The 57,671-nt window shown below is 44.5% G+C and carries 52 protein-coding genes (1 of these 52 running past the window's edge); 18 read left to right on the top strand and 34 right to left on the bottom strand.

Annotation, left to right across the window (positions count from 1 at the left end; genetic code table 11):
* On the top strand, nt 1-1,050 hold the 3' portion of the coding sequence (locus IE070_RS10305) for a SulP family inorganic anion transporter (protein WP_189483110.1). 435 nt of this gene lie to the left of the window's left edge; 1,050 of the gene's 1,485 nt are visible here — the last part of the coding sequence; its start codon lies off the left edge, out of view; its stop codon occupies nt 1,048-1,050.
* A 139-nt stretch (nt 1,051-1,189) separates the two neighbouring features.
* Here IE070_RS10305 and IE070_RS10300 read toward each other — a convergent pair whose 3' ends face one another.
* From IE070_RS10300 to IE070_RS10270, 7 genes are all read right to left on the bottom strand, one after another.
* The gene (locus tag IE070_RS10300; protein ID WP_189483109.1) at nt 1,190-2,455 is read right to left on the bottom strand and encodes an inorganic phosphate transporter; all 1,266 of its coding nucleotides are present in this window, start codon (nt 2,453-2,455) and stop codon (nt 1,190-1,192) included.
* A gap of 17 nt (nt 2,456-2,472) precedes the next feature.
* Nucleotides 2,473-3,150, bottom strand: coding sequence for a TIGR00153 family protein (locus tag IE070_RS10295; protein WP_189483108.1), 678 nt, complete (start codon nt 3,148-3,150; stop codon nt 2,473-2,475).
* 149 nt (nt 3,151-3,299) lie between these two features.
* Nucleotides 3,300-4,010, bottom strand: coding sequence for a phosphate signaling complex protein PhoU (gene phoU, locus IE070_RS10290; protein ID WP_189483107.1), 711 nt, complete (start codon nt 4,008-4,010; stop codon nt 3,300-3,302).
* A 47-nt stretch (nt 4,011-4,057) separates the two neighbouring features.
* Nucleotides 4,058-4,831, bottom strand: coding sequence for a phosphate ABC transporter ATP-binding protein PstB (gene pstB, locus IE070_RS10285; protein WP_189483106.1), 774 nt, complete (start codon nt 4,829-4,831; stop codon nt 4,058-4,060).
* Between the two features lie 31 nt (nt 4,832-4,862).
* Nucleotides 4,863-6,218 (bottom strand): phosphate ABC transporter permease PstA, encoded by a 1,356-nt coding sequence (pstA, locus tag IE070_RS10280; RefSeq protein ID WP_189483105.1) that lies wholly within the window; start codon nt 6,216-6,218, stop codon nt 4,863-4,865.
* Nucleotides 6,215-8,116 carry an ABC transporter permease subunit gene (locus IE070_RS10275; protein WP_189483104.1) on the bottom strand — a complete coding sequence of 634 codons (1,902 nt, stop codon included), beginning with the start codon at nt 8,114-8,116 and terminating at the stop codon, nt 6,215-6,217. Before IE070_RS10275 ends, pstA (IE070_RS10280) begins: the two co-directional genes overlap by 4 nt.
* A complete protein-coding gene (locus tag IE070_RS10270) occupies nt 8,113-9,162 on the bottom strand; it encodes a PstS family phosphate ABC transporter substrate-binding protein (RefSeq protein ID WP_229797028.1) in 1,050 nt (349 codons plus the stop codon). Before IE070_RS10270 ends, IE070_RS10275 begins: the two co-directional genes overlap by 4 nt.
* A 208-nt stretch (nt 9,163-9,370) precedes the next feature.
* On the opposite strand from IE070_RS10270, the gene IE070_RS10265 reads away from it, so the two are divergent.
* The 3 genes from IE070_RS10265 to IE070_RS10255 all read left to right on the top strand — a co-directional run bounded on the left by IE070_RS10265 (nt 9,371) and on the right by IE070_RS10255 (nt 13,646).
* Complete coding sequence (locus IE070_RS10265) at nt 9,371-9,868, top strand: glycine cleavage system transcriptional repressor (protein WP_189483103.1); 498 nt, start codon at nt 9,371-9,373, stop codon at nt 9,866-9,868.
* 89 nt (nt 9,869-9,957) lie between these two features.
* Nucleotides 9,958-12,090, top strand: a complete 2,133-nt coding sequence (gene ppk1 / locus IE070_RS10260; protein ID WP_189483102.1) for a polyphosphate kinase 1 — start codon at nt 9,958-9,960, stop codon at nt 12,088-12,090.
* The gene (locus IE070_RS10255) at nt 12,087-13,646 is read left to right on the top strand and encodes a Ppx/GppA phosphatase family protein (RefSeq protein WP_229797027.1); all 1,560 of its coding nucleotides are present in this window, start codon (nt 12,087-12,089) and stop codon (nt 13,644-13,646) included. The genes ppk1 and IE070_RS10255 overlap by 4 nt, the downstream gene beginning before the upstream one ends.
* A gap of 88 nt (nt 13,647-13,734) precedes the next feature.
* Here the strand turns inward: IE070_RS10255 and phoR are convergent, their stop codons facing one another.
* Together phoR and phoB are read right to left on the bottom strand one after the other, a co-directional pair.
* A complete protein-coding gene (gene phoR / locus IE070_RS10250; RefSeq protein ID WP_189483101.1) occupies nt 13,735-15,072 on the bottom strand; it encodes a phosphate regulon sensor histidine kinase PhoR in 1,338 nt (445 codons plus the stop codon).
* A 6-nt stretch (nt 15,073-15,078) separates the two neighbouring features.
* Nucleotides 15,079-15,768: a phosphate regulon transcriptional regulator PhoB gene (gene phoB / locus IE070_RS10245; protein WP_189483100.1), complete on the bottom strand. Its 690-nt coding sequence runs from the start codon at nt 15,766-15,768 to the stop codon at nt 15,079-15,081.
* Nucleotides 15,769-16,154: 386 nt separating this feature from the next.
* On the opposite strand from phoB, the gene IE070_RS10240 reads away from it, so the two are divergent.
* Nucleotides 16,155-18,848: a beta-helix domain-containing protein gene (locus IE070_RS10240; RefSeq protein WP_189483099.1), complete on the top strand. Its 2,694-nt coding sequence runs from the start codon at nt 16,155-16,157 to the stop codon at nt 18,846-18,848.
* 108 nt (nt 18,849-18,956) lie between these two features.
* Nucleotides 18,957-21,608 carry a TonB-dependent receptor domain-containing protein gene (locus IE070_RS10235; RefSeq protein ID WP_229797026.1) on the top strand — a complete coding sequence of 884 codons (2,652 nt, stop codon included), beginning with the start codon at nt 18,957-18,959 and terminating at the stop codon, nt 21,606-21,608.
* 83 nt (nt 21,609-21,691) lie between these two features.
* Here IE070_RS10235 and IE070_RS10230 read toward each other — a convergent pair whose 3' ends face one another.
* The 8 genes from IE070_RS10230 to IE070_RS10195 all read right to left on the bottom strand — a co-directional run bounded on the left by IE070_RS10230 (nt 21,692) and on the right by IE070_RS10195 (nt 30,497).
* Nucleotides 21,692-21,895: a hypothetical protein gene (locus IE070_RS10230; protein ID WP_189483097.1), complete on the bottom strand. Its 204-nt coding sequence runs from the start codon at nt 21,893-21,895 to the stop codon at nt 21,692-21,694.
* Nucleotides 21,896-22,202: 307 nt separating this feature from the next.
* On the bottom strand, nt 22,203-23,237 hold the full coding sequence (locus IE070_RS10225; RefSeq protein ID WP_189483096.1) for a porin: 1,035 nt from the start codon (nt 23,235-23,237) through the stop codon (nt 22,203-22,205).
* A 197-nt stretch (nt 23,238-23,434) separates the two neighbouring features.
* Nucleotides 23,435-24,223, bottom strand: a complete 789-nt coding sequence (gene pstB, locus IE070_RS10220) for a phosphate ABC transporter ATP-binding protein PstB (RefSeq protein ID WP_189483095.1) — start codon at nt 24,221-24,223, stop codon at nt 23,435-23,437.
* Nucleotides 24,224-24,271: 48 nt separating this feature from the next.
* Entirely contained in the window at nt 24,272-25,645 is a 1,374-nt protein-coding gene (pstA, locus tag IE070_RS10215; protein WP_229797025.1) for a phosphate ABC transporter permease PstA, read from the bottom strand.
* 3 nt (nt 25,646-25,648) lie between these two features.
* Nucleotides 25,649-27,043, bottom strand: a complete 1,395-nt coding sequence (pstC, locus tag IE070_RS10210; protein WP_189483094.1) for a phosphate ABC transporter permease subunit PstC — start codon at nt 27,041-27,043, stop codon at nt 25,649-25,651.
* Between the two features lie 138 nt (nt 27,044-27,181).
* Nucleotides 27,182-28,210, bottom strand: a complete 1,029-nt coding sequence (locus tag IE070_RS10205; RefSeq protein WP_229797024.1) for a substrate-binding domain-containing protein — start codon at nt 28,208-28,210, stop codon at nt 27,182-27,184.
* Nucleotides 28,211-28,343: 133 nt separating this feature from the next.
* The gene (locus IE070_RS10200; protein WP_189483093.1) at nt 28,344-29,984 is read right to left on the bottom strand and encodes a methyl-accepting chemotaxis protein; all 1,641 of its coding nucleotides are present in this window, start codon (nt 29,982-29,984) and stop codon (nt 28,344-28,346) included.
* A gap of 222 nt (nt 29,985-30,206) precedes the next feature.
* Nucleotides 30,207-30,497: a high-potential iron-sulfur protein gene (locus IE070_RS10195; protein WP_189483092.1), complete on the bottom strand. Its 291-nt coding sequence runs from the start codon at nt 30,495-30,497 to the stop codon at nt 30,207-30,209.
* Nucleotides 30,498-30,854: 357 nt separating this feature from the next.
* Between IE070_RS10195 and IE070_RS10190 the strand changes: the two genes are divergently transcribed.
* Nucleotides 30,855-32,093: a DUF819 family protein gene (locus IE070_RS10190; protein ID WP_189483091.1), complete on the top strand. Its 1,239-nt coding sequence runs from the start codon at nt 30,855-30,857 to the stop codon at nt 32,091-32,093.
* Between the two features lie 81 nt (nt 32,094-32,174).
* Here the strand turns inward: IE070_RS10190 and typA are convergent, their stop codons facing one another.
* A complete protein-coding gene (typA, locus tag IE070_RS10185) occupies nt 32,175-34,004 on the bottom strand; it encodes a translational GTPase TypA (protein ID WP_189483090.1) in 1,830 nt (609 codons plus the stop codon).
* Between the two features lie 346 nt (nt 34,005-34,350).
* Here typA and glnA point away from each other — a divergent pair, with 346 nt between their 5' ends.
* From glnA to glnG, 4 genes are all read left to right on the top strand, one after another.
* Complete coding sequence (gene glnA / locus IE070_RS10180; RefSeq protein ID WP_189483089.1) at nt 34,351-35,760, top strand: glutamate--ammonia ligase; 1,410 nt, start codon at nt 34,351-34,353, stop codon at nt 35,758-35,760.
* Nucleotides 35,761-36,044: 284 nt separating this feature from the next.
* Complete coding sequence (locus tag IE070_RS10175; protein ID WP_189483088.1) at nt 36,045-36,569, top strand: DUF4124 domain-containing protein; 525 nt, start codon at nt 36,045-36,047, stop codon at nt 36,567-36,569.
* 77 nt (nt 36,570-36,646) lie between these two features.
* Complete coding sequence (glnL, locus tag IE070_RS10170) at nt 36,647-37,705, top strand: nitrogen regulation protein NR(II) (RefSeq protein WP_189483087.1); 1,059 nt, start codon at nt 36,647-36,649, stop codon at nt 37,703-37,705.
* 2 nt (nt 37,706-37,707) lie between these two features.
* Nucleotides 37,708-39,120 (top strand): nitrogen regulation protein NR(I), encoded by a 1,413-nt coding sequence (gene glnG / locus IE070_RS10165; RefSeq protein WP_189483086.1) that lies wholly within the window; start codon nt 37,708-37,710, stop codon nt 39,118-39,120.
* Between the two features lie 84 nt (nt 39,121-39,204).
* Here the strand turns inward: glnG and IE070_RS10160 are convergent, their stop codons facing one another.
* Entirely contained in the window at nt 39,205-39,705 is a 501-nt protein-coding gene (locus IE070_RS10160; RefSeq protein ID WP_189483085.1) for a Spy/CpxP family protein refolding chaperone, read from the bottom strand.
* 147 nt (nt 39,706-39,852) lie between these two features.
* On the opposite strand from IE070_RS10160, the gene IE070_RS10155 reads away from it, so the two are divergent.
* From IE070_RS10155 to IE070_RS10145, 3 genes are read left to right on the top strand one after another with little or no spacing between them, the layout of a single operon-like run.
* A complete protein-coding gene (locus IE070_RS10155) occupies nt 39,853-40,572 on the top strand; it encodes a response regulator transcription factor (protein WP_189483084.1) in 720 nt (239 codons plus the stop codon).
* On the top strand, nt 40,569-41,930 hold the full coding sequence (locus tag IE070_RS10150; RefSeq protein ID WP_189483083.1) for an ATP-binding protein: 1,362 nt from the start codon (nt 40,569-40,571) through the stop codon (nt 41,928-41,930). The genes IE070_RS10155 and IE070_RS10150 overlap by 4 nt, the downstream gene beginning before the upstream one ends.
* A gap of 47 nt (nt 41,931-41,977) precedes the next feature.
* Complete coding sequence (locus tag IE070_RS10145) at nt 41,978-42,997, top strand: alpha/beta fold hydrolase (protein WP_189483082.1); 1,020 nt, start codon at nt 41,978-41,980, stop codon at nt 42,995-42,997.
* A gap of 4 nt (nt 42,998-43,001) precedes the next feature.
* Here the strand turns inward: IE070_RS10145 and IE070_RS10140 are convergent, their stop codons facing one another.
* Entirely contained in the window at nt 43,002-43,466 is a 465-nt protein-coding gene (locus tag IE070_RS10140; RefSeq protein ID WP_189483081.1) for a tRNA (cytidine(34)-2'-O)-methyltransferase, read from the bottom strand.
* Between the two features lie 215 nt (nt 43,467-43,681).
* Between IE070_RS10140 and IE070_RS10135 the strand changes: the two genes are divergently transcribed.
* A complete protein-coding gene (locus IE070_RS10135) occupies nt 43,682-45,595 on the top strand; it encodes a putative bifunctional diguanylate cyclase/phosphodiesterase (protein ID WP_229797023.1) in 1,914 nt (637 codons plus the stop codon).
* A gap of 160 nt (nt 45,596-45,755) precedes the next feature.
* Here IE070_RS10135 and gpsA read toward each other — a convergent pair whose 3' ends face one another.
* Genes gpsA through IE070_RS10115 form a run of 4 tightly spaced genes read right to left on the bottom strand, consistent with a single transcriptional unit; the run spans nt 45,756 to nt 47,981 of the window.
* Entirely contained in the window at nt 45,756-46,766 is a 1,011-nt protein-coding gene (gene gpsA, locus IE070_RS10130) for an NAD(P)H-dependent glycerol-3-phosphate dehydrogenase (RefSeq protein ID WP_189483080.1), read from the bottom strand.
* Complete coding sequence (secB, locus tag IE070_RS10125; RefSeq protein ID WP_189483079.1) at nt 46,767-47,255, bottom strand: protein-export chaperone SecB; 489 nt, start codon at nt 47,253-47,255, stop codon at nt 46,767-46,769.
* Between the two features lie 31 nt (nt 47,256-47,286).
* Nucleotides 47,287-47,544 carry a glutaredoxin 3 gene (grxC, locus tag IE070_RS10120; protein WP_189483078.1) on the bottom strand — a complete coding sequence of 86 codons (258 nt, stop codon included), beginning with the start codon at nt 47,542-47,544 and terminating at the stop codon, nt 47,287-47,289.
* Between the two features lie 2 nt (nt 47,545-47,546).
* Complete coding sequence (locus IE070_RS10115; RefSeq protein WP_189483077.1) at nt 47,547-47,981, bottom strand: rhodanese-like domain-containing protein; 435 nt, start codon at nt 47,979-47,981, stop codon at nt 47,547-47,549.
* Nucleotides 47,982-48,200: 219 nt separating this feature from the next.
* Here IE070_RS10115 and gpmM point away from each other — a divergent pair, with 219 nt between their 5' ends.
* From gpmM to IE070_RS10100, 3 genes are all read left to right on the top strand, one after another.
* A complete protein-coding gene (gene gpmM, locus IE070_RS10110) occupies nt 48,201-49,745 on the top strand; it encodes a 2,3-bisphosphoglycerate-independent phosphoglycerate mutase (RefSeq protein WP_189483076.1) in 1,545 nt (514 codons plus the stop codon).
* 65 nt (nt 49,746-49,810) lie between these two features.
* On the top strand, nt 49,811-50,902 hold the full coding sequence (locus IE070_RS10105) for a murein hydrolase activator EnvC family protein (protein ID WP_229797022.1): 1,092 nt from the start codon (nt 49,811-49,813) through the stop codon (nt 50,900-50,902).
* Between the two features lie 87 nt (nt 50,903-50,989).
* Nucleotides 50,990-51,754: a divergent polysaccharide deacetylase family protein gene (locus tag IE070_RS10100; RefSeq protein ID WP_189483074.1), complete on the top strand. Its 765-nt coding sequence runs from the start codon at nt 50,990-50,992 to the stop codon at nt 51,752-51,754.
* Nucleotides 51,755-51,813: 59 nt separating this feature from the next.
* Here IE070_RS10100 and IE070_RS10095 read toward each other — a convergent pair whose 3' ends face one another.
* From IE070_RS10095 to IE070_RS10055, 10 genes are all read right to left on the bottom strand, one after another.
* Nucleotides 51,814-52,290 carry a Dabb family protein gene (locus tag IE070_RS10095; protein ID WP_189483073.1) on the bottom strand — a complete coding sequence of 159 codons (477 nt, stop codon included), beginning with the start codon at nt 52,288-52,290 and terminating at the stop codon, nt 51,814-51,816.
* Nucleotides 52,291-52,770: 480 nt separating this feature from the next.
* Complete coding sequence (locus tag IE070_RS10090; protein ID WP_189483072.1) at nt 52,771-53,070, bottom strand: hypothetical protein; 300 nt, start codon at nt 53,068-53,070, stop codon at nt 52,771-52,773.
* 331 nt (nt 53,071-53,401) lie between these two features.
* The gene (locus IE070_RS16645; protein ID WP_229797021.1) at nt 53,402-53,704 is read right to left on the bottom strand and encodes a hypothetical protein; all 303 of its coding nucleotides are present in this window, start codon (nt 53,702-53,704) and stop codon (nt 53,402-53,404) included.
* A gap of 2 nt (nt 53,705-53,706) precedes the next feature.
* On the bottom strand, nt 53,707-54,096 hold the full coding sequence (locus IE070_RS16640) for a hypothetical protein (protein ID WP_229797020.1): 390 nt from the start codon (nt 54,094-54,096) through the stop codon (nt 53,707-53,709).
* 106 nt (nt 54,097-54,202) lie between these two features.
* Complete coding sequence (locus tag IE070_RS10080) at nt 54,203-54,460, bottom strand: hypothetical protein (RefSeq protein WP_189483071.1); 258 nt, start codon at nt 54,458-54,460, stop codon at nt 54,203-54,205.
* A 61-nt stretch (nt 54,461-54,521) separates the two neighbouring features.
* Nucleotides 54,522-55,196 carry a hypothetical protein gene (locus IE070_RS10075; RefSeq protein ID WP_189483070.1) on the bottom strand — a complete coding sequence of 225 codons (675 nt, stop codon included), beginning with the start codon at nt 55,194-55,196 and terminating at the stop codon, nt 54,522-54,524.
* Between the two features lie 101 nt (nt 55,197-55,297).
* Nucleotides 55,298-56,026, bottom strand: a complete 729-nt coding sequence (locus IE070_RS10070; protein WP_189483068.1) for a hypothetical protein — start codon at nt 56,024-56,026, stop codon at nt 55,298-55,300.
* An 86-nt stretch (nt 56,027-56,112) separates the two neighbouring features.
* Nucleotides 56,113-56,646: a hypothetical protein gene (locus IE070_RS10065; protein WP_189483066.1), complete on the bottom strand. Its 534-nt coding sequence runs from the start codon at nt 56,644-56,646 to the stop codon at nt 56,113-56,115.
* Nucleotides 56,647-56,680: 34 nt separating this feature from the next.
* On the bottom strand, nt 56,681-57,184 hold the full coding sequence (locus tag IE070_RS10060; RefSeq protein WP_189483064.1) for a hypothetical protein: 504 nt from the start codon (nt 57,182-57,184) through the stop codon (nt 56,681-56,683).
* Between the two features lie 95 nt (nt 57,185-57,279).
* Nucleotides 57,280-57,549 (bottom strand): hypothetical protein, encoded by a 270-nt coding sequence (locus tag IE070_RS10055; RefSeq protein ID WP_189483062.1) that lies wholly within the window; start codon nt 57,547-57,549, stop codon nt 57,280-57,282.
* Between the last annotated feature and the right edge of the window lie 122 nt (nt 57,550-57,671).

Raw genomic sequence — 57,671 nt, 5'->3', positions numbered from 1 at the left:
ACTACGGTCTATGGCATGACAGCACTTGGCCTGGCCATTATTTATCTGTTTCCGTATGTTACCAAGGCCATTCCTTCGCCGCTGGTGTGTATTGTGGTATTAACAGCATTAGCGCTGTACTTTGATTTGGATATTCGTACCGTGGCCGATATGGGCGAGTTACCTGATAGCTTGCCTATTTTTCTCTGGCCAGACGTCCCACTGAATTTTACAACCTTACAAATTATCTTTCCCTATGCGTTAGCACTGGCGATTGTGGGTATTTTAGAATCCTTAATGACCGCCACTATTGTTGATGATCTTACTGATACTAGCAGTGATAAAAACCGCGAATGTGTCGGTCAGGGTGTGGCTAATATTGGCTCAGGTTTAATCGGCGGTATGGCCGGTTGCGCCATGATTGGGCAGTCGATCATTAATGTGAAATCAGGTGGTCGAACCCGCTTATCGACCCTAGTTGCAGGAATATTGCTACTCATTTTTGTGGTCTTTTTGGATAAATGGGTTGGCATGATCCCTATGGCGGCATTGGTTGCCGTAATGATTATGGTGTCTGTCGGTACCTTTAGTTGGCAATCGGTGCGTGATTTAACCACCCATCCTATAAGCTCAAGTATAGTGATGCTTGCGACTGTTGCCGTCGTTGTGGTCACTCACAATCTTGCCTATGGGGTATTAGTAGGCGTACTACTCAGTGCGCTGTTTTTTGCGAACAAAATTAGCCAAATCCTTTATATCCATTCAACGCTTACCGATATAAAGCGCCAGCGGAACTATTATGTTATTGGCCAAGTCTTTTTTAGCTCAGCAGAGCAATTTAGCAAAGCGTTTGACAGTAATGAAGCGTTGGATAATGTGACTATTGATCTCAGTAAAGCCCATTTTTGGGATATCACAGCCATCAGTTCATTAGATAATGTCCTCTTAAAATTTCGTCGTAAGGGCATTATGGTAGAACTGATTGGGCTTAATGAAGCGAGTGCCACACTGGTAGACAAATTTGGGACCCAGCATCACCCAGAAGCGATTGATAAGATGTTTGGACATTAATCACACACTGTATTTGGGCTTTAAGTGAGAGCTTCACGTGCTTAATACTACCGAGTATCTAGCGTCGTTTATGCTCTGCAGAAAGACATAAGGCTGACAGATGTCAGCCTTATGTTTAGGTCACCTAGCGTATGCTGCTTTAGCTAAAAATGACTTTAAGAATATAAAAGAACACGATAGCTAATCCAGCACCTACAGGTAAGGTAATCACCCACGAAATAAAGATATTACGTACTACCCCTAAGTTAAGCGCAGCGATTCCACGGGCTAATCCCACGCCCAACACGGCGCCTACTAAAGTTTGTGTAGTAGAGATAGGTAACCCCGCGCCAGAGGCAATAACTACTGTTGACGCAGCAGATAATTCAGCGGCAAAACCACGACTCGGCGTTAAATGAGTAATCGCAGTTCCCACGGTTTTAATGACACGCGCGCCTAACGTCGCTAAACCAATCACAATACCAATAGCGCCCAACGGTAAAATCCACGGAGCTAAAGTCGCGCGAGAAGTAATTTCACCACCTGATGTGACAACGCTCACAACCGCCGCCACCGGACCAATCGCATTCGCAACATCATTAGAACCATGCGCAAACGCCATACAACATGCGGTGGTGATCATCAAAATACCAAAAATACGCTCTACATTATTAAAATGCATTTCTTTATCGGCTTCTGGATCAATCTTTAAGCGTGAGATAGCAATTTTACCAATTATGCCGACAATACCACCAATTAATAACGCCAAGTAAATCCCATTCGCAGTGGAGATATTTAACCCCACATGGGTTAAGCCTTTTTGAATGGTTACCAATGACATAATAAAGCCAGCGAACACCATGTAAAAAGGCACATATTTTTTGGCATTGGCTAACGGATTATCGGTATCAAATATCAGACGCTGTGCACTCATAAAAATAAGATAAGCCAAAATACCAGCAAGAAATGGTGTTACCACCCAACTGCCAACGATACCCGTCACTTTATCCCATTGAACCGCTTCAGAGCCCACCGCCACTAACGCAAAACCGATAATAGCCCCTACGATAGAATGCGTTGTTGATACTGGCCACCCAAAGTAAGAGGCCACTAGCAACCACGTACCTGCGGCCAAGAGCGCGCCAATCATACCAAAAACCATTAATTCCGGTACATCGGTAAAATAACCCGCATCAATAATGCCAGAGCGTATAGTCGACGTTACCGAACCACCCGCTAAATAGGCGCCAGCAAACTCAAATATTGCAGCAATAATAATAGCTTGTTTTATGGTGAGCGCTTTGGAACCTACCGAGGTACCCATGGCGTTAGCAACATCATTTGCGCCCACTCCGTACGCCATAAAAAAACCAAAAACGGCGGCCAAAATAATCAAAATAAGGCCGTAAGATTCTAAAATTCCCATAACAAATACCTGTAAGGTTAGCGGGCGAGCATAATTTCAAGACGAGAACCAACACGAAGTGCGACATCTGCTAAGTCGCCCAACCATTCCAATGTGCGATATAAAAACATCACATCTACCGGATTAAGATCCTTCTCGGCCAACCGCAATGCCTTGCGTAGCTTGATTTGCATTTCATCGGTATCATGTTCAATGGCATCTAGTTGCTCGACCATTTTGATGACCAAATTCACTTCACGCCCTCGGAAACCGGTCTCAAGTAACTCATCTAATTCGTTGATAACTTGCGACGCCATTTCAGTAGCATCAACACAACGCTGAACGTATAACGTAAACTCAGTTTGAATACTTGGCGGAATTTCTAACTCTCGTCCTAATACCCTTCCTGAAATATCTTTGGCTTTATTAGCGATTTTATCTTGTTGAGCGACTAGCTCTAAAATATCGGTTCGATCTACGGGTAGAAATAAGCCACGCGGTAAGTTAATCCGAATTTCGCGTTTTAACTTATCTGCGTCTTTTTCAAACGCCACAATATTTTTGCGAATATCAGCAGCTAGTACCCAATCTTTTTCATACACCGCCGCAAAGAAAGGCAGCAGCTGCTCACTTGCTTGGTGTACCTTACGGATATGCTCTTCGATGGGTTTTATCGGCGATTTAGCAAACACAGATAAAAAAGTATTAGCGGGCATAAAAGGCCTCATGATGTTGAATGACTTTAGTCGGCGCGCATTGTAACCGTAATCAAACTGCAATAAAAATGAAATATACAGAAATACCATGCTCCTCAGCCAGAAGTGTGGCTAAGGAGTCATGGAAAAGCGAGGAGATAGTGAAAAGATTAACTACGTACTTCTTGCTCTAATTTTTCTTCGCTGCTGTGGCGTACTACTTTGCCTTTTACAAAGAAAATAATGTATTCAGATAAGTTTTTACAACGATCACCAATTCGCTCTAGAGAACGCGCAGACCAAAGCACATTCATAATTTTTGGAATTGAACGTGGATCTTCAATCATATAAGTCATCAATTGACGGGTAATGGCTTCATATTCCCGATCCACTTTTTTATCTTCTTTGTGTACGGTTAATGCCGCTTCCACATCCATCCGGGCAAAAGCGTCTAATACATCATGCAGCATCTGCGCAACATGGCGACCTAAATTATCTAAATTAACCAATAAATCTTGTTGATCACTATTAAACGATTCCAACGCTACCTTGGCAATACGCCGTGTTTCATCACCAATGCGTTCTAAGTCCGCAATACTTTTCAAAATGGCCATAATAAGGCGAAGATCGCTGGCTGCTGGTTGCCGTTTGGCAATAACTCGGGTACATTCTTTATCGATTTGCAGTTCCCAATCATTAACTTTTAAATCATTTTCAATGACTTGCTGAGCCAACTCACTGTCATTATTGGCAATAGCCGTAAGTGCATCATAGAGCTGCCGTTCAATTAAGCCACCCATTGACATCACATGATTTCTAATTTGTTCCAGCTCTTCATTAAACTGGCTGGAAATATGCTTTGATAAATTCAGTTTATCCATGGTGTAACTCCCCGCGCTCTCTAAGTGGCATCGCAAAGGCTGAACATCTAGCCAAAGCGTCCGGTAATATAATCTTCTGTTTGCGACTCATTTGGATCGGTAAAAATTTTATTAGTTGCATTAAATTCAACTAATTGGCCTAAATTCATAAATGCAGTGAAATCAGACACACGTGCCGCTTGTTGCATATTATGCGTAACAATAACAATGGTGTACTCTTGCTTTAACGCGTAAATAAGCTCTTCAATCTTCAGTGTGGAAATAGGATCAAGCGCTGATGCTGGTTCATCTAATAATAGCACTTCTGGCTCAATTGCAATGGCCCTAGCAATCACGAGGCGTTGCTGCTGTCCACCCGACAAGGTTAACGCATTTTCGTACAAACGATGTTTAACCTCTTGCCATAGCGCCGCTTTTTCTAACGCATCACAGACTAAAACATCCAACTCCCGTGCGCTATTCACACCTTGCAATCTTAGCCCAAAGGCCACATTTTCATAAATAGACAAAGGAAAAGGATTAGGCTTTTGAAACACTATCCCGACCCGGCGTCGTAATTCAGCTAAATCCCAACCTGCACGATAAATATTGGAGCCGTCCAATAATACTTCTCCTTCGGTTTGGGTATCCTCTAACAGCTCGTTCATACGATTAAAGCTACGCAGCAAGCTGGATTTACCGCAACCAGAAGGTCCAATAAGGGCCGTGACTTTGTTGGCTGGAATGTCTAAACTGATGTTATCTAGCACTTTTTTGCCAGCAAAATTAACTGACAAATTATGAGCAGACATCTTTATTTTTACATCGATATCCAAAGACATCTTAACTCCCAATTATGACACTTTTATGAAACTACAACTGAACATCACGCAACTGTGACCGATAACGCTGCCGTAAGCGCATTGCGATCACATTTAAACTGCCAATAATAAACAACAGCACCAAAGCAATAGCATACACTCTAGGCTCCGCGGCATCCGCATTTGAGCTTTGTAAGCCAACATCATAAATTTGAAAGCCTAAGCTCATAATTTGTTGATTTGTATGTATAAAAGGCCACTCTGAACTGATTGGCAAACTGGGGGCATATTTTACTACACCAACAAAAATTAACGGGGCGACTTCCCCCGCAGCTCTTGAAATAGCTAATACTACGCCAGTGAGCATCGCGGGTTTGGCAAGTGGCAAGATTAATTTCCGTAATACCTCAGCTTTGGTAGCACCTACAGCATAACCGCCTAAACGCAAGCTCATTGGCACCCGAGCCAATCCCTCCTCAGTAGCCACAATCACGATCGGCAATGTCAACAATGCCAAGGTTAACGAAACCCAAATTAATCCTGGGGTTCCAAACGTTGGCTGTGGCAAACGTTCAGCATAAAAGAGCTGATCAATACTGCCACCCAGCACATACACAAAAAAACCTAAACCAAATACACCAAAGACCACCGACGGGACACCGGCTAAATTGTGTACGCTGATTCTAACTAATCGCACAAACCGCCCATCTTTGGCATACTCGTGTAAATAAATCCCTGCCATTACGCCAATCGGCGCCACTAATAGCGCCATCAACATCACCGATACCAAGGTGCCCACAATGGCGGGTCCAATACCACCGGCACTGTTAGCCGATCGTGGTTCACGACTTAAGAATTGCCACCATTCTGTGGCAAATACCTTCAGCTTATCCAGCCACGTAAGCTGATTTGGTTGAAGATGTAGTTCAATATCTTCTGTCGCCAGTGTCACAGTGTTACCTGATAGCCACTGGAAGGTATGGTACCCCGCATCACTTTGCTGCATGTACCCATAAAGCTCCCCCAAACTTGGCACGCGCACTACACTGAGCTCAGCAGGATAGTGCAATTCACTGATATGCGTCTGCCAATACCAACGAAAACTGGGTTGCCCCGGTGCGGTATATCCTTGTTTCACTAAAATACGCTCACCGTCACCCACGTCGGTATAGCCCGCATCGGCTTGCTGCTGCAGGCTCAGTCGCTGCTTACTAATCACCTCTCCTGCCACTAGAAAGGTATTAGCCCCCTCTTGATAGCGGAATTGTACTAGCTCAGCAGGCCAAAAAAGGCTTAGGCCACGGCTTAACATCAATAAAGAAAGCAACAGTAACATTAACAAAATAAATGCCGTTGATAGTGCAGAAAAGCAATATAGCAAACGTCCCTGCAGCGCAGATTGATTCATGACTCCAACCTCTTAAGTTTTTGTCTTAAGCGCTGGCGAACCAAATCGGCTAGGGTGTTGCAGGTAAAGGTAAAAATAAACAATAAGATCGCTACCAAGAATAGCACGCGATAATGACTACTATTCACAGCCGCCTCAGGCAATTCAATGGCTAATGTCGCGGTAAGGCTGCGTAAGCCCTCAAATAAATTGAAATTAGTAATAGGATTATTGCCGGTCGCCATAAGAATGATCATGGTTTCGCCTATTGCTCTGGTTAAGCCTAACATGCACGCGGCAATAATTCCGGGCGCGGCCACAGGTAACATAATTCGCTGCACAACCTGCCATTGATTTGCGCCCAAAGCATAGGCACCCAGCGTTAATTGTCTGGGTATTTGTGCTAACGCATCGTAGCTTAGACTATACACGATAGGTAATGTCGCGAACCCCATGGCCACCCCCACCACTAGCGCATTACGCTGCTGATACGCCACCCCTTGTTGATTTAACCAAAAGTGAAATTGTTCACCTAATATTGCCTGTTCTATGCCGTTACTTAACGCTAAAGCAATACCAGCGCTGATCAGCAATACCAGCAGCATGATGCCAAGCGTATACAGGCTGCCTATCGGCTGCTGCAATCCTTTTGGTAACCAAGGCCAGCACTTGGCTAAACCAAATACGAGCAATGGCGTTAACAGAAAAAATACTAAAAAGGCCAACAAATGCCGCTCTAACGCGGGGGCTAACCAAATAGCCGCTAAAAAACCAATAATCACGGTGGGAAATAACGCAAGCAGTTCAATTAATTGGCTTAAGCGACTGCGCAATGGTTCGGCTAAAAAACACACACTGTAAATTGCAGCTAAGATCGCTAATGGCACTGCAAATAACATGGCATAAAAGGCGGCTTTTAAGGTGCCAAAAGTTAATGGAACCAGCGAATACTTTCCCTGATACAGCTCTGCCCCACTGCTACTTTGCCAAACATACTCAGGCTGTTGCCAACTTTCATACCAGACTTTTTGCCATAACGTACGCCAAGATATCTCTGGGTGTTTATTATTTATATCGAAGTACCCAACCGGTTGCTCGTGCGCATAAAGCCATAGCTGTGCATTATTTGCCGTAAATTGAAGTGTTGTTATAGTAGATAAAGGTGCCAGTAAGCTAGGTGCCTTACCTTGCCACAATGGACGGCTTAATGTACTGTAAAATACACTTAGCTCCCCGTTAGCATCCAATACAGCAAATCCACTACGCCCGTGTTCAGGACGAATACTCACAATCGCGGCCGCGCGAGTGGCAAAGGGCTTGATCCAACTTAATCTAACCTGCCCTTGTGCATCAGCCAATAAAAACCATTGTTTTAATTGGCCAGCGCTGTCTCCCGTTATCACACTCTGTTGCCCCGCAAGCCACACCATCGCGGTTAAGGTTACCGTTCGATCCGTTACCGATAAACGTTTCGAGCAGTTAGCCTGCGACGACTGTAATGACATTAAACAAACTTCACCATTTTCTTTCGCCAAAATGGCATAGCGTTGTGCTGCATCGATAAGCTGAAAGTCAGCCTGAAAACCAGGTTCTAGATGCGCACTATTGAGTAAGGCGTGTGGTTGATCTGGTGCGTGCAATGCGGCAGATTTGGGCGCAGGCGTATGTAACTTATCTTGCAATTGCGCGACAGGATCTAAGGGCCGAAACTCCGCTGAGACGGGTTTTAGTAAGGGCAGTACTTCAGAGAACAAATACAAAAAAATAGCTAATAAGGCGGCAATAACCGTGAAACCGGCTAAGCTAATTAAACCATACCATAAGATATCCCATGCGCGACGCCTCAAAGCATTTTTCCGCCGTTTGGCTTGCGCAGGTAAACCACTTACTCGAGGGGATGAATTCTCTCGCGGTATCATAAGCCCAACTCCTGTCGAATCTCAGCCGCGAGCGATAATGGTATGGGGACTAAACCATCATTACTGAGTAATTGCTGGCCTTCAGCAGACAAGATAAAACGAATAAATTCTCGCTCAGCACGTGGCAATGGTAACTCGGGAGATTTATTAACATAAATGTAAAGTAATCGAGCCAAAGGATAAGCACCCGATAACGCCTGTTCGGCTGAGGGTAATATGGCCGTAGCATCGGGAGTATGGCTAATTGCTAACATTTTTACACCCGCGATTTGCTGACCAAAACCAGAATACCCTAACCCATTGACGCTTAAACTCACAGCTCGTACCACCGCGGCGGCCCCTGGCAATTGCTGGACATCATGCTGAAAATCATCATTACACAACGCTTTTTGGCGGAAAAACGCATAGGTACCCGACGCGGGGTTACGGCCGTACACTGCAATAGGTCGGCTTTGCCAAACACCGGTTAATCCCAAATCGCCCCAATTACGCTTGCTTGGCAAATAACCGCAGCGCCGGTTTTGTGCATAAATAGCATCAAGCTCAGCCATACTAATGTGTTGTAACGGATTATCTTGGTGTACATAAATGGCTAACATATCTAATGCTACTGGAACGGCATAGGCCTCGTAGCCAAACTTATGCCGAAAGCGTTGCTGCTCACCACTTAGCATGGGGCGACTCATCGGGCCAAAACTGGCTGTGCCTTCTAATAACGCAACAGGTGCGGTGGCAGAGCCGCTACTTTGTATTTGCAAATTGACTTGGGGATGCATTTCAACAAAAGCTCTGCGCCAGAGCATCATCATATTATGCAAGGTGTCAGATCCCGTACTCGACAGGGTGCCCGCTAATTGAGGGACGTTAATCGCTTCAGCATTCACCGAGTTAGTGTTAATCGGCACCGCTTCAACAACAGATAGATTATTTTCGTCTATTTGCACTACAATCAGCGGTTCAGGCTGCATCGGGTTATCTGTTTGCTCGCCTAGCACCGGCATACCATTAAACAGAAACCCCAGTAATATAAACCAGCTAAGTCGCATTTATTACGCATCCAATAACATTAAACGGCGGAGAACCGCTTCCATACTAACGCAGCCATATGACAGCGACTAGCGCACATCACCTTTTCAAGATTATTTTTTGAAATAAAATGGCCGGAGGACTTTAAAAACATCTAGTTACAGCTACACTCTTAACACTTAATAGAAACAAACTGTTAGCGCCAAACTTAATGAGGAAGCACACAGAATGAAGCAGTTAGTACTTACCATTATAGGTAAAGATAAAGCCGGTTTGGTAAAACAATTAGCACAAGTGATTAATGCTCATCAAGGTAACTGGATGGCCAGCAATTTAAGTCACTTAGCAGGCTATTTCGCCGGTATTGTTCAAATTGAAGTGGCTGAAACCGATCTTGCCGCATTGACGGCGGCCTTGCAACAGATAACCGATTTAGACATAAAAGTGCAGCAAGGTGAAAACACCGAATTTAATTTAGATCAGCAATTGCGTTTTGTCGTCACCGGGAATGATCGTCCAGGTATTGTTGCTGAATTATCCAGCATCATTAGCCATAAAGGAGCGAATATTGTTGCCTTTGAAAGTAATAAACAAAGCGCACCTAATTGGGGAGTCCCTTTATTCCATGCTGAAGCGACCGTGCAATTACCGGCGGGTTTACATCGTGATGAAATTATCGCCGCACTTGAGGCCATCGCTACCGATATCGTAGTTGATTTAGAATAATATGTCATGAGCAATGCGCTGAAGCTGTCATTGCTCTGTCATAAAAATGAAATAGAGTGCTTTGCAGGCAGTTAGCAGGAGCAAAATCAATGGAACAGCAAAACACCCCCATCATCCAAGCAGAATACCCGTTATTTTCACGAGAACTCAGCTGGCTAGCCTTTAATGGCAGAGTGCTGCAAGAAGCCGCAGATACCCGTAACCCGCCTATTGAGCGTTTACGTTTTCTGGGGATTTACTCAAATAACCTCGACGAATTTTTCCGTGTGCGGGTGGCCGATGTAAAACGCCGTATCTTATTGAAAAAATATCAAACCTATGAACATGAAGATGCAGAACTGCTATTAATTGAAATTCAGAACCAAGTGCTGCAGCTGGGTAAACAGTTTAATAAGATCTACTTAGATATTCAGTTAGAGCTGCGTAAACACAACATCGAATTAATTGATGACAGTAAACTTACCGAGCTGCAATCAACCTGGGTAAGAAACTATTTTAACAATGAAGTTAAGAAACATATCTCGCCAATAATTTTGTCTAGCGCCGACGCGTCACTGGGCAAAATTCTAGAAGATAATACTACCTATCTTATGGTGGAGATGACCGGGCAAAACAAACCTGAATATGCCATTGTGCAGGTACCAACAACAGAATTATCGCGTTTTATCGAACTGCCGTTAAATTTAAATACGCGCAAAAAGAATGGGCATTATCGTCGGCAAATATTGTTATTAGACGACATTATTAACCATTGTATTGCCGATCTATTTCAGGGCTTTTTTGAGTTTGACAGCATTTGTGCCTTCTCATTAAAACTTACCCGCGACGCCGAATATAATATCAGTGATACGCTAGATCAGAGCTTGATCGATAAAATGTCTAAAGGCATTAGACAACGGCTAAAATCTGAGCCCACACGCTTAGTTTATGATGCCGCGATGCCAGAGCAAATGCTAAAAGTGCTAACAAAGCAATTAGGAACAAGCTCAGTAGATGCGCTAATTGCCGGCAGTCGTTATCGCAACTTTAAAGATTTTATTGGCTTTCCCAATTTAGGGCACCAGAGCATGGAGTTCCCGCCTCTGCCACCCTTGCCAAGCATTGATTTTGAACAGCATGCCACCACCTTTGACGCCATACGTAATAGCGATATTTTGCTGTATTACCCTTACCACAGCTTTGGTTATTTTACAGAATGGGTACGGCAAGCCTCTTTCGATCCTAAAGTGACCCACATCAAAATTACCATGTACCGGGTGGCAAAACATTCACGAGTGATTCACTCCTTACTGGATGCCGTACGTAATGGTAAAAAAGTCACTGTTGTGGTTGAGTTAAAAGCGCGTTTTGATGAAGAAAACAATATCAATTGGGCGCGACGCATGACCGATGCGGGTATAGAGGTGATTTTTGGCCAAACCACATTAAAGATCCACTCAAAAATTTGTGCCATAACGCGTTTAGAAAAAGGCAAGCCCGTAAAATATTGCCACATTGGTACTGGTAACTTTAATGAGAAAACAGCACGTATTTACACCGATATGAGCCTGTTTACCTGTCATCCAGAGATCACCGCAGAAGTGGAGCAAGTATTTGAGTTTATTCAGTACTCATACCGGCCATTTGTCTTTAACCATCTAATTGTTTCCCCTACATGGAGCCGCCCCAAGTTACAACAGTTGATTCAGCGTGAAATCGATTTCGCAGTAAGTGGCCGAAAATCAGAGATTTTCCTTAAAGTGAATAATTTGGTTGATGAAGAGATTGTGCAACTGCTCTACAAAGCCAGCCAAGCGGGAGTAAAAATCCGCATGATTATTCGCGGCATGTGTTCGTTAGTGCCCGGCATTGCCGGCATAAGCCAAAATATCAAAATTATCAGTATTTTAGATCGGTTCTTAGAGCACACGCGAGTTTATGTATTCCACAATGGCGGTGATACCGATGTGTATTTGTCTTCTGCCGATTGGATGACACGTAATATTGATCAACGCGTTGAAGTGGGTGTGCCGCTGTTTGATGCAAAAATTAAGCAAACCGTACTAAGCACCTTAGATATTCAGTGGCGGGATAACGTGAAAGCCCGTACTATTGACGCTAAGCAAACCAATGCCTATGTTAAACGTGGAAATAAACGTAATATTCGCTCCCAGCAGAGTATTTACGAGTTTTTCGCAGCACAGGCCCACTCTTTATTGCAACAGGCTGATCACGAGCTTTGACAACACAAACACTACCAGAACAAGGTGCGGCACCTTATATTGCCGCCGTAGACCTCGGCTCTAACAGCTTCCATATGGTTATTGCCCGAGTGGTAAAAGGCGATATTCAGTTATTGCACCGAGAAAAACAAAAGGTGCAATTGGCTGAAGGACTAAACGAAGAACTCGTTTTAAGCGAAGAAGCCATCGAGCGCGGGTTAAACGTTTTGCGCCAGTTTGCTGACACGCTACAGCCTTTTGCGCCGCAATCGGTGCGTGTTATTGCCACCTATACCTTACGCCGAGCAAAAAACTCGGCTACTTTTTTAAGGCGCGCTAAAACGCTGTTTCCATTTCCTATTGAAGTGATCTCAGGTCAAGAAGAAGCCCGTTTTATTTATCAAGGCGTCGCGCACTTTGAACACTTTAATGGCCGGCGTCTGGTTATCGATATCGGCGGTGGCAGTACCGAATTTGCCATTGGTGAAGCAGCTCAACCGCTGCGCTTAAGTAGCCGTAATATGGGATGTGTTAGCTACGGCAAAAGCCACTTTAGCCAAGGCAAAATTTCTGCCCGACGCTTTAACCGCGCGATTATTCAAGCTGAACAAGAACTAGAGCCTATCGTTAGTAGTTTTCGCGCTGCGGGTTGGCAGCAAGTTGTTGGTACCTCGGGTACCATTAAAACCATTCGCGATATTATTCAGGGATTTGGCTGGAGTAACGGCCCCGTTGACTTAACCCATTTACTGCGGTTACAAAGCTATCTGCTTAAGTTCGAACATTGCCAACAATTAGATTTACCGGGACTAACAGAAGATCGTAAATTATTACTCTGCTCAGGGTTAAGTATCTTAATTGCAGCCTTTCAAATGCTGCAAATTGAGCAATTAGTGTATATCGATGCTGCATTACGCGAAGGGGTGTTATACGAAATGAGTGATCGTATGCAGCATCTGGATATCCGTGAACAAACCATGCAAAGCCTAGTAACCCGCTATGATATTGATCAAGCTCAAGCAGGTCGGGTGCGGGCTACTGCGCTGGCATTATTTGAACACGTAAAAGACAGTTGGCATTTAGGCGAAGAAGAGGCCCTATTGTTAGGTTTTGCGGCAACCGTGTTTGAAATTGGTTTACATATCAACTCATCGGGTGTGCAAAAGCATTCTGCTTATATCTTACAAAATGCCAATTTACCCGGTTTTAACCAAGAGCAACAAAACTTACTGGCCTGTTTAGTTCGTTTTCATCGTCGTAAAATTCGCGCCGATGAGATCCCCTACTTTAGCTTGTATGATTTGCCTGTGGTCATTAATTTATTGGTCTTACTGCGCTTAGCTGTGTTGCTAAATCAAAAACGTCGCGATGATTTTTTACCCCTTTTTAGTGCTCAGGCAGCGGTTCAACAATTACAATTGCAACTGCCACCAAGCTGGTTACAGCAACAAAGCGTGTTAACGGCCGATTTAGTACAAGAACAAAAAACCTTAAAGAAAATTGCGTTTAAACTGGATATCCCGGCGTTGCAGGATTTGCTAAACCACGTTAACCCGCAATTAGAGACAGACGGCTAAGCACATATACTGTGCACTTAAAAGCAATCATCTAAAACAGGGTCTAAACGTAAGGGTGTGTAGCGAAAATCAACGATTAGTCGGTGCGCTACTTAACCTTAAATTTAGCGCGCTTTTTGGGCGTCTGTGCACTCAATACCAGCTCAGGCGGTATCGCAAACGAAAAGGTACTGCCATGCCCTGGCTCAGAGAAAATCATTAACTGGCTGTTATGCCGCGACAATACATGCTTTACAATGGCTAAACCCAAGCCAGTACCACCGGTATTTCTGGCGCGAGCTTGATCTACACGGTAGAAACGCTCAGTTAAGCGCTTAACGTGATGGGCGGCAATCCCCTCACCATTATCTTGCACGGTAAATACCGCTCGCTGATGCTCTCGCTGCCAACTCACCTTAATGCTGCCAGCGGCTGGCGTATACTTAATGGCGTTGGTAACTAAATTGGAGAAGGCACTGCGCAATTCATCTTGCGCCCCAGTTACTGTTAACGTCATATCGATGTCAAAGACTAGGGTGTGTTGCTTATCACGATTCAAGGTTTCCGCTTCTTGTTCAATTAATTTAAGCATCGCGGGCACATCCACTTCTTGCTCAAACTGTACGCGAGCCGCAGCTTCTATGCGCGACAAGGTCAATAATTGCTGGACCAACGCATCCATCCGGCGAGTTTGCTCTAACATGACCGGATGGGCTTTTTGCCATATGGCGTGAGCCGGTTGGCTATCAACGTCCATGACTTCTAAATACCCTTGCAACACCGTTAAGGGCGTACGCAATTCGTGCGACACATTCGCCACAAAATCTTTGCGTATTTGCTCAAGCTGTTTTAATTGGGTGATATCTCGCACAATTAATAAAAACTGTGCTTTACCATAAGGCATAATTTTACACTCCAACATTACGCTGGAGGAGGTAGGTGACATGACTTCTAACGGTTGTTGAAAGCTTTGTAGCTTGAGATATTGATGAAATTCAGGTGAGCGAATAAGATTATCGATACGCTGTCCTTCATCACTGGGCCAACGTAAACCAACTAGCAATTGCGCTAACTTGTTGCACCAAATAATACTCCAGTCTTCGCTAAGCACCACAACCGCTTCGGGGAGGGCTTCAGCACCATCACGAAAGCGCCTAACTAAGGTGCGTAATTCTTTACGTTTACGACGCTCACGGCGTTGTTGAAAATAAATACCATCAAATATTTGCTGCCAGCTCCCGTCACCAGCAGGAGGGGTTAGCTTACGATCGCGCCACAACCATTTATCGAGCAAAAAAATGTGCTTATATTGCCACCAAAGATGCCCAAAACTGAGCAAACACAAAAAAAGTAACGCCTGACCAAACATCCAGCCAATGATTGCTGCCAAACAATACAATGGCAGCACACGCAACAATAAATTTTTTTTAGAGAGCAATACGCGCATTAAACACTACTTAGCCGAAAAGCGGTAACCCGAACCGCGTACCGTTTGCACTAACCGATCGTGCCCCGCATGCGAAATGGCTTTTCGTAACCGTCGTATATGAACATCTACCGTACGATCTTCAACATAGACATTGGTTCCCCACACATGATCAAGCAGTTGTTCACGACTGTAAACCCGCTCCGGATGGGTCATAAAAAAGTGTAATAATCGAAATTCCGTTGGTCCCATATCTAAAGGATACTCTTCTGCCGTCACCCGATGTGATACAGGATCAAGCTTTAAACCATGCACTTCAATCACTTCATCTAAGCTAGTGGGTGCAACTCGGCGAATCACTGCTTTAATCCGCGCCATCAACTCCTTGGGTGAAAACGGCTTGGTCACGTAATCATCCGCGCCTACTTCTAGTCCACGGACCTTATCTTCTTCTTCACCGCGAGCAGTGATCATAATAATAGGGATATTGCGCGTTAACTCATGTTGCTTCATTTTTTTTGCAATTTGGATACCGCTGCCACCAGGTAACATCCAGTCTAGCAAGACCAAATCGGGGTAAGGCTCAACCAACATCTCTATAGCGTTATTATAATCGGCGGCTGTTGCCGCTTGATAGCCATTTTGCTCCAATACAAAACACAACATGTCACGAATGGGCGCTTCATCTTCAACGACTAAAATCTTCCGAGACGACATTTTTTCACCTGTGTTAATCATTTATCACCTGTATTGCAGTATCCATTTAAATTATGACACTTTTATGAAAAATAGCATCCTTTGTTACGCGGCTCTCCAACAAGATTGCCATGACAAGCAGATTGTCATAAAAAACAGATTGCCATAGAAAACAGTACAACTTGATAAGCTCCTTTCTACAGAGTAAAAGCACCAAGCTTTATGACAGTAAAATGAATTATTTGTGTCACGCTGCCCTGTAAGGCGCATAAATCCTCGTACCGTTAAACCTAATATTTCAACGCATCTTCTTGTAATAAAAGCGTCACAGCATTCAGCTAGCTTAGCGCTCATCTAAATCCCTTAGTTAATGTTCATTAAAACTTCATATTTACGGAGAGATGGTAATGGCTTTACGCAAAATGGTTAAATTAAGCGCGATAGCATCAGCCTTGATGTTAGCTGGCTGTGGCGGCGATTTAGTCGTTAACGCTGGTAGCAATAGCAACAATAATACTGGCGGTGGCACCGGCGGTGGTAGCACGCCACCACCTGTAGTAAGTGCTTGCCCAAGCTTTTCTACTCAAGGTACTAGTTTAGCTGGCGTTAACAAACCCGTGTGTGAGATTACTGGCACGATCACTAGCGATACACGTTTAACCGCCAATATCGCGTGGTCGTTAAGTGGTAAAGTTGCTGTAGGTAACGACAATGCCAACAGTGCCACCCTGACGATTGAACCTGGTACAACCCTTTTTGGGAAAAGCGGTGCAGACTTTTTAGTGGTTGCCCGAGGCTCTAAAATTCAAGCCGTCGGAACACGCACAGCCCCCATCATTATGACCTCTGTAAACGATATGTTAGGTTTATCAGACGAAGAATCCACCGCTGAATGGGGTGGTTTAGTTATTTTAGGTAATGCCCCCACCAACAAATGTGATCCAGCTAACTTAGCAAATTGCCGTGTAGAATCGGAAGGTGAAGCTGGGCCATACGGTGGCTCTAACCCTGAAGATGACAGTGGCGCATTAAAATATGTTCAAGTGCGTTATGCTGGCTTTGAAGTTATCCCCGATAATGAACTCAATGGCATAACCTTTGGTGGTGTAGGTAGCCGTACAGTAGTTGAATATATTCAAGTACATAATAACTTAGATGATGGTGTTGAATTTTTCGGTGGTACTGTTGATGCCAAATACGTGGTATTAACCGGTAACCGCGATGATTCTTTAGATTGGGCAGACGGCTGGACTGGTCGTATGCAACACGTGTTAGTACGCAAAGCGCAAAATGATACCAAAGCAAACCGCGGAATTGAAGCCGATAACCAATCAGGTAACTTTACCGCTACGCCTGTATCAAAACCACGCATTGCTAACATGACCATCATTGGTAACAACTTTGATGGCGAAGACGATTCTGAGGGCATTTTATTACGTGCTGGCACCGCAGGTGAATTATATAACATCATCGTTACTGGTCCATCAGGCATGGGTGAATGTTTCGAAATTAACTCTAACGAGTCTGTTGCTAATGCTGGCAATGGCCAAATTATCTTCCGTAATTCAATTATTGATTGTGCTGAGCCCTTCAGAAATTCTGTTGATGCGGCAGGTAACGTAACCTTGAACGCTGAAGCCTGGTTCCGCGCGCAACCGGGTAATATCGTGGGCGATGCCTTACTAGGGGGCTATATTCCTGCACCAAACTCTCCGGCTTTAGGCAATGGCTATAATGTTGCGAATAACGTTGATCCGTGGTTTGACAATGTCACTTATATCGGTGCTTTTGATGGTACCAATGACTGGACCGAAGGTTGGACCATTGGCCTGCACCCAGAAGATGATTTAGCCGCGTGTCCTGTTGGTACAACTCAAGTTAACAGCTTAACAGGACGTTTAAACTGTCAATTAAGTGGTGATATTACCACTAACGTTACTTTGGCAACAGGTGCCGACTATGTGTTAAGTGGCCGAGTGCGTATTGGTAATGACAACCGTAGTAATGCCACACTAACTATTCAACCAGGTGTTACCATTTTTGGTAAGTCCGGCGCGGATTTCCTAGTTATTACCCGCGGCTCTAAAATTGAAGCCAATGGTACAGCGGCAAATCCTATCGTTATGACCTCGGTTCAAGACGTAATTGGTTCACCCACCGCTGCCGGTCAGTGGGGTGGTTTAGTGTTATTAGGCAATGCACCGAGTAACAAATGTGACCAAGCTAACCTAGCCAGTTGTCAAATTGAAGCAGAAGGTGATGCAGGTCCATACGGTGGTGCTAACTGGGAGGATAACAGCGGCCGTTTAAATTATGTTGTGGTGAAACACGCAGGATTTGAAGTTATTCCAGATAACGAACTCAATGGCATCACCTTCTTTGGTGTGGGTTCACAGACACAGTGTTCTAATATCCAAGTACACCAAAACGTCGACGACGGTGTGGAGTTCTTTGGTGGTTCAGTGAGCTGTAAAAACGTGGTCTTAACGTCAAACGGTGATGATTCACTGGATTGGGCAGATGGCTGGCGCGGTAATATGCAATTCGTAATTGTGAAACATGATGCTGATGACGCCAAGGCTAACCGCGGAATCGAAGCCGATAACCAATCAGGTAATTTTACAGCACTACCGGTATCTAACCCGATTATTGCTAACATGACTATTATCGGTAATAACTTTGATGGCGATGACGATTCAGAGGGTGTATTACTGCGTGCAGGTACCAACGCGAAGTTACATAACTTTATCATCACAGGCCCAACTGGCATGGGTGAATGTTTAGAAATTGAATCAAACGAGTCACGCGCATTAGCTGCAAGCGGTGAACTACAAATGACCCACTCTGTTATTGCCTGTGCTGAGCCGTTCAGAGGTAATTTGGGTAACGGTACAACTGTTGAACAGTGGTTCCTTGCCCAAGAAGGCAATAGTGTAGCGCCTAACCAGGCTGCGGTATTAAAGGGTATTTATACCATTGATACAACTACACCAAAAGTGATGTCGACAGTTAACCCGTTCTTTGAAAACGTTGACTTTATCGGTGCCGTTAAAGAAGGCCGTGATTGGACTGCAGGCTGGACGGTTGGTTTACAAGACTAACCAGTAAAGCACTGCCGGGTGAATCCGGCAGTGCTTTTGTTATTTATATATCCTTCTTTTCTCGCAAGTACCTTTTAGAGCTGATAGGACGACTTTCAGATGAGCAGCATGCAAAAATTTAATATCAGTCGTGTTGGCCGCAGCGTGTTGCTGGCGCTAAGCGCGACCACCGCGATGATGTCATTAAACACCATCGCACAAGAAACAACCGCGCCAACACAAGCTGAACAAGAAGACGTAGAACGTATTTCAGTTTCAGGTCGTTTAATGAGTTCGGCCGCATCGGCTGCAGCTGAACGACGTGAGCAACCTTATGTTGCCGAGTTATTAGGGATGGAACAGATCTCTCGAGCGGGTGACAGCAATGCAGCAACTGCATTACGTCGGGTCACCGGCTTAACCTTAGTAAAAGACAAATTTATTTACGTTCGTGGCTTAGGTGAGCGCTACTCCAGCACGCTACTAAATGGCGCCATGGTGCCAAGCCCCGATCCAACACGCAATGTTATTCCGCTGGATATGTTTCCAGCCGGTATTATCGAAAGCTTGGTGGTACAAAAGGCCTACTCACCCGAATTACCCGCAGCCTTTGGTGGTGGTAATGTGAATATCCGGACAGCGGCTATCCCACTGCAAACCACGTTTAACGTGTCTGTGGGCACAGGGTACAACAGCCTGAACAGCGATGACGGTTTTGAATATGCTGGTGGCGGTGATGATTGGCGTGGTAAAGACGACGGGACGCGGGGCATTTCAGCTGAATTAGCTAACGCACAAGCGCTGTATGGTACCTTAACACCCATTAATATTGCTGAAGCGCTTGGCGGCATTAACGGTACTAACCTTGCTCAAGCTGAAACTATTGTGCGTGAATTAGGCACGGCATTCAATCGTGATTTAGATATCAGCCGTACCTCAGTAAAACCCGACTTTGATGGCAGCTTATCTTTTGGTACACGTTTTGATTTAGCAAAAAATGTTGTCTTTGGGGTGATGACGGGCATCAGTTACGATCGCTCAACTCAAAACATTGAAGAAAAAGAACGTTATTTTTCAGTTACTGGCCAATCACTTACACCGCTTAACTTATATGACGATATCAAAGGCACAGAGCATCAAGTTAAATTGTCGGGCATGCTTAACTTTGGTTTGGAATTGGGCGTAGATCACCGTATCGAAACATCAACGATTTATCTGCGTGATACGAAAGACGAAATAAAAATAAAAAATGGTGACAGCATTGAAACGATCAATGAACCGAATCGTTTTAATACCGACACCAGCATTTTATATGAAGAACGCACCATGTTGAGCAATCAGCTTCGTGGTCGTCACAATTTACCGTTCTTGATGGATTTGGCTATTGATTGGCAATATACCGATGCCAAAGCCCGTCGTTATGCACCAAGTGAAGTAGAATACCGTACATTAAATGAAACCAGAGAGGATGGCAGCGTATTTTCATTTGTACGCCGCAATCAAAACGCGGTGAACTACAGTTTCAGTGACATGAATGATGACACTGAGAACTTGAGCTGGAATGCAAAACTACCACTAACTTGGGGTAAAGCAGAGCTGGCATTAACGGGCGGTTATGCCTACTTTGAACGTAGCCGTGATGCACAAACGGATCGGTTTAACTTCGACACCGTCGGCTATACGCTACAACAACTTTCTGGCCGTTTCTCTGAGATTTTCTCGAATGACAATATTTTAGATGCTGGCAATCGTTTTAAAGTCTCAAACGTGACCACGCAAGCAGACGATTATTTAGCTGCACAAATGATCGACGCGGCGTATGGCGCAGTGGAACTCAATTATGATTATAAGTTCCGCATCAATATTGGTGTGCGCTACGAGGATTTTAAACAAATCTCCCTGCCACTTGGCGCGAATGGCGAAGTAAGTGGTAGCCTTACCGATTCAGTCTTATTAGAAGATGGCTTTTATCCCGCGGTCTCTTTTACGTGGTTTATAAACGACGATTTACAAGCACGCTTTGGTTATAGCCAAACTGTTGTTAGGCCTGACTTACGTGAAGTAACGCCTGTATTGTATGTTGATCCGTTAACCGACTTTAAAGTGACGGGCTTCGCAGGCCTTAAAAGCACTGATATCAACAGCGCCGATGTGCGTTTAGAATGGTACTACGATACTAGTAATTACAGTATTGGGGTCTTCTATAAAGACTTGGAAAATCCAATTGAAGCCATTGAACTTTCAGGCTCAGACGGTAACTTGTTGATGTCGTTCCGTAACGCAGAAAGCGGCAGTGTTTACGGGGTAGAAGCGGAATTTCTTAAACAGCTAGATATGTTTGGTGGTGATCTTGGTCGCCTCACTGATAACTTCTTCGTAGCAGGAAACCTGACATTAAGCGAATCAGAGATCAGTATTCAACGTTTCCCTGGAGCAAACTTAACAAATTTAGAACGGGGTTTAAGTGGTCACTCTAAATATGTGGCTAACTTACAATTAGGTTTTGACTCTGACGATGATAAACACAATGCTACGTTAACCTATAACGTCTTTGGTAAACGTATTGCTTTTGCCGGTGTAAATGAGAAAGATGATGCGTTTGAGCAGCCATTTAACTCACTTGATTTCACCTACAGCTATACGCCTGTTAATAATATGACTGTGAAATTAGGGCTTAAAAATCTTCTTGATCAAAATGTTGAGATCCTACAACAAGGGGAAATTTTACAGCAGCGTACAGAAGGCCAAAGCTATTCGTTAAGTTTCTCTTATAAATACTAATAACGTATGTCAATAAGAAACCATTAATACTTTACGTTATCAAACAAAAAACACTAGGCCCGCAACGCGGGCCTATTTTATTACTAATTCTCTACTTTAACGCGCTTTTGTGGGGGATTTACCCACACTACATGCCCAGTGTGAGCTGACGTACGCGTTAAAGCGGGTTCACTCTTCATACGCTCTTCATCTAATTGGTAACTGTATTGTTGCGAAGTAATAGTCGAACAACCGGTAATTGCCATAGCGGCGGCGACTGCAACAATCGTTAAGGTTTTTTTATTCATCTGCCTGCCCTCGTCTTGGTGGATGATGAAACTATAGACAGCAAGTCACGGCTTGTCTAGCACATTTTTATTACAGTTTGATGAATGCTGGCAGGCAGAAAAAAACACAAATTATTGATTTTTAAATAAATTAAATTTCATCCTTTAAATAATTTCATTTTTTTGCAGAATTTCTCACGCATCACAAAGAAATTTTTAATGGTGCAGATGTCATGTGAACAAAAATGGTGAGCAAAAATGAAAAATGCCCTGCAAGCATACTCACAGGGCATTAAGGGAGGGCATTTAAACGCGCAGTAGAAATGCGTTAGAAATTGTATTGGATACCCAGTGATAACCCACTGCTATTCTCGCCCGCAATGGCAGCCATTTGTGTATCACGTCCACCTGCCGACACTCGGAACGCGGCAGCATCCTCATTTGAAGTAATGCCGTAGGCCACATATAAGGTTAAATCTTTGCCAAGACGACGATCGGCTCCTACGACAAGCATCGATGCAGCAGAATCAGCGACATCATTCTCTGCCGCAACATAATATTGGCTACGCAGTATATAATCGCCTAGCTTATAACTAGCACCTAAACCATACACATTACGATCACCACCTGGTATATCACTGGCACTTTGAAACATCCCCGACACTCGGAAGTCAGACGTAACATCGTAGTACGCACCTAAACGTAACGCATTTGGATCAAGATCGTTTTGACCTTCAAAAGTCTCATAAGCAATGGCTGCATAAAACCCTGACACTTCATAGCTTAACGCCATACTATAAGATTCGCGAACATTGTCCACGGTTGCACCTTCAGTATTATGTGGGGTGTAGTGGATATCGAATACAAAATTCCCGAACTTAGGCGTTTGATAATGCACACCATTTTTGAAACGCTCGTCAAATACATTACCAATATTGGCATTGGTATTCCCTGCCGTTGATGTGCGAGTCAAGTTACGAATGTCACCCACACGATCGCCGAACATATCAACTTTGCCCCGTATCGACTTTAACGGCGTGTCAAACTGGCCCAAGCGAACAGTACCAAAATCACCTCGGATCCCAACAAACGAATCACGGGAGGCCCAACTGCCCGCACCTTCATCAAAACGAATATTTTGTTCAATCTGTGCAAACGCCTCTAACCCACCGTCAAGCTCAGTTTTAGCACGAAACCCCAAACGGCTGGAATTACTAGACACATTGGTACCACTGTCAACGCCATTATCAAGCGAATCAAGCGATAAATGGGCACGACCATAAATCTCGACATCAGCAGCCAGAGCAGGTAAAAAAACAGTGCTAAGCGCAGCAGCAACTAGACTTAACTTGATGGTATTCATTGATCTTCTCCACATGGTTAAAATAAAAGTGATTGCGTAGTAAGTGATTTAATCTCATCTTGAGTGATGGCAATTTTATTTCTTTTTTATGATAATTTTATGACAGCCGGAAAATTAATAATAAAAAAGAGCGAAAATCGCTCTTTTTTTGTTACCTCTAGTAAGTTTTTTCCTGCAGCAGACTCGCTAGCGCTAAATTAACCGTAGCGACCGGTGATATAATCTTCCGTTTTCTTTTGCTTAGGATTCGTAAAGACATCGTTGGTCACGCCCAACTCAATTAAATTACCTAAATGAAAAAACGCTGTTCTGTCTGATACACGCGCGGCTTGCTGCATATTGTGCGTAACGATAACAATGGTAAAGTTTTGCTTTAACTCGTCAATTAATTCTTCAATAATTGAGGTTGCAATAGGATCCAATGCCGAACACGGCTCGTCCATTAAAATAACTTCTGGACTCACGGCAATAGACCGAGCAATACATAAACGCTGCTGTTGACCACCCGACAACCCTGTGCCAGGTTGGCTTAAACGATCTTTTACCTCGTTCCATAAACCGGCACGGCGTAAGCTTGATTCAACAATATCATCTAAGTCAGATTTTTTACTGGCTAAGCCATGCAATTTAGGACCATAGGCAATATTTTCATAAATCGATTTTGGAAAAGGGTTTGGCTTTTGAAATACCATGCCCACTTGAGCACGTAATTGCACCACATCTAATGATGGATGATAAATATTCTGACCATCTAACGCAATTTCACCTGTTACCCGGCAAATATCTATGGTGTCATTCATCCGATTTAAACAACGCAAAAAGGTCGATTTACCACACCCAGATGGCCCTATGAAGGCGATAACTTCATTTTCAATAATATCCATATCAATACCATGGATAGCTTGGTTATCGCCATAGAATACTTTTACATCGCGCGCGGTCATTTTTACCTTGGCCGCATTGTTTACTGCTACACTTTCACTCATTGTTATATCCTGTAATCTGCTTAGATAAGGGGTGCCAGCCAAGGCAATTTACCAGCGCACTTCATACCGTTTACGTAGCCAAATGGCTAAACTGTTCAATGACAACATTAACGCTAACAACACAATAATTGCCGCCGACGTTCTTGCTTCAAAGAAGTTACGTAACTCATTACCTTGCCACAAATATATTTGCACCGGTAAAGCAGTCGATTGTTCCATGGCGCTGGTTGGCACCGACGCGACAAATGATTTCATTCCAATCAGTAACAATGGCGCTGATTCGCCTAACGCTTGCGCCACACCAATAATAGACCCCGTTAAAATACCTGGGATAGCCAAGGGTAATACATGATGGAAAACCGCTTGGCTTTTTGATGCCCCCAACCCTAACGCCGCTTGACGAATAGAAGGCGGAATGGCTTTTAACGTTGAACGGGTGGCAATGATCACCGTGGGTAACGTCATTAATGTTAATACTAATCCCCCAACCACCGGTGCAGACATGGGTAAATTAAACCAACCAATAAAGATGGATGCGCCCAATAAACCAAACACAATTGATGGAACTGCCGCTAAGTTGTTAATGTTAACTTCAACCAAATCGGTTAATTTATTTTTAGGCGCAAACTCCTCCAAATAAATAGCCGCTGCCACGCCCATCGGAATCGCCAATACAATCACCACTAACATCATGTACAGCGAGCCCATAAATGCACCTGCTAAACCTGCTGAAGCTAAAGAACTGCGTGAATCGGGGTTCATAAACAAGGCAAAACTAAACCGGTTTTGGATAATCCCTTGTGCTTTTAAGCTCTCTACCCACTCGCGCATTTTAGGACTTAATTGCTGTTGTGCATCACTCAGTGAGCGATCAATATTACCTTTTAACCAAACATCAATATTGGCATCGGTTAACAAATATAATGATTTGGTAGTACCAATAACACTGGGATCATTGATTACCATATCACGAATCGCAAAACGCTCACCTGATGTGACGACGCGCTGTAAATCGCGACGATGTGCTTGACCATCGGGGATCACTTTATTTAAACCGTCTAAAATCAGCCGATTAAAGTTAATCATCCCTACCGACGAACGCCACTCTAAATCACGTTGCCGAAAATCATTATCGCTCTCATCGGCCTGTTGCACCGGTTTTTCTGCAATTTGTACCACCGCCGGATCAAAATAGATATCGACCTTGATCGCATGTTGCCAAAACGCAGGCAAACCTTTAGAAAAAATATTCACGAACAGCAATACCACTAGCAATAAGCTAATCGCTACCGCTGTCACGCCGGCACCGCGAAATAGCTTTTCTTGGCGATGACGCTTTTGCAACGAATTAATGACCTGTTGTTGCACCTTACTTCTGGCAAGGCTTGAACCTTTAAGATTTTTTACTTCAGTCGTCATCATTTATTACTCGTATTGTTCACGGTACTTGCGCACGATAACTAGTGCTACCACATTTAATAACAGGGTAATCACGAACAAGGTTAACCCCAAGGCAAAAGCCACTAAAGATTGCGGACTCGCAAAATCATTATCACCGGTTAATTGGTTAACAATGGTGACCGTTACTGTTGAAACTGCTTCAAACGGGTTGGCTGTGACAGACGGACTATTACCCGCTGCTAGCACCACAATCATTGTTTCACCTATGGCGCGGCTAACCGCGAGCAATACCGCACCAACGATACCTGGCAATGCCGCTGGCAACACCACTTTACGAATGGTTTCTGATTTAGTCGCACCCAAACCCAAGGAACCATCACGAAGCGTTTTTGGAACTTGCGTTAATATGTCATCAGACAAAGAGGAAATAAACGGCACTATCATAATGCCCATAACCACACCTGCCGTTAAGGCTGAAGTGGCACGGATAGTTAATCCCATGGACGCGCCGATGTCGCTTAAAAAGGGTCCCACCGTAACGAGCGCAAAAAAACCATACACAATGGTCGGGATACCAGCCAAAATCTCAATAACTGGCTTTACCGTGTTACGAACCTTACTCGGCGCATACTCTGCTAAATAAATGGCAACCATTAACCCTAAGGGTATCGCAACAATCATGGCAATAAGCGCCACTAACATGGTCCCAGAAAGCAGTGGTAACAAGCCAAAACTGCCTTGACTACCGGTTAGCGAACCATCAGCTACGCCTGCAGTAGAAAATCGTGGGTTCCAGGTTGTGCCAAAAAAGAACTCAGAGGGTTTAACAAAGGTAAAAAATTTCAGCGTTTCCCCCACCATCGATAACACAATACCGACGGTGGTCAAGATAGCAACTGTAGAACAAAGCAATAACAAGCCCATAGTAACGCGCTCTACTTGATGTCTTGCGCGTAACGAAGGCTGGATCTTTCTAAAACTCAGTAACAAACCCAACGAGGCTACCACAAACATTAACGCGGTAAGCATTAAGGCACTTTGTTGCTTTAATCCAGTAAGATAACTCGCAGCATTGAGCTCCCAATCAGCTGCTTCCGCCACAATACCAAAGTTCGCTGCTAAGTTACTGATCCGGCGCATTACAATAGCGGCTTGCTCTAATTCTGGTTTAAATTCAGCCGGAATACTGGCAATAACCATACCGTCAATAACACTTGGAGCAAGCCAATTCCACACTAACATCACGGCAAGTGGCGGCAATACCGCCCAAAGCCCAACCATCATACCGTAATGATGTGGTCGTGAATGCATGCTGGAACTGTTGTTGCCACCAGCAATACTACGGCTTCGTGTCATACCAAATTGGTAGGCAATTGCCATTAGCACCAGCAACATCAAAATTAAAGAAAGATTGTTCATCAGTACTCCGCTACTGAACAGAGATCAAAAAATATAGGTATAGCATAAAGTCTAAAGATTGCAGTTTTATGACAATGAAAAGTCATTGTCACAAATGCATAAAGCCACCCAAAGGTGGCTTAGATGTATTAAAGCGTATTACAGTACTTTTTTGCTACGAATCGTCGCTAATACCTCAGCGCGCTCATCATCAGATAACGGAATTAAACCTGCTGCTTCTAATGGGCTGCCTTCGCCTGAGGTAGCATCAGAAATAAAATATTCTGCAAATTGCTGTAAACCTGGGATCACGCCAATATGTTCACCTTTAACATAAAAGAACAGAGGGCGAGCTACCGGGTAAGTACCAGCAATAATATTATCAACTGTTGGCACGACACCACCTACAGTAGCTACTTTGATACGATCACGGTTTGATTCGTAGAAACTTAAACCAAATACGCCAACAGCATCTTTTTGTGCTTGAAGACGAGCTAAGGTCTCAGTGTAATCACCTGCAATTTCAACTACGCTACCATCGGTACGCATGGCTAAACAGAATTGGTTTTGTACATCTGAGCTCATTGCTTGTACTTCTGGCAGTGTTTTACAGCCATCAATAATTACTTTCTCTTCATAAACTTCACGAGTACCGTGATTTGAACCTGGGATCGCTAACAAAATTGCTTGGTCAGGTAATGATTTGTCGATCTCTGACCAACGCTTATAAGGGTTATCAACCATCTTTCCATTTTGAGGTACTTTGGCCGCTTGCGCTAAAAATACATGTACCGGTTGTAAAGCAAAGGTACCTGCATCAACACGTGACGCAAACACAATACCGTCATAACCAATTTTAACTTCAACAACCTGATTAACACCGTTGGCCTTACAAGCTTCAAGTTCTGCTGGGCGAATAGCACGTGATGAGTTAGCAATATCGATAGTGTTGGTGCCTACACCTTGACAAAACTGACGTAAACCGCCACCAGAACCACCAGAGCCCACAACCGGGGTTTTAAACTGTGCAAAGTTATTACCAAATTCTTCAGCAGCAATAGAAGAGAACGGTAACACGGTAGAAGAACCGGCGATTTGAATGGTATCGCGCGTTGCTTGCGCTGTTACAGCAAAACTAAGTGAAACGGCTGAAACCAGGGCGAGTTTAGCAAAAGTTTTCATATTCATATTTTCGTTCCTCTGAAGAGTAGTCTTTCTAACGTTTGAATGAGATGTACATTTTATGACACTAGTTTGCCAAACTTATATTTCAATAATATGACAGACGGTAATTTAATATCAGCAGCGTTAACGTATAGCGTCAAATTATATGAAACAAACGACAACTCACGTTCAATTGCTGGGCTAAAGCCGATAACTGTTCACTGGCCTGTGCAGAACTTGCTGCCCCATCATGCAATTGTTGGCTGGCGGCATGCAGCTCACTGATACCCGTAATAAAACGGTTTGTAACCTGCTGTTGACTATCGGTTGCTTGTGCAATTTGCTTATTCAACCCGGCTAATTCATGTACTTCCAACGAAATATTATGAAACACGTCTTCTGTGTGCCGAGCATGTATTACTCCTTGCCCAGTTTGTTCTGTAGCAAGCGTTATAGCACTTACAGCATAATTTGCTTGTGTTTGTAAGGTCGTAATCATATGTCGAATCGATTCAGTAGCGGCTTTAGTATTACCAGATAATGTTCTTACTTCATCTGCTACAACCGAAAACCCCCGCCCCGCTTCACCTGCTCGAGCGGCTTCAATAGCAGCATTTAACGCCAATAAATTTGTTTGTTCAGAAATCTGACCAATAACTTCTAAAACGCCCGCTATTTTGGTTGAGTCTTGTTGCAGATCGCGAATAATGGCACTGGCCTCACTCATCTTTAATGCGAGCTGTTCCGTGTTTTGCATATTTTGTTTCGTCACGCTTGCGCCTTGTGTACATAATTGTTGGGTAACTTGCGTCCGTTTTAACGCAACTTGTGTATCAGCCACCACCTGCTGCAAAGCAGTAGATAATTCAGTAACGGCCATACTAAGCTGATCCGCTTGTTTTGCTTGCTGCCTAGCCCCCGTATTCACTTGTTCACTCACCTGCTGTACATGGATAACTTGCTGCCCAAGCAAGTCTGAACTGCCATCAATATCTTTAAGCAAACTAGCAAATCGTGCCAGCATGACATTCAGCGCTTTGGCCGCATCAGCAATTTCATCTCGCCCTTGTTCATCCGCTCTTAAGCGCAAATCTGCATGTTGCGCTAGCTGGTGCAATAAGGCGCACAATCCTTGCAAAGGTTGATTTACTGCTCGACGGGTTTGCCAAACCAATACAATCATTAATAACGCTAAACCCGTACCACCAAAAACGTAGACGTGCACCATGGTTTGCGTAAATGCACCAGCCTGATCGCGCACGGTTGCCGCGGTGGCTAATTGTTGTTGAATAAACTGTTCGGCTAGCTCAGTGAAGGGGGTAATTCTTTGCGAAACTTCATTGCTAATTGTAGACTCGTTTAAAATACGAATAAGGAGCGCATCGGTTCCTGCATACGTAAGCCATTCTTTATAATGCTTTATTGCTTGGGCGAAAGTGGTATCTAATTGTTGAAATATTGCTTGATCCGCATCAGATTTTGCCACACGTGCTGCAACAAATTTTTCCCAGCGTTGCTCTGCTTCAACGAGTAATGCTGTTACATTTTGCACTGTAGCGTCGGGAGAAACCCAACCTGTTCGATACTGCTGTAGTTGTGCTAACCCTTGCTGTTGTAGAATTTTCTGCGGCACCATAATGTCGGTGAGTATCGCTAAATGTTCATCATATAATTGATTAAATAATCGATCTTTCGCACTTGCCATCCAAAAGCTTGCTAGCAGTACCATAATAAGCAGCACTAAAGGCACCAACCCCAGTAACACAACCCGTTTTGAAATCGTCAACGATATGGCCATACCACTGCTCCTATAAACCTGTGTAGATTCACAGTAGCAAGACTTTATGACTTTTTCATGACACGCTTACTTGGTACTAAAAGCGGCTGTCACCTCTGTACTGCACACCTTGTGTTCAACCGAACCGCATAAAAAAAGCCGGCAAGCCGGCTTATGGTAAGGTGTTACGCGATAGTAAACACAACAAGACAAATGGGTTGCCATGTTGCCTAGTTCACTCGCTTAGATCTTTTTAACCCACGCTTGGCACCAACCTTCTGCTGCCACTAATTTGCCCGGGAAAATTGCGCATGGGCGCCATTCCTGACCATCTTCGCCTTGGATCAGATTACAGTTAGCACAATTTTGGCCTTCCTTTTCTGATTTATGGGTGTACTTCATGGCGGTTGCTAAAGGATCGTCTAACTTCACCGGCTCTGCTGCCATCGCCCGTAAACTTACACCACCTGCAGTTAAACCAATAACAGCACCAGCTGAAATCTTAAAAAAACTACGTCTATTAATATTATTCATTGTGAATCTCCTGCATTGTTGCATTTAATAATACTTAAGATCCGTCGTTGCGGATTTGATTTACAGCAAGTTTAGTTGCTAACGTAAAAGCACATAAGGTTTTTTACTTGGCAACCGACCTGACTTGGCAAGTGTACGCTAAAACGGCATGCGTTGCTGCTTTTAAGCGTCCTTTAGCTAAAAGCCCTTCATATAAAGGGGTTATCTCAACTTTACACTGCAAGCAATCTACAAATTACATCCCTTTGCAGTGCCAACAGAATAGATTTTTTTCTTAGTATTAAATCCAGCCCTAGCAAGCACATAATGAACTGCGGTATCGTTGTAGTTTATCTTAAACCTTGTGTTGTGACCGTTATGTCTAACAATGCTGTACTGATTACCAACGACGCTGTTGTGTTAGGGATCCTTGCTATTATTCTTGGCGCGGTGTTTTACACTAGCCACAGTGATCATCGCTACTGTAAAGCGTTCTATCGCTATGTGCCGGCGCTTTTGCTCTGTTACTTTATTCCCTCGCTATTTAATAGCTTTGGCATTATTGATGGCGAAGGCTCCTCCCTTTATAGCATGGCCTCTCGCTACCTGTTACCCGCCAGTTTAGTCTTATTGACCTTAAGCGTAGATTTTAAAGCCATTATGGGCTTGGGCCCTAAGGCCCTAATTATGTTTTTTACAGGTACGCTCGGTATTGTGATTGGTGGCCCTTTAGCGCTACTGACATTAGGCTCGCTGTATCCGGAGGCATTAGGGGGTGATATTTGGCGCGGTATGACAACAATTGCCGGTAGCTGGATTGGCGGCGGGGCCAATCAAGCCGCCATGAAAGAAGTATTTAACGTCGATGGTACCATCTTTTCGGTGATGATCACGGTCGATGTCATCGTCGCCAATATGTGGATGGCCGTACTGTTATTTATGGCCAGCCGAGCGGCGTATTTTGATAAAAAAACCGGGGCCGATACCTCAGCGATTCGGCATTTACAGCAAAAAATTGAGCATTATCAAGCGGAGCATGCTCGGATCCCGCAGCTAAACGATTTTATCTTAATTATTGCCATTGCCTTTGGGATCACTGGTTTTTCCCATCTGGTTGCAGATTGGATCTCGCCTTGGATCGAACAAACGGCGCCGCAATTAGCCATGTACAGCTTAACCAGTAAGTTTTTTTGGCTGGTGGTTGTGGCCACAACCTTGGGATTACTGTTATCCATGACCCGCGCGCGCAAACTCGAAGCCGTTGGCGCCTCTAAATTTGGTACTCTCTTTCTATATATCTTAGTTGCCACTATCGGCATGCAAATGGATGTGACCGCGATCTTAGATTATCCATTAATGTTTGTGGTTGGTATTGTCTGGATGGCGTGCCATGCTGGCTTAATGTTATTTGTCGCTAAACTGATTAAAGCACCGTTATTTTATATGGCGGTAGGTAGTCAAGCCAATGTTGGTGGTGCCGCCTCAGCCCCCGTGGTTGCCGCAGCATTTCATCCGTCGTTGGCCCCAGTTGGTGTGTTATTAGCCGTATTAGGCTACGGCATAGGCACTTATGGTGCTTATATTTGCGGATTAATACTGCAGCAGGTTGCCCCTTAACGTTACCGTTTATAACCAGAAACAAAAACCCCCGGCATAGGCCGGGGGCTTTTAAATAACACCCTGTGTCACTGAATACAATTAACCGCGGCTAGCGCGCTTACGATCGTTTTCAGTTAAATGGCGCTTACGAATACGGATAGATTTTGGTGTCACTTCTACCAACTCGTCGTCATCAATAAACTCTAACGCCTGTTCCAGCGTGTAGCGAATTGGCGGAACTAAGGTAATGGCTTCATCAGTACCAGACGCACGTACGTTAGTTAACTGTTTGCCTTTTAAACAGTTAACCGTTAAGTCGTTGCTACGGCTATGAATACCGATTATCTGACCTTCATACACTTCTTCAGCATGGCCAATGAACATACGGCCACGTTCTTGTAATGAGAAAATTGCATAGCCAGCAGCTTTACCCATGGCGTTAGAAATCATTACACCATTGGTACGCTGACCAATGTTACCGCCTTTGTGCTCACCGTAGTGATCAAAGCTATGGTACATTAAACCAGTACCTGAAGTAATGGTCATAAATTCTGTACGGAAACCAATTAAACCACGGCTTGGCATTAAGAAATCCATACGGATCCGGCCTTTGCCATCGGGTTGCATATTGGTCATTTCAGCTTTACGCTCGCCCATTTTTTCCATAATAGAGCCTTGGTTTTGCTCTTCACAGTCAATGGTCACGTTTTCCATCGGTTCCATTTTCACGCCATCAACCACTTTCATGATCACTTCTGGGCGTGATACGGCTAATTCAAAGCCTTCACGGCGCATGTTTTCAATTAACACGCCTAAGTGCAATTCACCACGACCTGAAACACGGAACTTATCACCGTCTTCAGTTTCTTCAACACGTAACGCCACGTTGTGTTTCAGTTCGTTAGTTAAACGCTCTAGAATTTGACGTGAAGTAACAAATTTACCTTCTTTACCAGCAAACGGAGAGGTGTTTACTTGGAATGTCATCGTAACCGTTGGTTCATCAACTTGCAGTGCGGGTAATGGCTCTACTTTTGTTGTGGCACAAATAGTGTCAGAGATCTTTAATTCACCTAAACCGGTAAAGGCAACAATGTCACCTGCGGTGGCTTCAGTGGTTTCAATACGCTCTAAACCTAAGTAACCAAACACTTGGCCTACTTTACCATTACGCTTGGTGCCATCAGCGCCCACAATAGTCACTTGTTGGTTTGGCTTTAATGAACCGCGTTTAATCCGGCCGATACCAATAATACCTAAGTAACTTGAATAATCTAATTGCGACACCTGTAATTGCGTTTCGCCATTCACTTCCACTTCTGGTGGCGCAACATATTTGATAATGGCTTCGAATAAGTCGGTGATGTCGTCTTTTTTCACATCAGCTTCTAACGACGCCCAACCATTTAAGCCTGATGCATACACAATTGGGAAATCTAATTGATCATCAGAAGCGCCTAAGTTATCGAACAAATCAAATACCTGATCAATAACCCAATCAACACGGGCACCTGGCTTATCAACTTTATTGATAACCACAATCGGCTTTAAACCATGAGAAAACGCTTTTTGAGTAACAAAACGTGTTTGTGGCATTGGGCCTTCTACGGCGTCAACCAGCAACAGTACTGAATCGGCCATTGACAATACGCGCTCTACCTCGCCACCGAAGTCGGCGTGACCCGGTGTGTCCAGAATGTTGATCTGATAACCGTTCCAGCGCACAGAGGTATTTTTAGCAAGGATAGTAATACCCCGCTCAGACTCTTGTGCATTAGAATCCATTACACGCTCTTGTAATTTGGCCCGAGAGTCAAAAGTACCTGATTGCTGTAACAGTTTATCAACCATGGTCGTTTTACCGTGGTCAACGTGGGCAATGATTGCGATATTACGCAGTTTGTCTAAAGATGAAGCAGTGACGCTCATGTAAATGTTTCCTCTGTGGCACTAGATGACCATAATGACCACCAGGCTAACGCGATTTAAAACTAAAGGGTGCATATTCTACTCTTTTTTTTACGTGAAAGAGAAATTCCCTGTCGACTTTTCCTGATTTTTTTTCAATACCGTTATTTTCCGCTACACTAAGAGTCGGCATAAGCGGCACCAGAATGATGCACTTCAGCACCATTTTGGTGCATTATGAATTTTACGGCCAATCACAATTTTACAAAAGCTATTGAATACATAAACTTAGTATCTTGGCACATATCTGGCATTTAACAGGGCAACCACCTATTAAATGCTCAAATTAGGTCACTTGGAGGATTGCATGTCTGTTGAAAACGTTCTTAAACTAATTAAAGAAAACGATGTAAAGTTTGTTGATCTGCGTTTTACTGATACTAAAGGTAAAGAACAACACGTAAGTGTACCGGTTAGCCAAATTTCAGAAGACACTTTTGAAGACGGCAAAATGTTCGATGGCTCTTCTATTACTGGCTGGAAAGGCATCAACGATTCAGACATGATTTTATTGCCCGATCCAAGCAGCGCGGTGTTAGATCCGTTCTTCGAAGAAACGACTTTAAACATTACCTGTGACGTTATCGAGCCAAGCACCATGCAAGGTTACGATCGCGATCCACGTTCTATTGCCAAACGCGCTGAAGAGTACTTAAAGTCTACAGGTATTGCCGACACCGTATTGTTTGGCCCCGAGCCAGAATTCTTTATGTTTGACGATGTGCGTTTCCACACAGACATGTCAGGCTCATTCTTCAAATTAAATTCTACCGAAGCAGCGTGGAACTCTGGTACAGCGTACGAAGATGGTAACAAAGGCCACCGTCCTGGAGTTAAAGGCGGTTACTTCCCATTACCACCAGTAGATTCAGGCCATGATATTCGTAGCGCCATGTGTATGGTGTTAGAAGAAATGGGTCAAGTAGTAGAAGCTCACCACCATGAAGTAGCGACTGCCGGTCAGAACGAAATTGCTACACGCTTTAACACCCTGACGAAAAAAGCAGACGAAGTGCAGCAATTAAAATACGTGATCCACAACGTAGCGCACATGTATGGTAAAACGGTTACCTTTATGCCAAAACCTTTAGTAGGTGATAACGGTTCAGGTATGCACTGTCACCAATCGTTAGCTAAAGATGGCGTTAACCTGTTTGCTGGCGACAAATATGCCGGTTTATCTGAAATCGCTTTATATTACATCGGCGGTATCATCAAACATGCGAAGGCAATCAATGCCTTTACTAACCCGTCTACCAACTCGTACAAGCGTTTAGTGCCTCACTTTGAAGCACCTGTTATGTTAGCTTACTCAGCGCGTAACCGTTCTGCATCAATCCGTATTCCATTGGTACCTAGCGCGAAAGCACGCCGTATCGAATGTCGTTTCCCGGATCCAGCAGCTAACCCATACTTAGCCTTTACTGCACAGTTAATGGCCGGTTTAGATGGTATTCAAAACAAGATCCACCCAGGCGACGCGATGGACAAAGATTTGTACGATTTACCCGCTGAAGAAGCAGCAGGTATCCCACAAGTTGCAACATCGTTAGATGAAGCCTTAAATGAGCTTGAGAAAAACCGTGCTATCTTCACCAAAGGCGGCGTAATGTCAGACGAAATGATCGATGCCTATATTGCCATTAAACGTGCTGAAGCACGTAAAGTGTCAATGGCCGTGCACCCATTAGAGTTCGAACTGTATTACAGTGTATAAGCTAAAAGTGTATATTAAAGTAACACAGGCGGGTTGATCCCGTTGTTCCGCAACAAGCACGGCATACGCCGTGCTCTGTGTTAACCTACTTATACTCATTAACAAACGCAGGCAATTGCCTGCGTTTGTTATTTTCGATAGCAGGTACTTTTTCGGTAATAGTACTTTTTTACTAAAACAAGCAGTACGATTTGATTGGAAATTTTTTGTAGGAAAGTTAATAATTTCAAGCTAAAGTTACATATATGATTTCAGCGTAATAAATTAAAAGGATTGCACAGCTGATGAAACGGCTAACGCTGCTATTGGCCCTGTTGACCTGTATTGTGTCGCAAGCCCCTGCTGGAGCGCAGGATAAAAAAATTTATGTTAGCCGAGACGCCAATGGTGTTTTGGTCTTTTCCGACAGCCCATCAACAGGGGCCGAAGAAGTCAGCTTAACCTCGCGTCCTAATATCATGGATTCTTCTCCTGTCCGTTTTCCAGAAAAAAAACCTGAACCTGCACCCACGTATAAAGTTAGCATCGACCAACCCGAGCATAAAGGCACCGTGCGAGATAACACGGGCTCAGTGTATATTTCAGGCAGTATTAGCCCGCGTTTTCAACGTGGCTTTCGCGTAAGATTACTGTTTAACGGCGCAGTCTATGGCGAGCCGCAAAACAGCGCGATCTTTGTGTTACGCGATGTCGATCGCGGCGAGCATACTCTGCAATTAGAATTAATTGATCAAAACGGCAAGCTAATTGCAACAAGTCCTGTAACTCTCTTCTATTTACATAGAGCCAGTTTAATTTCACCAAATTAGTGCATTACAAGTGAAATCTAGCCTAACCCGCGCTAGACTCTCCTCGTTAAGCACCAAATTGGTGCGTGAGGAGTTTTATGTTGCAGCACCCTGTTGCCCACACGTTAGTTGACCAACTTACTACTGCAGTATTGTTACTGAACCAGCAATTGCAGATAAGTTATTTTAATACGGCCAGTTGCGCCGTGCTTGGGTTGGGTGAAAAACGGTTAAGCCAGCAATATTTTCCCGGTTTATTTCAACATTTAGATTTAAAGGCCTCGCATTTACACAATGCGCTGCAAAGTCGTCAAGCCTTTAGCGTCAGCGATGTGCAGGCCGTCTTAGCCGATGGCCGCCACTTATTATTAGATATTGCTGTTACCGTGGTGGTCGAACACGCGCCAGCGCAACTACTGCTTGAGCTGCGTCAGGTTGATCAACAGCGCAAAATTAGCATGGAAAGCTTACAACAACATCAGCATCTGGCCGCACGCGAGCTGATACGCGGCCTTGCCCATGAAATAAAAAACCCACTAGGCGGATTACGTGGTGCCGCGCAACTGTTAGAAGAGTCGCTAGACGAAGAACAAAAAGAATATACCCAATTAATTATAGCCCAAGCCGATCGCTTACGAAATTTGGTTGATCGGCTGCTTGGCCCTTATCGTCCGCCACAATTAGCCTTGTGCAATTTGCATCAAGTGGCAGAACAAGTGCTGCAATTAGCTAAAATGGATAATCCAGCGCAAGTTTATTTTCAACGTGATTACGATCCCAGCATACCCGACTTTTTATTTGATCCCGAACTGCTTGAACAAGCGCTACTAAATATTGTGCGTAACGCGCAACAAGCGTTAACGGATGGCGGACAGGTGTGTTTACAAAGCCGCATTTTGCATCAACACACCTTGCATGGTAAACGATATAAATTGGTGGCCTGTATAAAAGTGATCGACAACGGCCCCGGGATCCCTTCGGCGATCCGAGACACCTTATTTTATCCCATGGTCAGCGGCAAAGCAGGCGGTACAGGGTTAGGGCTCTCGATTGCGCAAACCTTAATACACCAACAACGCGGTTGGATCGATTGTGAAAGCTGGCCGGGTCATACCGCCTTTATGATTTATCTGCCAATTTCCGACTGTGAGGATTAACTATGAACCAATGTGTTTGGATAATTGACGACGACAATTCTATTCGCTGGGTGCTGGAAAAGGCCCTTTCTCGCGCCGATATTCAATGCGAAAGTTTCGCCTCTGCCGATCTCATGCTTCAACGGCTAGATTACGAGCAACCTGCTGTCGTGGTGTCAGACATTCGTATGCCGGGTACCGATGGTATGGTATTGCTGTCTAAGCTACAGCAATTAAGCCCCGATTTACCGGTGATCATTATGACCGCGCATTCTGATCTCGACAGCGCGGTTAACGCTTTTAAACGCGGCGCATTTGAATACCTACCTAAACCCTTTGATGTCAACGACGCGGTGGCATTAATCAGCCGCGCCCTTGAACACAGTAAAAACCGTTTAGCCAAACATCAGCCGGTACCGCAAGCTCTGAATCCGGAAATCATTGGTGAAGCCCCTGCCATGCAAGAGGTGTTTCGTGCTATTGGGCGCTTAGCGCGTTCCAGTATCAGTGTACTGATTAACGGTCAATCGGGTACTGGCAAAGAATTGGTTGCCCGTGCCTTACATAAACATAGCCCACGATCAGAACAACCCTTCATTGCCCTGAATATGGCAGCTATACCCAAAGATTTGATTGAATCTGAATTGTTTGGTCATGAAAAAGGCGCCTTTACCGGTGCCAATACCTTACGTAAAGGGCGCTTTGAACAAGCGGATGGCGGAACCTTGTTCTTGGATGAAATTGGCGACATGCCACTTGATGTGCAAACACGCTTACTGCGGGTGTTAGCAGATGGCCAGTTTTATCGGGTTGGTGGTCATCAGGCGGTTAGCGTAGATGTCCGCATTATTGCCGCCACCCATCAAAATCTTGAAAAATTAGCGCAGGAAGGCAAGTTTCGAGAAGATTTATTCCATCGCTTAAATGTTATTCGTGTGCATTTACCTACCCTAAAAGATCGTCGACAGGATATCGCCAAACTGGCCCGTCACTTTTTAGTGCAGGCCGCCACCGAACTGAATGTTGAAGCAAAAACGTTAAGTAAAGAAGCCGAGCAATTTCTTACTCAGCTTGAATGGCCCGGTAACGTGAGACAACTCGAAAACACCTGCCGTTGGCTGACGGTGATGGCCAGTGGTAAACACATTGTGGTAGCAGACATGCCTCCTGAGCTATCACAACCCAGTAAGGTTATACAGGCAGTTTCTCCAGAAGGATTTAACGGCGACTGGCAAAGCTTACTGGCACAATGGGTAAATGAGCGCTTGGCAGCAGGTGAAGATAACATCCTCGCTGAAGCGGCTCCGGCGTTTGAAAAAGTCGTGTTAGAGCAAGCATTGCGTTATACCCATGGGCATAAACAAGAAGCGGCCCGCAAACTCGGTTGGGGCCGCAATACCTTAACCCGTAAACTGAAGGAACTCGGAGTTGACTAGGGCGCATCAGCTTTGCGATCACCTAGCTGATCACAAAGCTGATCACGCAGCCCATCTTGTAGAAAGAGGCGTTGCGCGCCTCGCTTAACTCGCCGCACGTTGTTCTGTTTTCATCCGGCGACGCTCTTTCATGCGTTCGCCACGCTGTGCCCGTTTACTATCCCACTGCTGTCGCTGCTCGTCGGTTAGCACTTGTCTAATTTGATGATCTAATTGTAAACGCTGAAGCTGACGTTCCAGTTGCTTCGATTGGCGCTGTGTTAACAGCTCTCGGGCACTGGTGGCATCAAATTGCGGCGCATCCATTAACGCTTGCCATGCCGCGCGTCCTTCAGCATCACGTTGTCGTGCAGGTTGCGCTTGCCGATGTGCTTCTAACAGCGCGGTGATCTCAGCCTGCTGCGCGGCGCTCAAATCTAACTGGCGAAACGCCTTGTGATACATGTTGGCAGGCCCATGCTTTTTGCCCTGTGCTTGGCCCTGACGCTGCTCTGCGACAACAGGGTTAACCTCATCCGCTATGGCGGGTCCATTTAACATGAATAAAGTACTTAGGGTCATTAATACTGTTTTTACGTTCATCATCTGCTCTCCGCTTTGTTGACCATGACAGCTTAGCGCAGCCAATGCAAAGCAACGCAAAGAACACGTAAAGATTCCGTAAAGAGCCTGACAGTCAAAATACTACAGCGTAAACTGCACACTGTAACATCGCATTACGGAAGCCTCAGTATGTCGACAGCCCCGAAAGCCGCGCCCACTATTTTAATGATCGATGACGATATCGAACTTTGCCAACTCGTTGCCGAATACTTGGCCTTGGATGGTTTTACCTTTAAAGCGGTACATGATGGTGAAGTCGGGCTTACCCAAGCCAGCCTTGGGCAAGCCGATTTAATTTTGCTAGATGTTATGCTGCCAAAACGTGATGGCTTATCAGTACTAAAAGCTTTGCGTGCGGGTGCATACTGCCCCGTATTGATGTTAACAGCACGTGGCGATGATATTGATCGTATCTTAGGGTTAGAACTGGGCGCTGATGATTACTTAGCAAAACCCTTTAACCCACGCGAGTTGGTTGCCCGCATTAAAGCAATATTACGGCGTGTTGAATTATCACAACAAGAGCCGCCACAAACCACACATTTACTGGTATTAAACGAAGTTGCCCTAAACACGCAAAACCGCCAAGTAAGCTGTAATGGTCATCCCATAACGCTAACAGCAACTGAATTTCAATTACTTGAGCAATTAATGCGCCGTGCTGGCGAAGTGCTCAGCAAAGAAGAATTAAGTAAAAGCGTACTAGGACGGCGTTTACAGCTGTACGATCGCAGCTTAGATATGCACATCAGCAATATTCGGAAAAAATTAGCCCAACACAGTGTCATCGAAAAAATTCAAACATTGCGCGGCAGTGGCTACTTATTTCTAAATGGAACAGATGCATGACACTGCATTGGCTTAATCCAGTTAATTCCTTAGCAGGCCGTATTTTTATCTGGTTCTGGTTGGTGTTATTGCTTACCGTTACCTTAACCCTGCTATTAAGCCGCCAATTGATGGAAGAAACTGATATACGGCGCTTACCACCGCAAGTGGTAGGGCAAATTCAACAAGACGTCAATCGCTTGAGTCGACAGCCTTCATTACCCCGTTTATTGCAAAAGCTTAGCCAGCAAACCGACACGCGCTGGGTCGTGATCGACGTGGCAGAAAACACGCTATTAACACCTAATGTGTTACCCCGTAATTTTAACTATAACTGGCTGATTGAACTGAATCAGTTAAATCGCCCGCGTTTGCTACGGCATAATAATACCCATTTAGCTGGGCCGTTTCTGCTAAATGTAGCAGGCGAACAAGTGGCATTATACCAAGTGCGCCAACGGCCAGCGCAACCTTGGTGGCGCTTAAGCAGTTTGTCTGAGCCTATTTTAATTTTACTGCTTTTACTTACCTCGGCCGCTGCCAGTTTTATTTTGGCGATTTCGATCTCACGCCCACTGCGCGAACTGGTACAACACAATTTACAGTTTGCAGCAGGCCAGTTAGACAGCCGCGTTCCCAAATTAGCCCGACGCAAAGATGAACTAGGCCAATTAGGACGTAGTTTCAATACCATGGCCGAGCAAATTAGTGCCTTGTTACAAAATCAGCAGCGTTTAATACGTGACATCTCTCATGAACTGCGCTCTCCGCTCGCCAGAGCCCAATTAGCGATAGGCCTGACCGAGCGCCAACAAGATTTACAACAATTACCCCGATTAAAAAATGAGCTAGAGCGCCTCGACTTAATGCTAGACGAGTTGCTTACCTACAGCCGCTTAGACGCTGGCCAATACCAATTAGACAGGCACGCCTGTGATATCGTGGCGCTAATGGAAGAAGTGATCAGTATTAATCAATTAGACGCAGACGCTAAGCAACAGCAAATCACGTTGCATGCCCCCGAACAAGTCTGGCTTAACGCCGACAGTCGCTTACTGGGCCGCGCTATTGAAAATATCTTGCGTAACGCCATCAAGTACAGCCCCAGCAACAGCCATATTCAATGCACCATTACAGTGCAAGGGCAGCAATTGTCGCTGACAATCCAAGATAATGGCCCGGGGATCCCGGCGCATTTAGTAAAAAATATCTTTTTACCTTTTTTCCGGGTCAGTGATAGCCGTACCAGCAGCACAGGTGGCACCGGCTTAGGGCTGGCCATCGTGGCACAAATTATTCGCCAACACCAAGGCGAGGTCAGTGCTAGCCTTCCTGCTGGCGGAGGCTTACTCGTCAATGTTACACTTAATATAACTTAGACGCCTATGCTATTAGCTTGGCACGCAGAAGCGATAATATTACGCAGATGTCTGTATTACATTTTCCGGCAATCCGCCCCCTTAGCAGCGAGCCACACCTTGCTGAACACTGGTCACAGGTACTCTTGCCATTTTGGCGAACGCTGCAACATGGTGAATTTATTGGCGCTGCGGGGGTGCCTATTCATTACACTTACTGCCCTACCCCTGGCGCAAAACACGCCTGGGTGATTAGCAGTGGCCGTATAGAAACCGCGATTAAGTATACCGAAGTGATCTATGAACTTAGCCAAGCAGGTTATAGCGTTTTTATTTTAGATCATCGGGGACAAGGGCGATCGGGACGGATGCTCCCAGACGCACAACTTGGCTATGTCGCAGATTTTGCCGATTATCAGCAAGATCTTAATACGTTTTTGCGCGATATAGTGAAGCCGCAAGGCTATCAACAACATTTGTTGCTTGCGCATTCCATGGGCGCGGCTATCGGGGCAGCGTTAATCACGTTACCGCGTTGGCAAAATTGGCATCGTTTTTTTAGCGCTGCGGTACTGTGTTCGCCGATGTTCGGTATTTATACCGGCGCAATACCACGCCAACTGGCAGAACCCGCGGCACTGTTGTATTGCCGGGTAATACGCCGTTTAGCGCCCACCGAGTTTCGCTATTTTCCGCGGCAACATGCCTATCGAGATAAACCTTTTGCGCAAAATGAGCTCACCAGTAGTATCGCGCGCTATCAGGCCTTGCGGCAGTGTTATCAAACCGAACCGCAATTACAGTTAGGGGGCGTTACCGTGCACTGGTTAGAGCAAGCGATACAGGCGATGCGCCAACTTCGGTTACACGCCGCACACTGCGTTACACCGGTATTATTGCTACAAGCCGCCGACGATAGCGTTGTAGCGAATAACGCGCAGCAACAGTGGTTTACGCAATTACCGAGCGCGTTACCCAAAAACCTAGTTCAACTTGCCACGGCTAAGCACGAAATATTGATGGAGCACGACACTGTGCGCCAGCAAGCCTTCACGGCGATTAATCAGTTTATCGCCGCGCAGCAATAGCTTATTAGATACCGCCGTGATAACCCAACTGACGCCACGCTTCATAGCTGACAATCGCCACGCTATTAGCCAAATTTAAACTGCGGGCATCGGGTTGCATCGGCACCCGAATTTTTTGCTCAGCCGGCAAACTGTCGCGCACACTGTCGGGTAATCCCGAGGTTTCAGAACCAAACAACAGGACATCACCGGCTTGATACTGCACCTGATGATAAAATGCCTTGCCTTTTGTGGTCACCGCGAAAATCCGGCGGCCCTGCATTGCTTGGGCAAACTCTGCATAATTTGCGTAGCGGGTAACCCGGGCAAGATCATGATAATCTAAACCGGCACGACGTAGCTTTTTCTCTTCAAAATCAAAGCCCATAGGCTCAATTATATGTAACTGACAACCATTATTGGCCACCAACCGGATAATATTTCCCGTATTAGGCGCAATGCGCGGTTCAAACAAAGCAACATGAAACATCAGAAAAACCTTTAGTAATACCTAATAAATATGTACTATGAGTGCTTAAATAAGCATCATGCAAAAGTGCGCTTAACTTGCTATTTTACAGCATTGTAATAAGGTGTATGGGCTACAGGGCGCAAGAATAGCAAATAATTTAATTCTTCAGCTATGCCTAATGCGAAAAAGCATCTATAGTCAATATTGGTCAGAAATTCATCAAGGACAGTTTTGTGGATAGTTTCGTAATGGCCCGACAAAAAATTTTAGTTTGCGCTACCTCTGTGCTACTAGCGCTAAGTACGCTTTCTTTACCTGTAATGGCAGAAAGCAATGCGTTTTTAGAGGGCGCTTTATTATTGCTCTCAGTAGTACTTTGCCTTTTGGTGCTCGCTTTTTTACTCTCATTACATACCCTAACGCGTCGTGGTGTAAAACTGGAGAGGCTGCGTACCAGTTTTAACCAACTGCTTACTGACACGCCTGGTATTATCGCCTTACTGGATCGGAATCTCAGTTTTCAAAATGGCAGCAGTACCCTCAAACGTATTTTAAAAAATGCAGACAGTACCACCGTATCAGGCCCATTATCGTTGTATGCCGATGCCCAGGGCAAAGAGCCCTTAGATAATGACATCAAGCAGCAGCTTCGTACAGAAGGCAAATGGCAAGGAGAAGCTTGGTTAGTCAGCGAACAACACGCCGAGGCATTACAATTAAGCTTGCAAATGCTACAGCCTGACAAATTGCGCCCGCCTGTTGTGTTACTTTATGGCCAAAACGTAAGTACTTTGCGCCGCCAAAACGAACAACACCTGCAGCACGATATCACTGACAAAGACACTCAGCTCCCAAACAAACGTCTGTTTGAAGAACACCTGACGATGGTCTTACAGAGCTGTAACGATTATTTCCCTGCCGTTGCAGTGTTTTACATTAAGCTTTCGCCTGCACAGCATGATTACCCACTTACTGAGCAAATCAGCTACGCACAACAGATTGGTGAAATTGCGACGCGAATTCAAGCAGCACTACCGCAAAAGTTATTACTGGCACGTTATCAAGCTGACAGCTTTACCTTGCTGATCCCGCCACATTTATGCGACGAAAACAGTACCATTTATTTGAATCAACTGGCGCACAAAATTTTAGCCAGTTTTGACAATCCTGCTGATGAGCAGATTTTTGCGGGCATTGACATCGGTTTAGGGGTGAGTATCAGCCCGAACGACGGTCAAGATGCAGAGTCTCTGATTAAAAGCGCCGAAAAAGCCGCGCGTAAAGCCACTACGCTGGGGCAAAACAGATTATGTTTTGCTGATAGCGCCAGCCAACAAAACTCACCCGATTATTTGGCGATGGAAGCCGAACTGTATCGCAGCGCCGCGCAAGGTGATTTTGAACTATATTATCAACCTAAGTTTAGCATAAGCAGCAACCGCATTATCGGTTTTGAAGCCTTGTTGCGCTGGCCAAGCCCACGCCGGGGCATGTTACCGCCACCGACTTTTATGCCGCTACTTCACGACACAGGCTTAGTGATCAGTTTAGACCGATTGGTGTTTCGTAAAGCCTGTCAGCAAGTTAAATACTGGTTACAAACCGGTTTAATGCGGGGCAGATTATCGCTGAATATTTCAAGCCAACAATTTGAGCAACCCGATTTTATTACCTTTATGCAAAGCACGCTGGAAGATGCTGAAATCAGTGCCACGCATTTTGAGCTAGAGTTATCAGAATCCATATTCTCACAGCCCACCATCTGGCTACGCGAACGGATGCATAGTTTAGATCGTCTAGGCTTTAAGCTGATATTAGATAATTTTGGCGAAGGAGTATCGTCTTTTACCCAACTCAAACAGCAACCTTTGCATGGCATTAAGTTAGCCCCTGCGCTCATTAAATATATTGAGCAGCAAGAGCAACAGCGCAATATTTGCGCCACCTTGATTCGTTTAGCGGGTTACCTAGAGTTAGAAGTTACTGCGGCCAATATCGAAACTGAAATGCAGGCGTATTTACTGCATGTAATGGGATGTGATGCGCAACAAGGCCATCGTTTTAGCCGCGCAGTTCCTGCTGATGAAATTGGGCAATTATTGCTGCATGAAAATAGCTTGCTCAATGTTAAAGCCGCCAACCAGTAAACGCACTACCACTATACGAACAACAATACCTGCATCAACAGAAGTTCCAGAATAAAAAGGCAACATAAACAAAAATGGCGGTGTAAACACCGCCATTTTGCTAACATAAAAACAAGCGGCAATGTGAGCTAGTTGTAAGCTGCTAGTTGTAAGCTGATTGCTAGCTGATTTCGTCTTTACGCTCGCGGCCCAGCAAATCTAGCGCTGCAAGTTTGACATTTTTACCTTGGTACAACACGTTATAAATTTGCTCAGTGATCGGCATTTCAACACCCACTCGCTGCGCTAAATTAAACACTTCTTTGGCATTACGATACCCTTCCACTACTTGACCAATGGTCTGCATAGCGTCGTCTACCGCTTTACCTTGTCCCAATAACAACCCAAAACGGCGATTGCGCGATTGGTTATCGGTGCAGGTTAATACCAGATCACCTAAGCCCGCCATGCCCATAAAGGTATCCTTTTGAGCACCCAGCGCCAAGCCTAACCGGCTCATTTCGGCTAAACCACGCGTAATCAGGGCGGTGCGCGCATTGGCACCAAACCCCACGCCATCGGCCATGCCCGCGCCAATTGCAATCACGTTTTTTACCGCCCCACCTAATTGCACACCAATAAAGTCGGTGTTGGTATACACCCGAAACGTTTTGGCACAATGCAACAAATCGGACAAACGCGAAATAAATGCCGCATCCGTCGAAGATAACGAAATGGCCGTGGGCAAGCCCGCCGCCATTTCTTTTGCAAACGTGGGGCCCGATAATACCGCTAACGAAATGGCATCACCTAACACCTCTCTTGCTACATCTTGCAGTAAACGACCCGTTTCGGGTTCTAAACCCTTAGTTGCCCATGCCACTCTTGCCTGCGTAGGCAATAGCGGTTTTATCGCTTGCAAGGTTTCTGCAAAGGCATGGCTGGGCACAACCACCAGAATATCGCTACTACTGGCAATGGCATCGGATAACGAATCGGTAAGCTGTAAGCTTGGTGGCAACACCGTGTCAGGTAAATACTTCTGATTAACCCCTTGCTGCTGCATCAGCGCTATTTCGGCACTGTTACGGCCCCAAAGGGTAATGGTATTGCCATTGCGTGCAAGGCAAATGGCTAGCGCAGTGCCATAAGAGCCTGCGCCAAGCACGGTTATTGCAGATGGCTGCAACATTTACGCATTCAGCTGCTGAGTTTCGCCCTGACGCTGCTGTAAATATTGAGCAAACAACGCATCAAAGTTAACAGGTGCTAAATTTAACTGTGGGAAGGTACCACGGTTAACTAAGTTAGAAACGGCTTCACGCGCATACGGGAAAAGAATATTCGGGCAGAATGACGCCAACATATGAGCCATTTGCGTTTCTTCTAATTGACCAATAGAGAAAATACCGGCCTGTTGCACTTCGCATAAAAAGGCGGTTTCGTCACCAACGGTAGTGGTTACCGTTAACGATAAAATTACCTGATATACGTTATCTTCAATTTTGTCGCTGCGAGTATCTAAGTCTAATTTTACTTCTGGTTTCCATTCTTTACGAAAGATAGCCGGGGCATTTGGCGCTTCGAATGAAATATCTTTTACAAAAATACGCTGAATTGCGAATTGTAAACCCTGCGCAGCCTGATCCACTGCTACGCCGCTTGCTTGTTGTTCGGCCATGATAAATCCTATTCTAATGTTATACGTGTAATTATGATTGTAATAACGGGTCTAGTTTGCCTGCAGCATCTAAGGCAACAATATCGTCGCAACCGCCCAAATGTTGGTTGTTTACAAAAACCTGGGGCACCGTAGTACGGCCACCTGCTCGAGCAATCATCTCATCACGACGCTCTGGCTGCAGATCGATCCGAATTTCTTCGTAAGCCACTTTTTTATCGCGCAGCAAACCGATAGCACGCACACAATAAGGACAATACGCTTTGGTGTAAATAGTGACTTCTGCCATTATTACCTCTTTGATTTAACCACTGGCAGGCTAGCACCGGTCCATGAACCCATGCCACCCTGTAATATTGAGACTTTTGTAAAGCCTAGTTTAGCCAAAGACGCGGCCGCTTTAGAAGCACTCATACCCGCCTGACATACTACAATAATGGGCGCATCTTTTTGCTTTTCAAGGCCTGCCAATTTTTGGTTATCAATATCGCCCTGCGTTAGGTTAACCGCATCGGTAATATGTCCTTTGCGGTACTCTGTATCGTTGCGAATATCCACAACCGTTGCATTTTCGCGATTAACTAATAACGTTAATTGTGTGGGTGAAATGGCTTTAATAGACGAAAACATCGACTTTAACCAACTCACAACAATCAACACCAACAACAACGCCCAAATGCCACTTAATAAAGGGTGATTGCCAATAAATTCGATAAATTGGTTCATAACTTCACTTTTCTTTAGGTTGCTAATTAAAAACAGCGCTGAGTATACCGATTTTAAGCTAATTCTACAGCTAAAAAAATGCACACCCTCCGTCGCCCGTTTAGCAACACACCGGCCTCAAATGCGAATGATTACTGGAGAAATATCAAAAAAACGGTAAGATACACATCTTATTCTTTTCAGCAGTTTCTTGTGCACAGATTTGCTTATGGAGATGTTATGAGCCAACCGAAAAAACCCTTGGTGTTACTGATTCTTGACGGCTGGGGCTACCGCGAACAACGTGAAAATAATGCGATCGCTCAAGCCAATACGCCCGTTATGGATAGCCTCTGGCAACAGTATCCACACAGTTTAATTTCTGGCTCTGGCTTAGATGTAGGCTTACCCGATGGTCAAATGGGCAACTCCGAAGTTGGCCATGTTAATCTTGGCTCGGGCCGCGTGGTATATCAAGATTTTACCCGTATTACCAAAGCCATAGCCGATGGCGATTTTTTCACTAATCCGGTATTGGTTGATGCCGTGCAACTGGCGGTGTCGAAGCAAAAAGCAGTGCATATTATGGGCTTGCTATCGCCAGGTGGGGTGCATAGCCACGAAGATCATATCTTAGCCATGGTGAAATTAGCCGAGCAACAGGGTGCCACCCAGATTTATGTACACGCCTTTTTAGATGGTCGCGACACGCCACCACGCAGTGCAGCAGACGCCATTAGCCGACTTGAAAACCATTTTGCCCAAAGTGGCAGTGGCCAAATTGCGTCAATTATTGGCCGGTATTTTGCCATGGACCGTGACAAGCGCTGGGATCGTGTACAGCAAGCCTATGATCTTCTTACCCAAGGTAAAGGGTTTTACCAGTTCACCCGCGCCAGCGACGCGCTTGAAGCGGCTTATGCGCGTGATGAAAACGACGAGTTTGTAAAAGCCTCAGCCATTCTCAGCCCCGCGGGCGTACCTGTTAGCATGCAAGATGGCGATGCGCTCATTTTTATGAATTTTAGAGCCGATCGCGCCCGTCAGTTTACCCGCGCCTTTGTTGATCCGGCGTTTAACGGTTTTAGCCGTGAAGCCACACCACACTTAAGCCGTTTTGTTATGCTGACCGAGTACGCTGCCGACATTCAGGCACCTTGCGCTTATCCGCCAGAAAGCTTAAATAACGTGTTAGGTGAATGGTTAGCAAAACATAACAAAACCCAATTACGCATTTCTGAAACCGAAAAATATGCGCACGTCACCTTCTTCTTTTCAGGGGGGCGTGAAGACGTATTTGCAGGTGAAGAGCGTATTTTAATCCCTTCACCGCAAGTGGCCACCTACGATCTCCAGCCAGAAATGAACTCGGCTGAGCTCACGGATAAGCTTGTAGACGCCATTCACAGTGGCACATACGATGTCATCATTTGTAATTATCCTAATGGCGACATGGTTGGCCATACCGGGATCATGAGTGCTGCCATTAAAGCCGTTGAAGCCGTTGATCACTGTATTGGCCGCGTAGTTACTGCCTTAAAAGAGGTTGGCGGCGAATGTTTAATCACGGCCGATCATGGTAATGCCGAGATGATGCAAGATCCTGAATCAGGCCAAGCGCATACGGCACATACCAGCGGCCCAGTGCCCTTAATTTATGTAGGGCGGGCAGCCTCAGTAGTAGAAGGCGGTATTTTAAGTGATATCGCCCCAACCATGCTGCATTTATTAGGCTTACCCAAACCTGCCGAAATGAGTGGCAAAGTGTTGATGCAACTCGCTTAATGCCTTTACGACGCGCCACAAGTCTATGCTTACACCGGTGTTTTTGTGCACTGGTGTTTTGCTTTGTGTGGCAATTGCCAGCGCACGCACAACAAAAACCGGGTGCAGAAAAAGAACTGCAACAGGTACAACAAGAAATTAAGCAAACCGAACAACAATTGCGGCAGCAACGCCGGCAATTACAACAAGCCGAAAAAACACTGCAACAAGCCGATAAAGCCTTAGCTGAAGCCGCCTTAAAGGTGCGCCAAACGACATTACGCAAACAACAGTTAGAACAAGAAAGTACACGGCTAGATACGCAGCAAAAACAATTACAACAACAGCTTACTGAGCAACAAACGCTGCTAGCTGCGCAGTTAAAAAGTGCCTACAGCATGGGGCAGCATGATTACTCGCGCCTGCTCTTAAACCAACAAGATACCGGCAAGCTAGAGCGTGTACTCACATACTACCAGTACTTTAATCAAGCGCGCATGCAGCAGCTAGCCACGATAAACCAAACCGTACAAGACTTAGAACAAGTGGTAGCCAAACTCGCCGCTCAACAAAACCTGATCACGCGTGAGCTAAATGCATTAGAACAACAACAACAGCAACTCACACAAGCCAGAGCCAGCCAGCAAGAGTCGATAAGTGAATTGCAAGCACTGTTGGCCAAGCAAGGGAATCAGCTTACCTATTTGCGACAAAATGAGAGCAGCTTGCAAGACACCATTAACGAGTTACGCCGCTTAGCTGAACTTAGCAAGGATATGGCAGGGTTAGGCGCTGGCAAGGGTAAATTTCCTTGGCCACTCAAAGGCAGCTTGCTGCAACGTTTTGGACAAAGCCGACAAGGCGCCAATGCCTCACGTGGGATCCTGATCCAAGGTATAAATGGCGCCAATGTACAAGCCATTGCTGATGGCCGAGTGATCTACGCCGATTGGCTCAAAGGCTATGGCTGGGTTATTGTGTTAGACCATGGTGCAGGCTTTATGTCGTTGTATGGCCACAATCAAACACTGTTAAAACAGCCTGGCGATCGCATTAACGCGGGCGAAGCCATTGCGCTTGTAGGCGCCAGTGGTGGCCAAGCCGATCCCGGCTTGTATTTTGAAATTCGCGAAAAAGGCGAAGCCGTAAACCCGCTGCTTTGGCTAAATCGGCCTTAGCATCATTTAATAACACTGCAATGGGTTTGCGCACCTCACAGGGTGTTGTGCATCTCCGTTAGAATTTATGTATAGGAAAGCCTGGTTGTGCTTGTTCGTTTTTGTTGGTTCTTAGTCTTAACGCTGTTTAGCGCCATCACGGTTGCTACGCCCCGTATCGCCATTATTATTGATGATATCGGGTATCAAAAATCAGATTTACGCATGGTTGCGCTACCCTATGCAATTACCTATGCCGTGTTGCCTCATACGCCTTATGGCAAACAAGCCGCCGAAATAGCCTACAATCAGCAAAACGATGTTATTTTACATATGCCAATGGAGGCCACTGCGCAAAATGCCTTAGGCCCAGGTGCGCTAACCCAGCATATGTCGCGGCAACAAATACACAGCACGCTGCAACAGGCCCTCTCTGATATCCCCTTTGCCATTGGCATGAATAACCACATGGGCAGTTTATTTACCGCATTAGACCATCCCATGGACTGGACCATGGAATACCTAAGCCAGCGACACTTATTTTTTGTTGATAGCTTAACAACACCGCAAAGCACAGCAAAACACTATGCGCAGCAGCGCAATGTGACTTTTTTAGCTCGGCATATTTTTTTAGATAATCAGCAAAACCAAGCCGCCATCGAAAAACAGTTCCAGCAATTACTGCAGATTGCTCGGCAACATCAAACGGCCATTGCGATTGGTCATCCTTATCCAGAAACCTACAGGTTTTTAAAGCAACGTTTGCCGCAGTTAGCCGCAGAAGGCATTGAGTTAGTTGGGATTTCGGCCTTATTACCAGAAGATCATCATGCTATTGCTGCGGGATTTACCGAACCCGCCAGCGCAAAATGATCGGAAATAGCGGCCAAGTTGGCAGCACAACCGCTAAGCCGGAAGTGCTAAAGCGAGCGTTATACCAATTGTGAGTCGAACACCACAACCCGTTGCCATAGATGTGCACACTCTGCAACAAACTGCTGATGTAACGGATGCACCTGATAGGCATTTTGTCCCGCAACATCATCAAACATCATTAATTCTGACACCTGAAAACTATTATCAACCACATCCCGCTGCTCGGTTGATGCTGGCACACCAATTTGTAAACTTCGTACACTGGGGATCGCAGACAAACGTTGTAACCCAGCAATTAAGCTGGCTTTATCGGCAGCTGAATCTGGGTTTTTTAGCCAAAAATACACACTGTGTAACAGCCCTATCGCCGCCATGGCATCGGCATTTAACGTCTTAGGCTGGGGGGGGGCTGCGTGTTCCGCAGTAGCGTTAGGTGTAGCAGGTTTAGTGGTAGTAGCTTGCCCTATAACAGGTAAAGCCACTCCAGCAAGCGCGCCCATACCCATAAGAAAACGTCTTCGCGTGTGTACCATAATCTATATCTCCCTTACCCGCAGGCTAAAAATATACACAGCACCACGGCGCAGAAAGCAACCCGTTAATAACGAAAAATGATGCAATGCGGTGCTAGCGTGATTAATCTAAAACGTGGTTAAGACTTATCATGCAGTGGCATGACAGGCAGTAACAGTAAGTTATTTCGTTTTAGGCTTTAGAAATTTTGCTGAGTGAGATAGAAGGGTGTTGCTTTCATGTGTTGTTATCAGCCGGTCTACCTCCTACAGGCCGCCGATAGCAAGCGCTCGAGTATGTTAAGCACGCTTATCGATGAGCTCAATTACAGCCCAAAGCAGCCACGCGTTAAGCGTTAGCTACCTTGGTATATAAGAACAGCATCTGATCAATTTAAACGCACGCCTGTGGCGTAAATAATATCATCACTTGGGCATGCGTATTTTATGTAACAGTTGCAGAGCAGGTTACGTGAAATAAAATTTATCTGTACAGCGTTTTTAACGGCTCTCTCTCTGTTGGCTCAACGATAATCGATTTCTTGAACTGAATACGGGTTGGCGATTACCCTCTTTTGTAAGGAATACATCAATTTCAACCGTAAAAAAAGCTCTTGGCTCAATCTCTATTACACCCAAATCACCTAAATTAGCAGAAAGCATCACTTCACCACCAAACGCAAAGTAACTGTCGTCGTGATCTCGGAATTCACCATCGACATAAAGCTTAGCGCCATGAAACCATGTATTAACCACTTTAATAGAATGGCCCTTCACTTCAAAATTCCATGTTTTTCTCATTGATTACGCCTTAACGCAGAAAATGTATAACAGTCAATTATTTAAAAAAGCAAAACGAATAGATATTTATGATGAGAATTCCTAGCGTTTATGCTTAACAGCTAACTTTATCTTATCAAATTAGGCAAAAGCCAGTTTCTTCGGGAAACGTCATAACCACTGATAACCTAATTCCAATGATTAGCTCATGTGTCAGACCAGAAATGACGTGATTGTTTACCAGTTTAAAACCCCCTATTTTAAACTGCCTTAAGCTCGTAGTTGCCGCTAGTGTGCAGAGCAGCGATTTAAACCAAGGCTGCGCAGCGTCCTTGGTCGCTAAGCTGGTTAGCTACCACGCCGTATCCAACTTTTGAAGTGCGCCTGTTTTAACGTTAAAAATAAAATACGATGTATCTAGTTCTGATCCACTGTAAATTAAAACAATGTCGTTATCGACAACTTTATAGCCCCTAATATCATTCATAACAGACATCAAATTTGAGCCGTCATATTCCGAAATTAACAATTCTTTTTGATCGTGCTGATTTAAAAAACCATCATTATTGGAATCGTATTTAGCTACTGAGTATATGTTTTTACTAAGCATTTTTTCGTATTGAGTTTGTTTCTCACGGCTAGGTGAAAATTCCACTATTAATGCATTTTTTCAAATAATAACTTTCGTTGCTCACCAATCTTTGTGAACATTAGATTTACGGCATTTTCACTCAAACCGAAACCAGATGAGATAACTATTCTTTCGGCGCTAGAACTATACGGTTGCTCTTGGATCACGCTATCTGAAGTGATTTCAAAAATATGCACATCTTTAATTAAACCAACATACTGTTTTTCAAGCTTAACATTATGTTCTATAGCTTGTGCGTCATCGCTTTTTATAACCTGTACGGTTGGCGGTGAATAGTCTTTACGAATAATGTCTCTAAGGACATCTTTGCCAACCAAAATAATCACCATTATTGCTGCGAAAAACAGTAATACCTTATTAGATTTCTCAATAAAATCCATAATTCGATTGCTCAATTAAAACTCCTTTAACGCCAACACAAAACACAAAACACACAGGGGATCAGCTGTACTGCGTTGAGCGAGCATCTATCACCGCCGATAATATTTGCTTGTTGTATAACTAATCTTGTTCTAACTTACTGAATTCACGGTTTATGAAAAACCACATGCATAACCCCCAAAATACGCCACCAATTGAGAACAACACCAGAGCAAGAAATATACTTTCGGTAAAAGGTATGCTGCCTATAAAATGCATGATCGCTGACCAGAGAATTGCTGTTAGTACTCCCCAGCCAAGCACGCCGTGCTTTAAAACATATGACCATTTACCTTTTTGAATCACAGCTTTGAGCTTTTCAGATTTTTGTTGGTTCATAAACTTAACCGTCCAAAGTTATAATGCCCGCCACAAACGCGAGCAAGTTCTTCTATGTGTTTTAGTTATTTACGTCTGTAAGAATTTCTTTTTTCAAAGAGTCGATATCAGCGTCATATTTTTTAAATATGCTGTCAAATTCGCGCTTTTGGTGCTCTGTCACAAGCGAATAAATGGATGCCAAATAAAACAAGCCTCCTTTTTTGAATACGTCATTTTCTGGAGAATTATGCTTTATAAGGTGTATTAAGTGAGAGTGTGTTCGCTCAATCAACTTAAAAAACTCTAACATAGCGCTATTAGAGGGTTCACCAACCCCTGAGAAACTGGTGTTTTCAAGGTCGATTACCCAACCTTTTCCAGTATTTAAAATTGAAAGAACAGTATTGTCGGGGCCTTGGAAAGTGGCTCTGTTTTCGCTTGTAGCTTGAAGGTAATAATCTGAGCTTTTTATTGGTGTAATTGTAAGGCTATAGGTATCAATGAGTTCTGCATATTTTTGCTTTCCGTACGTTTCAATGAACAGCTTCTCAAAGACAATACTACTCCTCATTACGTTGAGTATACTTAAAATGACCTGTTTCTTTTCTATGTCTCCAACTAAAACTGACTCACAAGCCCTTGAGCTTTCATTAATACACTTACCCAACAATGAGTCTAAAATTGAGTTTGGAGTATCCTCAGCCAAAATGGGCATACTAAGAAACAAAAAAAGGGCAACAAAAGATAATCTCATAATCTTCTCATATAATGCCTAAATTTAGCGCGGAAAACCGCACCGCGGGTTGACGTTGCAGCCAGCGCTCTTTTCTGGCGATAAAATTTGTTTGTTAGCGTTTACTCACAGGCTACTCTAGATAAAATTCCTTTGATATTAAACAAGTAGCTGTTACGTCTAAATTTCAAAAGTAGGCTATCACTATTAATTCTGATTAATTTTTTTGGTGAGCCTGTCAGGTTAAAAAATAACTCAAATATTGGCTTCCCTTCTGAAAAATTGAGTAAATGCAGCTTACCGTACTCAAACCCGAGATGATCAAGCCCTGAAACAACTACATAACTACTGCCAAATTTGAAGATATCTTGAACATTAATATCAGCTAGCTTTAAGACTTTTTTATTACGATCTATGAAAAAAAGATCTCCTCCAAATTCTCCACGATCTGAGCCCGCGATTATTCCTTCAGCTACTTCAAAATAAAATCCCGGAATGACATACTCTGAAACTAATGCACGATTCTCATTCTTATCATGGCCTAAGTACCTCACCCTGATAGCAATTTTGACACCAGCTTCATTAGCAAGGCTTTCGTCAAAATCTGAAATTATTTTATCTTCCAAATGCGGCTCTCCAGGCTGGTAATAAAATTGATTTATGTACTCAGCAGGAAACTCGCCTATTAAGGCATATTCCTTGGGCTTGTGAAATTTTTTCCAATTACTGGTTCGTTCAAAATTATCAGTGATTTCTTGAGCAGAATTAATGTTTTTACAATCAAATTCTGTTGCTAAAACCTTCAAAGAGGATGTAAGAAAAATCACTGATATTAAAAGAAACTTTCGCATAACGATCCTTGCTAACGCCGCCAGCAAGCGCGGCTTTGTAGTGGAGGCGAAGCCGCAGCGCAGAACAGTCGCCTTGGCTGGCTTTGCTAGCCTTCATGCTTAACCGCTAACTTTGCATCGTCAAATAAGGTAACAAAGCCTTTTTCTTCTGATAGCTTTAAAAATACTGACAACCCTATTTCAGTAATCTCACTTGGAAACTGCTCAAAACCGGTTGTAACTGAAAAATTCAATTTGCCGGATTTTTCATCCTGAATAATGTGTTGGGTTGCTATAAAGTTTTTTACCGCTTCATCTGAGAGTTTTAGAGTGTACTCAGTCTTTCCTGCTGAATTTGAGAAAAAACCGCCCACCGGTGCAATTTGTTCTTGGCGAAGCAAAAGCAACGGAAACTTAAATTCTCTTATGCCTTTTTCAGTGGCTAGTTCAAGAGCTAATTCCGCACTCTCTACATTTGCTCGCACAGGCTCATCAACCTGTATTTTCGCCCTAAGATCCTGAGGCACAATGTTTACAAAGTCGTCTTTACCAAATGAACGAAATTCGAGCATTGTTCCAAGTGGGACACTCGCACAGCTGCTTAATAAAAAAGAAATTAAGATCAAAGAAAATCTTGTCATAGCAACCATCCTTGTTTTGAAGGCTAACGCCAAGCTAACCAGCGTCGTTTTTGGCGTCTGCGTTTAGCGCATTGTCAGTGCTCTGAAGCCTAGTTAATAAATACTTGTAAGTAATCGCGCCACTAATACCCAGTACACCAAAGGCTAAGACACCCTGACCATAAGATATCCAACCAGCGATTGTCGGTATACCATTAATTATTGTAGGTGTTCCATTTATAGTAGATGACCCACTGCTTGACAACGGCCATGCATAAATCGCAACCGGTATGATCCCAACGACGAATCCAGAAAAGGCAGACACTAAATAATTGAACGGTAAAATACGACGAACCAAGAAATATGTCGGTAGACCTAAGAGAAACGTATGCATTGCAGAAAAAATAAATACAAAAAAGGCTAATATGTATAACTCACCGAAAACTCGTATCCAGTTTGATGAACCAACAGAAAGAACTAAGCCGTAAATCAGACATAATAAAACCGGTGCTATTGAGCATAAAAGCAAAGAAATAAAGTGGTTAAAAAATGTTCGCATTGTATACCCCAACGCCGCCAGCAAGCGCGGCTTTGTAGTGGAGGCGAAGCCGCAACGAAAAAGACGTCGCTGTGGCTGGCCTTGTTATAAGCCATCTACTTCCGAAGCCCGATGACTTTTACACCATTTTCTTCATAAACAACAATATCGGACGTTTTAACTGAGAACAACACTTCCACTTTCGTTTCGGGAGGAACTTGACCTAAAAACGGCTCTAATGACTCTATTGCACTCCACTGCCCGTCTAAAAAACCATGATATTGGCCAAAATCAAATTTATTCTTTTGTTCGAACTTTAGCAGAGGGTAAAACATCGCCGCGCTCAATAAAACTCCAATAATCATACCGATTGCCAGATTTTTCACTTAAGCCTCCATGGGTTATAACGACGCCCGCAGCGGCGAGCGTTAGCGAGTCCAGCACCGAAGGTGCGATGCTGACTTGCCTTGTTAACTTTTCGCATACTCTACAACTAGAGATAGCGGGA

Origin of the sequence: Alishewanella tabrizica (genome assembly GCF_014652375.1) — a bacterium.
GTDB lineage: Bacteria > Pseudomonadota > Gammaproteobacteria > Enterobacterales > Alteromonadaceae > Alishewanella > Alishewanella tabrizica.
This window is presented reverse-complemented; position numbering and strand designations above follow the sequence as displayed.

Excerpts from the sequence above, each read along its gene's own strand:
- IE070_RS10300 (WP_189483109.1), bottom strand. The coding sequence starts at position 2,455 with ATGGGAATTTTAGAATCTTACGGCCTTATTTTGATTATTTTGGCCGCC.
- IE070_RS10295 (WP_189483108.1), bottom strand. The coding sequence starts at position 3,150 with ATGCCCGCTAATACTTTTTTATCTGTGTTTGCTAAATCGCCGATAAAA.
- phoU (WP_189483107.1), bottom strand. The coding sequence starts at position 4,010 with ATGGATAAACTGAATTTATCAAAGCATATTTCCAGCCAGTTTAATGAA.
- pstB (WP_189483106.1), bottom strand. The coding sequence starts at position 4,831 with ATGTCTTTGGATATCGATGTAAAAATAAAGATGTCTGCTCATAATTTG.
- pstA (WP_189483105.1), bottom strand. The coding sequence starts at position 6,218 with ATGAATCAATCTGCGCTGCAGGGACGTTTGCTATATTGCTTTTCTGCA.
- IE070_RS10275 (WP_189483104.1), bottom strand. The coding sequence starts at position 8,116 with ATGATACCGCGAGAGAATTCATCCCCTCGAGTAAGTGGTTTACCTGCG.
- IE070_RS10270 (WP_229797028.1), bottom strand. The coding sequence starts at position 9,162 with ATGCGACTTAGCTGGTTTATATTACTGGGGTTTCTGTTTAATGGTATG.
- IE070_RS10265 (WP_189483103.1), top strand. The coding sequence starts at position 9,371 with ATGAAGCAGTTAGTACTTACCATTATAGGTAAAGATAAAGCCGGTTTG.
- ppk1 (WP_189483102.1), top strand. The coding sequence starts at position 9,958 with ATGGAACAGCAAAACACCCCCATCATCCAAGCAGAATACCCGTTATTT.
- phoR (WP_189483101.1), bottom strand. The coding sequence starts at position 15,072 with ATGCGCGTATTGCTCTCTAAAAAAAATTTATTGTTGCGTGTGCTGCCA.
- phoB (WP_189483100.1), bottom strand. The coding sequence starts at position 15,768 with ATGTCGTCTCGGAAGATTTTAGTCGTTGAAGATGAAGCGCCCATTCGT.
- IE070_RS10240 (WP_189483099.1), top strand. The coding sequence starts at position 16,155 with ATGGCTTTACGCAAAATGGTTAAATTAAGCGCGATAGCATCAGCCTTG.
- IE070_RS10235 (WP_229797026.1), top strand. The coding sequence starts at position 18,957 with ATGCAAAAATTTAATATCAGTCGTGTTGGCCGCAGCGTGTTGCTGGCG.
- IE070_RS10230 (WP_189483097.1), bottom strand. The coding sequence starts at position 21,895 with ATGAATAAAAAAACCTTAACGATTGTTGCAGTCGCCGCCGCTATGGCA.
- IE070_RS10225 (WP_189483096.1), bottom strand. The coding sequence starts at position 23,237 with ATGAATACCATCAAGTTAAGTCTAGTTGCTGCTGCGCTTAGCACTGTT.
- pstB (WP_189483095.1), bottom strand. The coding sequence starts at position 24,223 with ATGAGTGAAAGTGTAGCAGTAAACAATGCGGCCAAGGTAAAAATGACC.
- pstA (WP_229797025.1), bottom strand. The coding sequence starts at position 25,645 with ATGATGACGACTGAAGTAAAAAATCTTAAAGGTTCAAGCCTTGCCAGA.
- pstC (WP_189483094.1), bottom strand. The coding sequence starts at position 27,043 with ATGAACAATCTTTCTTTAATTTTGATGTTGCTGGTGCTAATGGCAATT.
- IE070_RS10205 (WP_229797024.1), bottom strand. The coding sequence starts at position 28,210 with ATGAATATGAAAACTTTTGCTAAACTCGCCCTGGTTTCAGCCGTTTCA.
- IE070_RS10200 (WP_189483093.1), bottom strand. The coding sequence starts at position 29,984 with ATGGCCATATCGTTGACGATTTCAAAACGGGTTGTGTTACTGGGGTTG.
- IE070_RS10195 (WP_189483092.1), bottom strand. The coding sequence starts at position 30,497 with ATGAATAATATTAATAGACGTAGTTTTTTTAAGATTTCAGCTGGTGCT.
- IE070_RS10190 (WP_189483091.1), top strand. The coding sequence starts at position 30,855 with ATGTCTAACAATGCTGTACTGATTACCAACGACGCTGTTGTGTTAGGG.
- typA (WP_189483090.1), bottom strand. The coding sequence starts at position 34,004 with ATGAGCGTCACTGCTTCATCTTTAGACAAACTGCGTAATATCGCAATC.
- glnA (WP_189483089.1), top strand. The coding sequence starts at position 34,351 with ATGTCTGTTGAAAACGTTCTTAAACTAATTAAAGAAAACGATGTAAAG.
- IE070_RS10175 (WP_189483088.1), top strand. The coding sequence starts at position 36,045 with ATGAAACGGCTAACGCTGCTATTGGCCCTGTTGACCTGTATTGTGTCG.
- glnL (WP_189483087.1), top strand. The coding sequence starts at position 36,647 with ATGTTGCAGCACCCTGTTGCCCACACGTTAGTTGACCAACTTACTACT.
- glnG (WP_189483086.1), top strand. The coding sequence starts at position 37,708 with ATGAACCAATGTGTTTGGATAATTGACGACGACAATTCTATTCGCTGG.
- IE070_RS10160 (WP_189483085.1), bottom strand. The coding sequence starts at position 39,705 with ATGATGAACGTAAAAACAGTATTAATGACCCTAAGTACTTTATTCATG.
- IE070_RS10155 (WP_189483084.1), top strand. The coding sequence starts at position 39,853 with ATGTCGACAGCCCCGAAAGCCGCGCCCACTATTTTAATGATCGATGAC.
- IE070_RS10150 (WP_189483083.1), top strand. The coding sequence starts at position 40,569 with ATGACACTGCATTGGCTTAATCCAGTTAATTCCTTAGCAGGCCGTATT.
- IE070_RS10145 (WP_189483082.1), top strand. The coding sequence starts at position 41,978 with ATGTCTGTATTACATTTTCCGGCAATCCGCCCCCTTAGCAGCGAGCCA.
- IE070_RS10140 (WP_189483081.1), bottom strand. The coding sequence starts at position 43,466 with ATGTTTCATGTTGCTTTGTTTGAACCGCGCATTGCGCCTAATACGGGA.
- gpsA (WP_189483080.1), bottom strand. The coding sequence starts at position 46,766 with ATGTTGCAGCCATCTGCAATAACCGTGCTTGGCGCAGGCTCTTATGGC.
- secB (WP_189483079.1), bottom strand. The coding sequence starts at position 47,255 with ATGGCCGAACAACAAGCAAGCGGCGTAGCAGTGGATCAGGCTGCGCAG.
- grxC (WP_189483078.1), bottom strand. The coding sequence starts at position 47,544 with ATGGCAGAAGTCACTATTTACACCAAAGCGTATTGTCCTTATTGTGTG.
- IE070_RS10115 (WP_189483077.1), bottom strand. The coding sequence starts at position 47,981 with ATGAACCAATTTATCGAATTTATTGGCAATCACCCTTTATTAAGTGGC.
- gpmM (WP_189483076.1), top strand. The coding sequence starts at position 48,201 with ATGAGCCAACCGAAAAAACCCTTGGTGTTACTGATTCTTGACGGCTGG.
- IE070_RS10095 (WP_189483073.1), bottom strand. The coding sequence starts at position 52,290 with ATGGTACACACGCGAAGACGTTTTCTTATGGGTATGGGCGCGCTTGCT.
- IE070_RS10090 (WP_189483072.1), bottom strand. The coding sequence starts at position 53,070 with ATGAGAAAAACATGGAATTTTGAAGTGAAGGGCCATTCTATTAAAGTG.
- IE070_RS10080 (WP_189483071.1), bottom strand. The coding sequence starts at position 54,460 with ATGAACCAACAAAAATCTGAAAAGCTCAAAGCTGTGATTCAAAAAGGT.
- IE070_RS10075 (WP_189483070.1), bottom strand. The coding sequence starts at position 55,196 with ATGAGATTATCTTTTGTTGCCCTTTTTTTGTTTCTTAGTATGCCCATT.
- IE070_RS10070 (WP_189483068.1), bottom strand. The coding sequence starts at position 56,026 with ATGCGAAAGTTTCTTTTAATATCAGTGATTTTTCTTACATCCTCTTTG.
- IE070_RS10065 (WP_189483066.1), bottom strand. The coding sequence starts at position 56,646 with ATGACAAGATTTTCTTTGATCTTAATTTCTTTTTTATTAAGCAGCTGT.
- IE070_RS10060 (WP_189483064.1), bottom strand. The coding sequence starts at position 57,184 with ATGCGAACATTTTTTAACCACTTTATTTCTTTGCTTTTATGCTCAATA.